The 57,671-nt window shown below is 69.0% G+C and carries 37 protein-coding genes, 1 pseudogene and 1 riboswitch (1 of these 39 running past the window's edge); of the genes and pseudogenes, 23 read left to right on the top strand and 15 right to left on the bottom strand.

All coding sequences use genetic code 11. The annotated features are described in order from the left end of the window. Nucleotides 1-152: the 5' end (the start) of an MFS transporter gene (locus GOAMR_RS15395; RefSeq protein WP_138943765.1), read on the bottom strand. It extends 1,072 nt beyond the left edge of the window; the window shows 152 of its 1,224 coding nt (coding positions 1-152); the start codon lies at nucleotides 150-152; its stop codon lies beyond the left edge, outside the window. Nucleotides 153-333: 181 nt separating this feature from the next. Next, a riboswitch (SAM riboswitch) is annotated at nucleotides 334-450 on the top strand. Between the two features lie 65 nt (nucleotides 451-515). On the opposite strand from GOAMR_RS15395, the gene GOAMR_RS15390 reads away from it, so the two are divergent. From GOAMR_RS15390 to metX (GOAMR_RS15380), 3 genes are read left to right on the top strand one after another with little or no spacing between them, the layout of a single operon-like run. Continuing rightward, nucleotides 516-1,829 (top strand): bifunctional o-acetylhomoserine/o-acetylserine sulfhydrylase, encoded by a 1,314-nt coding sequence (locus GOAMR_RS15390; protein WP_040515468.1) that lies wholly within the window; start codon nucleotides 516-518, stop codon nucleotides 1,827-1,829. Between the two features lie 48 nt (nucleotides 1,830-1,877). After that, nucleotides 1,878-3,038 carry a homoserine O-acetyltransferase MetX gene (gene metX / locus GOAMR_RS15385; protein WP_040515467.1) on the top strand — a complete coding sequence of 387 codons (1,161 nt, stop codon included), beginning with the start codon at nucleotides 1,878-1,880 and terminating at the stop codon, nucleotides 3,036-3,038. A gap of 10 nt (nucleotides 3,039-3,048) precedes the next feature. Continuing rightward, the gene (gene metX / locus GOAMR_RS15380; RefSeq protein WP_005189715.1) at nucleotides 3,049-4,200 is read left to right on the top strand and encodes a homoserine O-acetyltransferase MetX; all 1,152 of its coding nucleotides are present in this window, start codon (nucleotides 3,049-3,051) and stop codon (nucleotides 4,198-4,200) included. A 38-nt stretch (nucleotides 4,201-4,238) separates the two neighbouring features. Here the strand turns inward: metX (GOAMR_RS15380) and GOAMR_RS15375 are convergent, their stop codons facing one another. The 3 genes from GOAMR_RS15375 to GOAMR_RS15365 form a co-directional block, all read right to left on the bottom strand. Continuing rightward, the gene (locus GOAMR_RS15375; RefSeq protein WP_138943760.1) at nucleotides 4,239-5,825 is read right to left on the bottom strand and encodes an Hsp70 family protein; all 1,587 of its coding nucleotides are present in this window, start codon (nucleotides 5,823-5,825) and stop codon (nucleotides 4,239-4,241) included. Nucleotides 5,826-5,916: 91 nt separating this feature from the next. After that, a complete protein-coding gene (locus GOAMR_RS15370) occupies nucleotides 5,917-6,270 on the bottom strand; it encodes a DUF3017 domain-containing protein (RefSeq protein ID WP_005189708.1) in 354 nt (117 codons plus the stop codon). Beyond that, entirely contained in the window at nucleotides 6,267-7,127 is an 861-nt protein-coding gene (locus GOAMR_RS15365) for a bifunctional methylenetetrahydrofolate dehydrogenase/methenyltetrahydrofolate cyclohydrolase (RefSeq protein ID WP_005189704.1), read from the bottom strand. Before GOAMR_RS15365 ends, GOAMR_RS15370 begins: the two co-directional genes overlap by 4 nt. A 107-nt stretch (nucleotides 7,128-7,234) precedes the next feature. On the opposite strand from GOAMR_RS15365, the gene GOAMR_RS15360 reads away from it, so the two are divergent. The 4 genes from GOAMR_RS15360 (at nucleotide 7,235) to GOAMR_RS15345 (ending at nucleotide 12,309) form a co-directional block, all read left to right on the top strand. Continuing rightward, a complete protein-coding gene (locus tag GOAMR_RS15360) occupies nucleotides 7,235-7,699 on the top strand; it encodes a tRNA (cytidine(34)-2'-O)-methyltransferase (protein ID WP_005189699.1) in 465 nt (154 codons plus the stop codon). A 45-nt stretch (nucleotides 7,700-7,744) separates the two neighbouring features. After that, nucleotides 7,745-8,608: an enoyl-CoA hydratase/isomerase family protein gene (locus GOAMR_RS15355; protein WP_005189695.1), complete on the top strand. Its 864-nt coding sequence runs from the start codon at nucleotides 7,745-7,747 to the stop codon at nucleotides 8,606-8,608. Between the two features lie 25 nt (nucleotides 8,609-8,633). After that, nucleotides 8,634-9,575, top strand: coding sequence for a serine/threonine dehydratase (locus tag GOAMR_RS15350; RefSeq protein ID WP_005189692.1), 942 nt, complete (start codon nucleotides 8,634-8,636; stop codon nucleotides 9,573-9,575). A gap of 148 nt (nucleotides 9,576-9,723) precedes the next feature. After that, on the top strand, nucleotides 9,724-12,309 hold the full coding sequence (locus GOAMR_RS15345) for an AAA family ATPase (protein WP_138943759.1): 2,586 nt from the start codon (nucleotides 9,724-9,726) through the stop codon (nucleotides 12,307-12,309). A gap of 26 nt (nucleotides 12,310-12,335) precedes the next feature. Here the strand turns inward: GOAMR_RS15345 and GOAMR_RS15340 are convergent, their stop codons facing one another. Then, nucleotides 12,336-12,563 (bottom strand): DUF167 domain-containing protein, encoded by a 228-nt coding sequence (locus GOAMR_RS15340; RefSeq protein WP_040515466.1) that lies wholly within the window; start codon nucleotides 12,561-12,563, stop codon nucleotides 12,336-12,338. Nucleotides 12,564-12,646: 83 nt separating this feature from the next. After that, nucleotides 12,647-15,910, bottom strand: coding sequence for an error-prone DNA polymerase (locus GOAMR_RS15335; protein WP_040515464.1), 3,264 nt, complete (start codon nucleotides 15,908-15,910; stop codon nucleotides 12,647-12,649). Between the two features lie 148 nt (nucleotides 15,911-16,058). Between GOAMR_RS15335 and GOAMR_RS15330 the strand changes: the two genes are divergently transcribed. The 6 genes from GOAMR_RS15330 to GOAMR_RS15305 all read left to right on the top strand — a co-directional run bounded on the left by GOAMR_RS15330 (nucleotide 16,059) and on the right by GOAMR_RS15305 (nucleotide 22,153). Further along, on the top strand, nucleotides 16,059-16,856 hold the full coding sequence (locus GOAMR_RS15330) for a heavy metal-responsive transcriptional regulator (protein WP_005189683.1): 798 nt from the start codon (nucleotides 16,059-16,061) through the stop codon (nucleotides 16,854-16,856). Between the two features lie 102 nt (nucleotides 16,857-16,958). Next, nucleotides 16,959-17,909, top strand: coding sequence for an arsenic resistance protein (locus GOAMR_RS15325; RefSeq protein WP_040515462.1), 951 nt, complete (start codon nucleotides 16,959-16,961; stop codon nucleotides 17,907-17,909). Nucleotides 17,910-18,015: 106 nt separating this feature from the next. After that, on the top strand, nucleotides 18,016-19,179 hold the full coding sequence (locus tag GOAMR_RS15320) for a sensor histidine kinase (RefSeq protein WP_005189678.1): 1,164 nt from the start codon (nucleotides 18,016-18,018) through the stop codon (nucleotides 19,177-19,179). After that, nucleotides 19,176-19,817 carry a response regulator gene (locus GOAMR_RS15315; protein WP_005189674.1) on the top strand — a complete coding sequence of 214 codons (642 nt, stop codon included), beginning with the start codon at nucleotides 19,176-19,178 and terminating at the stop codon, nucleotides 19,815-19,817. Before GOAMR_RS15320 ends, GOAMR_RS15315 begins: the two co-directional genes overlap by 4 nt. Nucleotides 19,818-19,949: 132 nt before the next feature. After that, entirely contained in the window at nucleotides 19,950-20,741 is a 792-nt protein-coding gene (locus tag GOAMR_RS15310) for an ABC transporter ATP-binding protein (protein WP_005189671.1), read from the top strand. Then, complete coding sequence (locus GOAMR_RS15305) at nucleotides 20,738-22,153, top strand: ABC transporter permease (protein WP_005189669.1); 1,416 nt, start codon at nucleotides 20,738-20,740, stop codon at nucleotides 22,151-22,153. The genes GOAMR_RS15310 and GOAMR_RS15305 overlap by 4 nt, the downstream gene beginning before the upstream one ends. 83 nt (nucleotides 22,154-22,236) lie before the next feature. Here the strand turns inward: GOAMR_RS15305 and GOAMR_RS15300 are convergent, their stop codons facing one another. From GOAMR_RS15300 to GOAMR_RS15290, 3 genes are all read right to left on the bottom strand, one after another. Further along, nucleotides 22,237-23,817, bottom strand: coding sequence for a Y-family DNA polymerase (locus tag GOAMR_RS15300; RefSeq protein ID WP_005189665.1), 1,581 nt, complete (start codon nucleotides 23,815-23,817; stop codon nucleotides 22,237-22,239). Between the two features lie 68 nt (nucleotides 23,818-23,885). Further along, a complete protein-coding gene (gene imuA', locus GOAMR_RS15295; RefSeq protein WP_005189663.1) occupies nucleotides 23,886-24,692 on the bottom strand; it encodes a DnaE2-dependent mutagenesis accessory factor ImuA' in 807 nt (268 codons plus the stop codon). 211 nt (nucleotides 24,693-24,903) lie between these two features. Then, on the bottom strand, nucleotides 24,904-25,989 hold the full coding sequence (locus GOAMR_RS15290; protein WP_040515461.1) for an Rv2578c family radical SAM protein: 1,086 nt from the start codon (nucleotides 25,987-25,989) through the stop codon (nucleotides 24,904-24,906). A 76-nt stretch (nucleotides 25,990-26,065) separates the two neighbouring features. Here GOAMR_RS15290 and GOAMR_RS15285 point away from each other — a divergent pair, with 76 nt between their 5' ends. Beyond that, nucleotides 26,066-27,331 carry a serine/threonine-protein kinase gene (locus GOAMR_RS15285; RefSeq protein ID WP_040515459.1) on the top strand — a complete coding sequence of 422 codons (1,266 nt, stop codon included), beginning with the start codon at nucleotides 26,066-26,068 and terminating at the stop codon, nucleotides 27,329-27,331. Nucleotides 27,332-27,346: 15 nt separating this feature from the next. On the opposite strand, the gene GOAMR_RS15280 is transcribed toward GOAMR_RS15285, so the two are convergent. Beyond that, on the bottom strand, nucleotides 27,347-28,030 hold the full coding sequence (locus GOAMR_RS15280) for a response regulator (RefSeq protein WP_005189658.1): 684 nt from the start codon (nucleotides 28,028-28,030) through the stop codon (nucleotides 27,347-27,349). Further along, a complete protein-coding gene (locus GOAMR_RS15275) occupies nucleotides 28,027-29,298 on the bottom strand; it encodes an ATP-binding protein (protein ID WP_005189656.1) in 1,272 nt (423 codons plus the stop codon). The genes GOAMR_RS15280 and GOAMR_RS15275 overlap by 4 nt, the downstream gene beginning before the upstream one ends. Nucleotides 29,299-29,536: 238 nt before the next feature. Here GOAMR_RS15275 and GOAMR_RS15270 point away from each other — a divergent pair, with 238 nt between their 5' ends. From GOAMR_RS15270 to GOAMR_RS15235, 8 genes are all read left to right on the top strand, one after another. After that, the gene (locus GOAMR_RS15270) at nucleotides 29,537-30,937 is read left to right on the top strand and encodes a PspC domain-containing protein (protein ID WP_005189653.1); all 1,401 of its coding nucleotides are present in this window, start codon (nucleotides 29,537-29,539) and stop codon (nucleotides 30,935-30,937) included. Continuing rightward, the gene (locus GOAMR_RS15265; protein ID WP_005189651.1) at nucleotides 30,934-31,167 is read left to right on the top strand and encodes a hypothetical protein; all 234 of its coding nucleotides are present in this window, start codon (nucleotides 30,934-30,936) and stop codon (nucleotides 31,165-31,167) included. The genes GOAMR_RS15270 and GOAMR_RS15265 overlap by 4 nt, the downstream gene beginning before the upstream one ends. Before the next feature lie 116 nt (nucleotides 31,168-31,283). Continuing rightward, on the top strand, nucleotides 31,284-32,462 hold the full coding sequence (locus GOAMR_RS15260; RefSeq protein ID WP_005189650.1) for a lipase family protein: 1,179 nt from the start codon (nucleotides 31,284-31,286) through the stop codon (nucleotides 32,460-32,462). Between the two features lie 88 nt (nucleotides 32,463-32,550). Continuing rightward, entirely contained in the window at nucleotides 32,551-40,209 is a 7,659-nt protein-coding gene (locus GOAMR_RS15255) for a non-ribosomal peptide synthetase (protein ID WP_005189649.1), read from the top strand. Between the two features lie 79 nt (nucleotides 40,210-40,288). Beyond that, nucleotides 40,289-41,347, top strand: a complete 1,059-nt coding sequence (locus GOAMR_RS15250; protein ID WP_005189646.1) for an ABC transporter substrate-binding protein — start codon at nucleotides 40,289-40,291, stop codon at nucleotides 41,345-41,347. Next, nucleotides 41,347-47,985 (top strand): non-ribosomal peptide synthetase, encoded by a 6,639-nt coding sequence (locus GOAMR_RS15245; RefSeq protein WP_005189643.1) that lies wholly within the window; start codon nucleotides 41,347-41,349, stop codon nucleotides 47,983-47,985. Before GOAMR_RS15250 ends, GOAMR_RS15245 begins: the two co-directional genes overlap by 1 nt. Nucleotides 47,986-47,987: 2 nt before the next feature. Continuing rightward, nucleotides 47,988-52,544: a non-ribosomal peptide synthetase gene (locus GOAMR_RS15240; RefSeq protein WP_005189640.1), complete on the top strand. Its 4,557-nt coding sequence runs from the start codon at nucleotides 47,988-47,990 to the stop codon at nucleotides 52,542-52,544. A 32-nt stretch (nucleotides 52,545-52,576) separates the two neighbouring features. Further along, complete coding sequence (locus tag GOAMR_RS15235) at nucleotides 52,577-53,473, top strand: siderophore-interacting protein (RefSeq protein WP_005189636.1); 897 nt, start codon at nucleotides 52,577-52,579, stop codon at nucleotides 53,471-53,473. A gap of 1 nt (nucleotide 53,474) precedes the next feature. On the opposite strand, the gene GOAMR_RS15230 is transcribed toward GOAMR_RS15235, so the two are convergent. From GOAMR_RS15230 to guaA, 4 genes and pseudogenes are all read right to left on the bottom strand, one after another. Then, nucleotides 53,475-53,909, bottom strand: coding sequence for a hypothetical protein (locus GOAMR_RS15230; RefSeq protein ID WP_138943758.1), 435 nt, complete (start codon nucleotides 53,907-53,909; stop codon nucleotides 53,475-53,477). A gap of 113 nt (nucleotides 53,910-54,022) precedes the next feature. Then, nucleotides 54,023-54,145: pseudogene (locus GOAMR_RS24240) on the bottom strand (GMP synthase (glutamine-hydrolyzing)); the annotation flags it as partial. Then, nucleotides 54,138-55,223 carry a phosphotransferase gene (locus GOAMR_RS15225; RefSeq protein WP_050942752.1) on the bottom strand — a complete coding sequence of 362 codons (1,086 nt, stop codon included), beginning with the start codon at nucleotides 55,221-55,223 and terminating at the stop codon, nucleotides 54,138-54,140. The gene GOAMR_RS15225 and the pseudogene GOAMR_RS24240, both read right to left, overlap by 8 nt. Before the next feature lie 117 nt (nucleotides 55,224-55,340). Next, entirely contained in the window at nucleotides 55,341-56,915 is a 1,575-nt protein-coding gene (guaA, locus tag GOAMR_RS15220) for a glutamine-hydrolyzing GMP synthase (RefSeq protein ID WP_005189620.1), read from the bottom strand. A 74-nt stretch (nucleotides 56,916-56,989) separates the two neighbouring features. On the opposite strand from guaA, the gene GOAMR_RS15215 reads away from it, so the two are divergent. After that, nucleotides 56,990-57,598 (top strand): biotin transporter BioY, encoded by a 609-nt coding sequence (locus GOAMR_RS15215; RefSeq protein ID WP_040515476.1) that lies wholly within the window; start codon nucleotides 56,990-56,992, stop codon nucleotides 57,596-57,598. Nucleotides 57,599-57,671: the final 73 nt, after the last annotated feature.

The raw sequence follows: 57,671 nt of genomic DNA, 5'->3' as shown, positions 1-57,671 counted from the left end.
CCGAGCGCGCCGGCGATGGTGGGCAGCAGCCCCATCGACACGAACTCGGTGGTCCCGATCCCGAAGCCGCCAAGCGCCAGCGCGAAGATCACCCAGCCCAGCGGCCGCGGCCGGACACCCTCGGGATGTGGTCGCTGGTCGGGAGCGCGCATGACGGGACGGGCGGGCTGGTCGGGCACAACGTACCCAACGGCACCGGCCTCCTCATGATTCCGGCCGGACCCGGTGAGGTCGTTCACAACCATCCGCGCGGCACCCGATTCCCCGGCCTTGCAATCGGTCTGAGCAGGAGGGTTCTCCCGGCCCCGAATCGGTGTTATATCCTTGTCGCCAGGTCATGAGTATCAGCGCAAAGCCCCGGCTCGCTGATCGGCAACCCTCCATCCGCGGTGGGGTGCTCCGGGTGATGACCGGGTTGGGGGCCGTCAGGCCTTCCGGCAAGCGCGGGTCCGAAGGTCGGACCCCAACAGGGTCTCCCATGGCCCTGCCGACCGCAGAAAGTTGTGTATCACGTCATGTCTGACGCAGCGAATCCAGCGGATAACTGGAGTTTCGAAACCAAGCAGATTCACGTCGGCCAGTCCCCGGATCCGACGACCGGCGCGCGCGCGTTGCCGATCTACCAGACCACCAGCTACGCCTTCCACGACACCCAGCACGCCGCCAACCTGTTCGGTCTGGCGGAGCCGGGCAACATCTACACGCGGATCATGAACCCGACGCAGGACGCGGTGGAGCAGCGTCTGGCCGCACTCGAAGGCGGCGTCGCGGCGCTGCTGGTCTCGTCGGGTCAGGCCGCCACCACCTACGCGATCCTCAATGTGGCCGAGACGGGCAGCCATGTCGTGGCCAGCCCCCGGCTGTACGGCGGCACCTACAACCTCTTCCACTACACCCTGCCCAAGCTGGGTGTGGAGGTCACATTCGTCGACGATCCCGAGGATCCCGCCTCCTGGCAGGCCGCGGTCCGCGACAACACCCGCGCTTTCTATGGCGAGTCCATCGCCAACCCCGGCAACGAGATCCTCGACATCAAGGGCATCTCCGATGTCGCGCACACCAACGGCGTGCCCCTGATCGTCGACAACACCGTCGCCACGCCTTACCTGCTCAACCCGCTCGCCCACGGCGCCGACGTGGTGGTCCACTCCGCCACCAAGTACATCGGCGGCCACGGTACCGCGATCGGCGGCGTGATCATCGACGGCGGAACCTTCGACTGGCGGGTGCAGCGGGACGGCACCGACCTGTTCCCCGGATTCACCACCCCGGACCCCAGCTACCACGGGGCGGTGTTCGCCGACCTCGGCGCACCGGCGTACGCGCTGAAGGTCCGCGTGCAGTTGCTGCGCGACACCGGCGCGGCGATCTCCCCGTTCAACGCCTTCCTGCTCGCGCAGGGACTGGAGACGCTGAGCCTGCGCGTCGAGCGGCATGTGGCCAACGCACAGCGAGTCGCCGCGCACCTCAACGATCATCCGCAGGTCACCTCGGTGACCTACGCGGGGTTGTCCACCTCACCGTGGTATCAGCGCGGACAGGAACTCGCCCCCAGGGGGCAGGGCGCTATCGTCGCGTTCGAGATCGAGGGCGGTGTCGACGCCGGCAAGCGGTTCGTCGACGCGCTGACCCTGCACAGCCACGTCGCCAACATCGGTGATGTGCGCTCGCTGGTGATCCACCCCGCGTCGACCACCCACAGCCAGTTGACGCCCGACGAGCAGCTCGCTGCCGGCGTGACCCCGGGACTGGTCCGGCTCGCCGTCGGAATCGAAGGTGTCGATGACATCATCGCCGACCTCGAGCAGGGTTTCGCCGCGGCCAAGTGAACAGGGCCAAGTGAGCAGCAGGTGAGTGTGAGAGCAGGTGAGCAACCCTTGTCAGTGAGTACTGAACGGCCGGCGGCCGGGCTGATCGCAGACCCCGACTGGGCGAAGAGCCCGGACGGGCAGACGATGTATGCCTCGGTCGGGCCGCTCACACTCGACAATCGCGAGGTGCTCAGCGACGTGACCCTGGCGTTCCAGCGTTGGGGCACGTTGTCACCCACCCGCGACAATGTGGTTCTCACACTGCACGCACTCACCGGCGACTCGCACGTCACCGGACCGGTCGACGACGACCACCCGACGGCGGGCTGGTGGGACGGGCTGATCGGTCCGGGATGCGCCATCGACACCGATGAATGGTGCGTCGTGTCCGCCAATGTCCTCGGTGGTTGCCGTGGGTCGACCGGTCCCTCCTCGATCGCCCCGGACGGGCGGCCCTGGGGATCACGGTTCCCCCGGATCACCATCGCCGACCAGGTGCGGGCCGAGGTCGCACTGATGGATGCGCTCGGTGTCACCGAGGTCGCGTCGGCGCTCGGCGGATCGATGGGCGGTGCGCGGGCACTCGAATGGGCCGTCGGCTATCCCGATCGGGTCCGGTCCGTGCTGGTGCTGGCCGTCGGTGCGCGGGCGACGGCCGACCAGATCGGTATCCAGTCCACGCAGATCGCCGCGATCAGGTCCGATCCGGATTGGCAGGGCGGCGACTACCACGGCACCGGCCGGGCTCCCACCGCCGGCATGAACATCGCCCGGCGTATCGCGCACCTGTCGTACCGCGCCGAGGCCGAGCTCGATGACCGGTTCGGCAATACCCCTCAGGGCACAGAGAACCCCCTACGGGACGGCCGTTTTGCCATCGAAAGCTATCTCGAACACCAGTCCGCCAAGCTGAGCAGGCGATTCGACCCGGGCAGCTACGTCGTCCTCACCGATTCGCTCAACACCCACGACATCGGCCGGGGACGCGGTGGCATCGTCGCCGCACTGAGTGGATGTCCGGTGCCCGTCGTCGTCGGCGGAATCGATTCGGACCGGTTGTACCCGCTGCGCCTGCAGGCGGAGATCGCCGAGCACCTCGGCAACGCCGTCGGCGGCCTCCATGTGGTGCGCTCGGACAAGGGTCATGACGGTTTCCTCACCGAGGCCGACGCGATCGGTGACCTGCTGCGTTACACAACAGACATCGCGGCCGCCGGCCGCAGGTAAACTCCTGCCGGTGACCACGAATCAGCGAGTCCATAGTCTGACGGATACGGAGTCCTGGGAGGATATTCCCGACGGCCAGTTGGTCTACGCCGACCTGCCCCCGCTTCCCCTCGACAGCGGCGAGGTGTTCGAGAACGTGACGATGGCTTTTCAGCGCTGGGGCAGGCTGTCGCCGGCGCGGGACAACGTCGTACTCGTCCTCCATGCGTTGACCGGCGACTCGCACGTGATCGGTGCCGCCGATGACAATCACCCGACGCCGGGTTGGTGGGGCAATGTGATCGGCAAGGGCCTGGCCATCGACACCGACGAGTGGTGCGTCATCGCGGCCAACACGATCGGCGGCTGCATGGGTTCCACCGGTCCGTCGTCCATCGCCCCCGATGGGATGGCGTGGGGGTCACGGTTTCCCCGGATCACTCTGCTCGACCAGGTGCGGGCCGAGGTGTTCCTGATGGACGTGCTCGGCATCGATCGGGTGGCCGCCGTGCTCGGCGGATCGCTCGGTGGTGCCCGCGCCCTCGAGTGGGCGATCGGGTTCCCCGATCGGCTCAGGAGCGCGCTGGTCCTCGCGATCTCCGCCCGATCCACCGCGTACCTGATCGGGGTGCAGACAGCCCAGATCGCGGCGATCAAGTCGCACCCGGACTGGCAGGGCGGCGACTATTACGGAACAGGGCGGTCCCCCGCCGAGGCCATGGGCATCGCGCGCAGGATGGCGCACCTGACCTACCGGGGTGAGGCCGAACTCGATGAGCGCTTCGGCAACGCACCCCAGGACGGCGAGGATCCGCTGGAGGGTGGCCGGTATTCCATCGAGAGCTACCTCGAGTACCAGGCCGAGAAGCTGATCGAGCGGTTCGATCCCGGAAGCTTCGTGCTGCTGACCGAAGTGGTCAACGCCCACGATGTCGGGCGCAACCGTGGCGGCGTCCACGCCGCGCTCGGCAACTGTACCGTTCCTGTTGTCGTCGGTGGCATCGATTCGGACATGCTGTTCCCGCTGCGCCTACAGCAGGAAATCGTCGATCACCTGGGCAATGCCGTGGGCGGCCTGCACGTTGTGCACTCGGACAAGGGACACGATGGTTTCCTCGCGGCGACCGACGAAGTCGCCGAGGTCCTGAGGTTCACGGCCGAGGTCGCGCGGCAGTCACCGTAAGTCCTCAGACACCGGCCTCCAGGGTGGGCGGTCCCGCCCTACGGGTTCTCCGGCTCCGGTACCTCGGTGCCCGACTCGGGGCCCGGGGCCGGAGTCGACGGTGCGACCGGCTGAATTTCGGTCGGTGCACCGATCTGGGTGCCGGATCCGATTCCTGCGTTCCCGTTGCTCTCGGACGGTTCGGAGGACGGCGAACCCGAGATACTCGGCGTCGGGGTATCTGACGACGACGTGCTTGAACTCTCCGGCGACGACGGTTGCCCGCTCGATGACGGTGGCCGGGTGATCTCAGGGGTCCGGGTCGGCGACGTGGTCTCGGGCCGTTGGGGAGGCGGGACCAGCGTCGTGGTGGTCGGCACGAAGCCGTCACCACCGGGAGGATTCGGGATCAGGGTGGTGGTCGACGACACTTCCGGGGGCGGCAGTTCGATCGTGGCCCAGCCCGGCAGTTCGCCCCACGACGGGTCGGTTGTGGGCACCCGGACGGACAGTTCGGTCCGGCGATGCTCGGACACGTGCTGATATGGGCGCGAGGTCGCCCCGGCCGCCGTGGACTGGTCCACGGGCGGATCCTCGGCCATGCTCAGCGTGTCACCGGGGCTCGTGACCTCCCGGCCCGACAGCGTGGTGCCGACCGCGTACAGGGTCATCAGCAGCACACCGACGATGGCCGCGACCACCGCGAGCGGCATCGGGGACAGCAGTCCGCGGGTGATCCCGCCCCCGATGACCGCCTGCCGTGAGGCTGCGGGCCGCGACGCGGCGAGCCGTGCGGCGCCGATCGCCGATGCCAGCTCCGGCGTCGCCGGGACCACGGGGTCCCTGCCGCCGTGGCCGGTCACGATCATCTGCACCGCCGGAAGGTTCGCGAGCCCGCCGACCAGGACCACGGCCTCCGGGTCGACCCCGCGCTTCGCCGCGGCGGCCAGGCCGTCGGCGACCGCGTCGCGGGCTTCGGCGACCATCGGCTCCACCGCATCGGTGACCATGCTCTCAGTCACGTCGACCTTGCTGACTCCCGCGACGTGCGCGGCCTGCCCCGGCGTGCCGTGTTCGGACTGGGACAGCTCCTCTTTGGCGGTGCGGCAGGCGCTGATCAGATCGCGCCGGCCCTGGCTGAACGCGGGGCCATCGGCGATGTCCGGTTCGGACCGCGCGACCGACCTGGCGATGGCCTCGTCGACACCGCGGCCGCTGATCGCCCGCGACCGCAGCACCTCCCCGGTGCGCAGTGTGGCCGGGTCGAGGGTGTACATCGACATCCCGCTGTCGCCGCAGTCGACGACGAGCACCGACGAGTACCGGTCGATCTCGCCCGTACCCGCGAGGTATTTGGCGACGGCCTCGTCGTCGCCGAAGAGCCGGATCTGCCTGCGGGTACCCGATCCCTTGCCTTCCACGGCACGGCGGCGGGTGCCGACGGGGGTGGCCACGCCGATGGCCGCGACATGCAGTTCCTGGTCGCCGGCCGCGTTGAGCATGACGTCGATGCCGGCATTGACCCGTCCGAGGTCGTCGAGACCGTCACGATGGTCGACGTCGATCACCCTGCTGTCCACCACGCTGCGCCCCGACTCGTCGTCGGTCAGCAGGACGTAATGCACCAGTCCGCGCCCAACCGACACCCCCAGGGCTGTGGAGCCCTGGCCCGGTATTGCGCTGGGTGTTGCTGGAGAAGTGATGCGATCTCCCGATCGTTTGGGGGTGTTCGAGATCCTATTGTAATGAATCCGTGCCCAAAGAGTCGATTGACGTGGCCAGCCAAAGTACTGCGACACCCGCGGACGCCATCAGTACCGAATCAAACAGACGCCCTCTGACCTGCAGTAATCCCGCGCGTTGCGAGGGCAGCAGAGCCCGCAGAAGTGAACCGAGCAATAGGGCCGAACCGAGGACGAAAACCCCACGCCGCCATCGGTCGAAGGTCACCAGGATGGCCGCGATCAGCGCCGCGAGCAACACCAGCAGGTACGGCAGCTCGACGAGCACAGTCCGCAGCGCTCCCGCCCGCGGGTGTTCGTCGTCCGGCGGGGAGAGCACGGGCGGGGTGTCGGGCGTCTGTGCGGTCATCGGCGTGCGGCGAGCTGCGCCTCGGCCCGTTCGACGACGTTCACCAGCAGGAACGCCCTGGTCAGCGGGCCGACTCCACCTGGATTCGGGGAGACCGCACCGGCTACATCCCATACGTCGGGGGCGACGTCGCCGACGAGGCCCTGCTCGTTGCGGCTGACGCCCACATCGATGACGGCGGCACCCGGGTTGATCATGTCGGCGGTGATCAGATGGCCGACTCCCGCCGCCGCGACGACGATGTCCGCGCGCGACACCTCGGCGGCCAGGTCGCGGGTGCCGGTGTGACAGAGGGTGACGGTGGCGTTCTCGCTGCGCCGGGTGAGCAGCAGCCCGATCGGCCTGCCGATGGTGACACCGCGGCCGACTACGGTCACCCGGGCACCGTCGAGCGGGATGTCGTAGCGGCGCAGCAGGTGGATGACACCGCGCGGGGTGCACGGCAGCGTCGACTCCTTGCCCAGCACCAGCCTGCCGAGGTTGATCGGATGCAGCCCGTCGGCGTCCTTGTCCGGATCGATGCGTTCGAGCGCTGCATTTTCGTCGAGGTGCTTGGGCAGCGGCAGTTGCACGATGTAGCCGGTGCAGGCCGGATCGGCGTTGAGCTCGTCGATCACGGCGTTGAGCTGATCCTGGGTGATGTCGGCGGGCAGGTCGCGGCGGATGGATTCCACACCGATGCGGGCGCAGTCGTTGTGCTTGCCCTTGACATACGAGTGCGAACCAGGATCGTCGCCGACGAGGATGGTGCCCAGTCCGGGGACGATTCCCTCGGCCCGCAACTTCTCCACCCGCACGCTCAGATCGGCGAAGATCTCGTCGCGGGTGGTCTTACCGTCAAGTCGTATCGCACTCACCCGGCCATTGTTCCACTTCCGCTCCGCGCGATGCCGCAGGCCGCCACCTGCGCCGGTGCCATCGGGCTGCGCCGGCGCCGGGGCGAGCCACTAAGCTGACCGGCATCATGTTCCGGATCATGTTCTTTCAGCCCTGCATTCCGCCCAACACCGGCAACGCGATCCGGCTGGCGGCCAACACCGGGTGCGAACTGCATCTGATCGAGCCGCTCGGCTTCACCATGACCGACGCCCAGGTCAAGCGCGCGGGACTGGACTATCACGAGATGGCCAATGTCACCGTGCACCCCGACCTGACGACCGCCTGGGACGTCCTGCGGCCCGAGCGGGTGTTCGCGTTCACCGCGCACGCCGACAAGCGGCACACCGACATCGCCTATCAACCTGGTGACGTACTGCTGTTCGGACCGGAACCGACGGGCCTGCCCGACGAGGTGCTGACCGATCCGCACGTCACCGACCGGGTCCGGATCCCGATGCTGCCGGACCGGCGCTCGCACAACCTCGCCAACGCCACCGGCATCGCCATCTACGAGGCGTGGCGTCAGCACGACTTCGCCGGGGCCGTCTGAGGACTTCCGGGTCTGCCAGGCCCGGGCATCTGCTACCTGTGGGTGATGACTTCCCCTCTCTCCCCCACGGGTCTGCGCATCGAACACATCCCCGTCGCCATCGACAACACCGATGACACCGGGGACGCGGGTGTCATCACGGTGCTGACCATCGACCGTCCGCGGCGCGGCAACGCCCTCGACAATCAGACGCTGACCGAGCTCCACCGGGCGCTCGACGCGATCAACGGCGACCCGGTGCAGCGCGCTGTGGTGATCACCGGCGAAGGATCGATCTTCTGCGCGGGCGCCGACATGAAGGCCGCACCCGACGACCTCACCGACCTGACCGCTCACCCGTACGCCGCACTCACCGCGTCGGCGCCGACGTCGGTGGAGACGATCCTGGCCGCACAGGAACTGATGGCCTCGGCGTTCGAGAAGGTCCACCGGCTCCGGCAGCCGGTGATCGCGGTGGTCAACGGCGCCGCGGTCGGTGGTGGGTTCGCCCTGGCCCTGGCCTGCGACATCCGCTACGCGACGCCGTCGGCGAGCTTCGGCGCGGTGTTCATCCGGCACGGCATCTCGGCCTGCGACATGGGCGTCAGCTATCACCTGCCACGTCTCGTCGGCGCCTCCCGGTCGGCCGAGCTCCTGCTCACCGGACGGGTGTTCGGCGCCCAGGAGGCCGTCGACATCGGGCTGGTCCTCGAACTCGCCGACCCAGGCGCCGCGCTGGACCGAGCGATCGCGAAAGCCCGTGAGATCGCGCAGTATTCACCGCTGGCGGTCTGGATGACCAAGGAGACGATGTGGCAGACCGTCGACTCCCCGAACCTGCGGCACGCGCTGGATATCGAGAACCGGACGCAGGTGATGTGCACCGGCACCGGCGATCTCACGCGGTCCTTCAGCCGCGGGCCGCGCTGAACCGCTGACCCGTAACCTGAACGGAATGAAGGTCACCGCTGACGACATCCGTGCCGCGCACGCGCGCATCTCGGGTCTGGTGCGGCGCACTCCGGTCCTGCGGACCACGATCGACACCGTCGACGGGCCTGTCGAGGTGGCATTCAAGCTGGAGTTCACTCAACTCGGCGGCAGCTTCAAGGTCCGCGGCAGCCTCAACGCGACAGTGCACGCACAGGAGCAGGGGTCGTTGGACGACGATGCGGGGATTCTCGTCGCGTCGGGGGGTAACGCGGCGATCGGCGCCGCACACGCCGCCCGGATAGCGGGGGTGCCGTGCACGGTGGTGGTTCCGGAAACCGCACCCCAGGTCAAGATCGCGGCGCTGCGCGAGCTGGGCGCTCGGGTTCACCTCGTCGGCGACCGCTATCAGGTGGCCGCCGACTCCGCCGCGTCGATGGCACGGGAGTCCGGCGCACTACTGCTGCACGCCTACGACCTGCCCGACATTGTCGCCGGCGCGGGGACCATCGCGCTTGAGCTGTCCGACGACATCAGCGGGCCACTGACGATCGTGACGTGTGTGGGCGGTGGTGGCCTCATCGCCGGCCTGACCTCGGGGATGCGGCCGGGTGACCGGATCGTCGGCGCCGAACCCGCCGGGGCGTCGTGCCTGAATCAGGCGCTGGCCGCGGGTAGGCCGGTGCCCACGGAACTCGACAGTATCGCCGCCGATTCGCTGGGCGCCACCGAGGTCGGCGGCATCTGCTGGCAGACCGTGGCCGGACGCCACGACGTGTCGAGTGTCGTGGTGAGCGACGACGATATCGTCGCGGCACGTACCGCGCTGTGGCACGATCATCGGCTGCTCGTCGAGCACGGCACGGCCGCCGCCCTGGCCGCAGTCACCACCGGTCAGGTCACCGGCGCCCCGGATTCGACGCTCTGCGTGGTGCTCTGCGGTGCCAACACCGGACTCGGGATGTGAGCGAAACCCCCGGCGTACCGGCCCATGACCACCGGAAACACCCGAATTGTCCGATATTTCACCATTTCTGTCGATCGCTCAACCGATTTCACCCAACCGCGACAACTCTGGCTTATCTGACAGACTTTTTGTCGCTTACGATCACGGCGTGAAGAGATGGCCGATGGTCGGGCGCGCGAAGGAGTGTGCCGCAATCAGGGACGCGCTGCGTGCCGATGCGGCACCCACCGTCGTGGTCGCCGGCCCGGCCGGAATCGGCAAGACGCGACTGATCGCCGAGGCCCTCGCCGACCATTCAGACCTGCGGTGGGTGCATCCGTCCTTGGCGGCCGCCGCCATTCCACTGGGCGCATTCGCCGAGCACGTCGACCCGGTGATCATCGATCCGCTGCTGCGGATCCGGGCCCTCATCGACACGTTCACCTCGGGGGACGGCGAGTCGGTGGTGGTCATCGACGACATCCAGGTCCTCGACCAGATGTCGATGATCGTCGTGCAGACGCTGATGTCGATGCCGTCGGTCCGGGTGGTGCTCGGCTATCGCACCGCCGGCCGGCCCACGCCCCTGATCGCCGAAGCGCTGAGCACCTCCGGAGTGCTCCGCATCGACCTGGAACCACTCTCCCGCACTGCCGTCGACGAACTCGTCGGGGAAGCTCTCGGCGACGATGTCAACCGGTCGGTACGCGACGAACTGTGGCGCCTGACCCAGGGCAACTCGCTGTATGTGACCGAACTGCTCAGCGACCCCGAGTCGCTGGGCACGGGGTCGGTGTGGGGGTCGGGCTGGCAACTGACGGGCACGGTGAAGGTGCCCCGGTCCCTGATCGACGTCGTGTCCACCAGGATCGGCGATCTTCCCGAGAACACCGCCGATGTCGTCGACCTGGTCGCACTGGCCGAACCGGTCCCGGTATCGGTCATCACGGCCTTATGTGCTCCCACCGCTCTCGAAGATGCCGAGAGCGCACACCTGGTCACCGTCGACGACAGCGCCGACGGCGGCGTACGGCTGGCTCATCCGCTGTACGGCGAGGTGCGGCGGGCCGGCTCCACCGCCACCCGGATGCGGAGGCTGCGGGCGATGCTCGTGCGCGAACTGCACCGCCAGCAGGTCCCGGGCATGCAGGTCGCCAGCAGCAAGGGTGTGCTGGCGCTGGCCGCCGAGCAGTTCGAGGGACGGGAGGAGATACTTCTCGAGGGTGCCGTCGCGGCCGCCGGACTGGCGGCCTTGCCACTGGCGAAGGAACTGGCGACGCAGATCGGTCCCGGTGCGCACTATGTGGACGCGCAGTTGCTCCTGGCGCACGTGTCGACACTGATGAGGGACTCCGAAGCCGTCGAACACGCACTCGTCCGGGTGCATCACAGCGATCTCGACAACGTCCAACGCGCCGAACTGCTGCTGCAGGAGAACTACCACCGGCTGTGGTCGTGCAACGACCTCGCCGCCTCCGTCGCGGTGATCGAGGCGGCCCGTGCCGAGGGACACATGTCGGCGAGCATGATCGCGGCCCAGATGATGCACGACACCGTCCTGTCCCGGCCACGCGCGGTGATCAAGGGGGCTACGCTCGTAGCCCACGCCACTCCGGTGAGTGACACCGCGCGCATCACCGCGGACTGGTCCGAGATCGCCGCCCGCGCCGATCTCGGACAGATGACATCGGTACACGAGGTGGCACTGCGCGCACACGCCCTCGCCGACCAGAGTCCGTGGGGCACGTACTGGCGAATGATCCTGTGCGATATCCATATTCGCGCGTGCCAGTTGGGCAGCCAGGGGGCCGTGGCCGTGGAGATCGCCAACGCGCTCAGAGACCGGATACCGGCATCCACCGACGATGTCGAGGGCTGGATCCTCGGATTCGGGGGTGTCGCCCAGTTCTCGGTCGGCAACCTGACCGGTGCGGCGGATCTGCTGGCCAGGTCCCTGGCGGCTTTCGACGCGGTGCAGTCCCCGCCGCAGATGTGGTTCCCGTTCTGTCTCAACGCCGCCGAGGTCGCGGCGAACATGGGCGATCCCGACCGGGTCCGCGAGTTGTTGTCCCGGTTGACCTCGCACAAGTGCGCCGGATTCGCGTTCCGCATGTCGCGGGTGCGCATCCTGAAGGCGTCGCTGCACGCGATGGAGGGCGCGACGTCGGTGGCCGCCGCCGTCGCCCTGGCGACGGCCGAACGCGCCCACATCGACGGGCAGCTCACCCCGGAGATGCTGTGCCTGCTGTACGCCGTCCGGTTCGGCGACACGACGTGCACCGACCGTCTCGCACAGCTCGCCGACGAGTTGCCCGAGGTTCCCCGCGCCCGCAACACCCTCGCCCATGCGCGGGCCTTGGCCGCGGCCGACGGTGAGGCGCTGCTGGTGGCCGCGCGTGCCCACGCCGGGAATCTGGATCTTCCGGCGGCGGTTGACGCCGCGGCCCAGGCGGTGCAGGTGTTCCGGCGGCAGGGCCGCAGCGGGGCGGGCCTGACCGCCCACGAATACGCCACCGAACTCGCCGGCCGGTCGGGCGCCGACACCCCGACCCTGCGCACCGCGCTGTCGACTGACGGCCTGTCGGACCGACAGCGGGAGATCGTCCGGCTCGCCGGACAGGGCCTGAGCAACAAGGAGATCGCCGAGCGGTTGGTGCTGTCGGTGCGGACCGTCGAAGGTCACATCTACCGGTCCTCGCAGATCCTGGGCACACCGGTCCGGCGGCCGGTGCGGCTCACGGACCGCGACGGCTGATTCGGGGCCGGTTCAGCCGGCCCTGCTCAGTCGACCCGGAACCGCTTGGTGCGCGCGGTTGCTCCCCCGATCAGCGCCACCTTGCTCTTCGGCACACCGAGGTGTTTGGCGAGTAGTTCACCCACGGCCTTGTTGGCCTTGCCCTCGGTGGCGGGTTCGCGCACGAAGATCGTGATCGCACCCTCCTCGTCGGCCTCCACCAACGGACCCTTGCTGCTGTTCGGTTTCACTGTGACCACAACGGTCTGCGACATCACTTCCCCGATCGTCGTTTTCGTGTTTCCTCTGGGCGGGCACCGGTCGGTGCCGGTGCCGCCGGCCTCACTGCCAGTCTGTGTCACTGCCAGTCTCGGGAACGGGTCCCCACCCGAAGGTCCATCCGCTGCAGCCGGTCCGCGACCACGGTCACGGCCCCTTCCGCGTTCTGCACCTTTCCCCGTACCAGCAGCGCGGGTGCCGAGTGTGCCAGATCGCGGTACCGCGACCACAGGCCCACCGAACACACCACGTTGACCATCCCCGTCTCGTCTTCGAGATTGATGAAGGTTACCCCCGACGCCGTCGCGGGCCGCTGACGATGCGTCACCGCACCGCCGACCAGCACCCGCGCGCCGTCCGCCACCGACAGCAGCCGGTCGGCGGGGATCACGCCCATCGCCTCCAGACGCGGCCGCAGGAACCGCGTCGGGTACAGGTGCGGGGTGATCCCGGTGGCCCACGCGTCGGTGGCGGCGAGTTCGACCTCCGACAGACCCGGAAGCACCGGCGCCGGCACCGACGCCTCCAACCGTAGATGATCGGCCCGGGCCGCCGCAGCAGTACCCGCCTGCCAGAGCGCCTGACGCCTGCTGAGCCCGAAACAATCGAAAGCACCCGCGCCCGCCAGACCTTCAAGATGTCGAATATCCAATGCGGCACGGCGAGACAGATCTTCGAGGTCTGTATAGTCACCGCCCCGGCCCCGTTCGTCGACGATCCGCTGCGCCACCTCGTCTCCCACACCGCGCACCGCGGCCAGGCCGAGCCGCACCTGCGTGCCCGCGTTCTCCAGCGTCGCCCACGGCAGGGACGCGTTGACATGCGGCCGGTGCACCAGCACCCCGTGCCGCCGGGCGTCAGCGACCAGCGACTGCGGCGAGTAGAAACCCATCGGCTGAGCGCGCAGCAGGGCGGCGCAGAAGGCCGCCGGATGATGCAGTTTGAACCACGCCGAATAGAACACCAGCGAGGCGAAGCTCTGCGAATGACTTTCCGGGAAACCGAAATTGGCGAATGCGGCCATCTTCTCGTAGATGCGGTCGGCGGTCGGTCCGGTGATTCCATGCAGACTCCGCATGCCGCCGTAGAACCGTGCCCGCAGTTCTTCCATGCGCCGGGTAGAGCGCTTGGAACCCATCGCCCGGCGCAGCTGATCGGCCTCGGCGGCGTTGAATCCTGCGACGTCGACGGCCAATTGCATCAGTTGTTCCTGGAACAGCGGCACACCCAGGGTCCGCTCCAAAGCCTTACGCATCGATGGATGTTCGTAGGCCACTTTCTCTTTTCCGTTGCGCCGCCGGATATATGGGTGCACCGACCCGCCCTGGATGGGGCCGGGACGGATCAGCGCCACCTCCACCACGAGGTCGTAGAACTCGCGTGGCCGCAGCCGCGGCAACGTGGCCATCTGCGCCCGCGACTCCACCTGGAACACCCCGACGGAGTCTGCGCGGCACAGCATCTCGTACACGGCAGGTTCGGACAGGTCGAGCCTGGCCAGGTCGACGTTGATACCTTTGTGCTCGGCCAGCAGGTCGATGGCGTAGTGCAGCGCCGACAGCATCCCGAGGCCGAGCAGGTCGAACTTGACCAGACCGATTGCGGCACAGTCGTCTTTGTCCCATTGCAGGACGCTGCGGTTCTCCATGCGGGCCCATTCGGTGGGACATACGTCGGCGATGGGCCGGTCGCAGATCACCATGCCGCCGGAGTGGATGCCCAGATGCCGGGGCATGCCGAGGATCTCACCCGCCAGCCCGGTGACCGGTGCCGGCGCCTCGTCGGGGTTGCGGCTCCACGCGTCCTGCTGGCCGGGCGCGAAACCCAACGCCCGCGCCATGTCCCGGATCGCCGACTTCCCCCGGTAGGTGATCACATTGGCCACCTGGGCGCTGTAGTCGCGGCCGTAGCGCCGGTACACGTACTGGATCGCCTCTTCGCGGCGATCGGATTCGATGTCGACGTCGATGTCGGGGGGACCGTCGCGCGCCGGTGACAGGAACCGTTCGAACAGCAGCTTGTTGGCCACCGGATCCACATTGGTGATGCCCAGTGCGTAGCAGACCGCCGAGTTGGCGGCGCTCCCCCGGCCCTGGCACAGGATGTCGCTCGCCTTGCAGAAGTCGACGATGTCGGCGACCACCAGGAAGTACCCGGGAAAGTTCAGCGAGGCGATGACGGCCAGTTCATGCTCGATCTGCCGGTACGCGGCCGGGTGTTCGGCCGGGGTGCCGTAACGCCGCCGGGCGCGCCGCATCGTCAGCTCCCGCAGCCAGGAAATCTCGGTGTGCCCCTCGGGAACGTCGAAGGGCGGTAGTTGCGGGGCGATGAGACCGAGTTCGAAGGCACAGTCGGCGGCAATACCCACCGCGTTGTCGATGGCCTCGGGATGGCCCGGCAGCAGGCGCATCATCTCGTCGCCGCTGCGCAGGTGCGCACCACCCACCCCGGGCAGCCAGCCCTCGATGGTGTCGACATCGGTGCGGGCGCGGACCGCCGCCACCGCCATCGCCAGCCGCCGCCGGTCCGGTGCGGCGAAGTGCGCCCCGGTGGTGGCCACCGTCGGCACCCCACAGGCCGCGGCGAGCGACGCGAGGGCGGCGTTGCGCTCGTCGTCGTCGGGCAGCCCGGATGCGGTCAGTTCGACGGCCACATTGTCGCGGCCGTACCGGTCGACCAGCGCGTGCAGTTCCGCGCGTGCAGCTGGCATCCCCGCCCGCTCCAGCGCCCGGCGCACCGCGCCCTTACGACACCCGGTGAGGATCAGCCAGTGCCCGGCCGCGGCATCGGGCAGTGTGTCGGGTTCGTACCGCAGCAGACCCTTCTCCCCGCCCGCCATGTGGGCCGCGGCGATGGTGCGCGAGAGCCGCCGATACCCTTCCCCGCCGCGCGCGATCACCAGCAGGTGTTCACCCGGCGGGTCGGGGACACCGGTGCGGGTGGCGTCGGGTTCCAGCGACAGTTCGGCCCCGAACACCGTCGGCAACTGATACTCGCGGGCCGCCTCGGCGAACCGGACGATCCCGTAGAAGCCGTCGTGATCGGTCAGAGCGAGGGCCTTCAGGTCCAGTGCCCGCGCCTGCGCGACCATCTCCTCCGGCATCGACGCCCCGTCCAGAAAGCTATACGCACTGTGCGCGTGCAGTTCGGCATAGGCCACCGCCGACACCCGCCGCTCGACGTCGTCGGCCGCGAAGGCCCCCCGCTTGCGTGACCAGGCCGGCGAATCGTTGCCGTCGCCCGGCACATATGTCTGCGCCATCCGGCCACCGGAAGCGGGTGCCCGCCCCGACAGCACCCGCTCCATCTCCGACCAGGTCGGCGGCCCGTTGTTCCATCCCACCCATCCAGTGTATCGAACATATTTTCGATACATTGGAGGTCTAGTGCGTCAAACTTTCTGGCAGGGTCGTGCACAGGGGTCGCCGGAGCAGCTAGGGTGAGCTGCGGCGCTTGACCTTCGAGTCGAGTTGAGGGTTTACCGTGAGTGCATGGGTTCGTATCGCATCTCGGAGTTAGCGCAGCGCTCCGGAATGACTGCCTCAACGCTTCGCTTCTATGAAGACCTCGGTCTGCTCACCGCTGAGCGCACACCGTCGGGCTACCGCATGTACGACGACACCGCGGTCGACCGGCTGGAGTTCATCTCCTCCGCAAAAGCAATGGGTATGACACTCGATGATATCCGAAACTTGTTGCAGGTCTGGCAGTCCGGCGCGTGTGCGTCTGTGCGCACCGAGCTGGCACCATTGATCGATCAACGGCTAGCTGACACCGAGCAGCGGATCGCGGAACTGACCGCCTTCGCCCAACGACTGCACTCGATAAGGTCGGGTCTCGCCGGGCCAGCGCCCTCGGGCGCGTGCAGACCGGGTTGCGGATGTCTCATCGACACACCTGCTCCGCTACCGGCGGGGCGTCGAGATCTCCGTCTGACTGCCGCTGACGCAGACGTTGTCGATGAAGCGCCGGCCATCGCGTGCTCACTGGGTCGCGATGAACTCGGCGACCGGGTCCAGGACTGGCACGACATCCTGTCCACCGCAACCAGCCGTGGCGAGGTGGGCTCCGCGGGACCGACGGTGGGAGTCCGGTACGACTTCACCGCCGCTGCTGCGACGACGGCGGCGCTGGCAGGACTGATTGCCGCCGAGTCGCAGTGCTGCTCGTTCTATACCTTCACCTTAGGCGTGAGCGCCACTGAGATCACACTCGACGTGCGCGCACCCCAAGAAGCTCAACCACTGCTCGACGACCTCTTCGGAACCATCCCAGCCAACGGTCACTAGCTCGACCAACCAACTCGCTTGTGCCCGCGCCATATGGTGCGGGCACCACCACGTGCAAGGAGGGCCTCACTCGTGGCCAGACCTGTAAGACTCGTCGCCTGGATGGAACACCGGCAAGTCCCAATCTATCTGGCGGCGATGGTCGTTGGTGGTGTTGTCGGCTTCGCCGCACCCGGTAGCGGCAGCTCACTCGAGCACGCCATCAACCCGGCCCTGGCCGGGTTGCTGTACGTCACCTTCCTGCAAGTACCGGCCGCCGATCTACTGCGCTCGCTCAAAGATGGCCGGTTCGTGGGCGCGGCGTTGGTGATCAACTTCGTCATCGTCCCGATCGTCGTCGCCGCCGTGTTCCTGCTGCTGCCCGCTGACCAGACGATCCGGGTCGGGGTGCTGCTGGTGCTGCTCACGCCCTGCGTGGACTACGTCATCGTGTTCTCCGGCATCGCCGGCGGCAACAGTGAACGCCTGCTGGCATCCACACCGTTGCTGCTGATTCTTCAAATGGCGCTACTGCCAGTGTTTCTCGTGCTGTTCATGGGTTCCGACCTCGCCGACATCGTCGAGGTCGGACCGTTCCTGCACGCCTTCCTCATCCTTATCGTCATCCCACTCACCCTGGCCTGGCTCACCCAAGCCTGGGCCGCCCGCGCCCGCAGCGGCCGCCTAGTCGCCGCAGGCGCCAGCACCCTGATGGTGCCGCTGATGGTCGCCGTACTCGCCGTCGTGGTCGCCTCCCAGATCCCGAAACTCGACAACAACCTCACCGACGTCGCCTCGGTCATCCCGTTCTACGTGGCGTTCCTGATCATCATGGCGTTCGCCGGCACACTCCTCAGCCGCCTGTTCCGGCTCGACGTTCCGGCCAGCCGCGCCATCACCTTCTCCGGCGCCACCCGCAACTCACTCGTCGTTCTCCCCCTCGCTCTCGCACTGCCCGCCGGCTACGAACTCGCCGCCGCTGTCGTCGTGACCCAAACCCTCGTAGAAATCATCGGAATGGTGGCCTACATCCGCATCATCCCGCGACTCCTCCCCAACGCTGTGAACAGGTAAAACGCGCCAAGAGCTTGACGCAGGACAGATGGGTGGGACCGGCGCATATCCCGCGCCGGTGCCGTGTCCACCACCTCGCGGGACCGTCACCTGGCACGGTGTAGTCATGCGCGACCCCCTGGCACCGCCCGGCCTCACCCGGCGGAGCATCACCTTCGACATCGTGGTGGCCGCCCTCTTCGGTCTGGTCGCCATCCCCATCCACGCGTTCGAGGGCACCTCGTCGGTGGTGGCCGCGATACTGGTGACGGTGGCGCTGGCCTGCCGCCGGATCGCACCGTCGACCATGATGGTGTGCGCACTGGCCTCGGCGGCCGTGCAGTCGATCGACCTGCGGATCGCGGTGCTTCCGTGCGCCGCCTACGCGATCCTCTTCTACACGGTCGGCGACCACCCCGACCGGCGGGTGCGTTTCGGGTCCCTGGCCGTGGCCGTCGCCGGATCGATACTGGCCGGGATCCTGTTCCCGTTCGTCTACGGCCTCGATGACGGGCTGGCCGACAGGGCCGCCGGGCACCTGATCGGCGTGCTGGGCTGCGCGGTCGTCGTCGGCGGTGGCTGGGCGACCGGTTTCATCCGCCACCAGCGGCATTCCGTGGAACAGGCCCGCGTCGCCGAGACCATCGCCGAACTCGAACGCAAACGGCTCCTCGACCTGTACGCCGAGCAGACCGAACGCACCCGGCTGGCCCGCGACATGCACGACGTGGTGGCGCATTCGCTGGCCGTCGTCGTCGCCCAGGCCGAGGGCGCCCGGTACGCGATGGCCACCGACCCCGGCGCGGCACACGACGCCCTCGGCGTCATCGCCGACACCGCCCGTGAGGCGCTGCGCGATGTCCGGGGGCTCCTTGAGGAACTGCGTCGGGACGACAGACCCGTCGAGGTGACGGCCACCGCTCGCCGGCGCCTCATCGAACGCATGCGGGCGGCAGGCATGACCATCACCGACCTCACCGGATCACCCGGGCACATCGCCCCAGAGATCGCCGATTCCGCGTTCCGTATCCTCACCGAATCACTCACCAACGCACTCAAATACGGTGACCTGCACCAGCCGGTCAGCATCGCCGAACACCACTGCGACGGTCGCTACACGCTCACCGTCCGCAACACCGTCGCCGCCGATCCGCTCGCACCGGGCGGAGCCGGACATGGCATCGTCGGCATGACCGAGCGCGCTCAGCGCGTGGGCGGCACCCTCACCGCGGCACCGGACGGTGCGCTGTGGGTCACCGAATTGACCGTCCCCGAAAGGACTTCCGCATGATCCGCGTCTGCCTCGTCGACGACCAGCCGCTGTTCCGCGGCGGCATCGCGATGATCATCGACAGCCAGCCCGACATGAGCGTCGTGGCGCAGGAGCCGTCGGCGATCGGGCTGACCGAACGCATACGCACAGTGCGGCCCGATGTGGTGCTGATGGATGTGCGGATGCCCGGCATCGACGGCATCACCGCCACCAGGGATCTGGTGTCCGGGCTCGGCGACGAAGCTCCGAAAGTCCTGGTGCTCACGACCTTCGACGAGGACGAGGCGGTGGCATCGGCCATCGACGCCGGGGCGAGCGGCTTCCTCCTCAAGGACGCCCAGCCCGACTTTCTGCTCGCCTCCGTCCGTGCCGTGGCCGCCGGTAATCAGGTGGTGGCCGCCTCCGCCACTCAGCATCTGTTCGAACGGCACCGCGCTCGTGCAGGTGATCCCGGCCCCGAATACGAGACCCTCACGCCCCGTGAACGGGAGATCCTGGTGCGCGCCGCCCGCGGACTGTCCAACGCCGAGATCGCCGACGCCGAGGTACTGTCGGAGGCCACGGTCAAAACCCACATCTCCCGGATCCTCACCAAACTCGCACTGCGCGACCGGGTTCAGCTCGTCGTCTACGCCTACGACCACCATCTCGTCTGACCATCGCGGGTCAGGAGCCCAACCGGGACACCGTCGTACATCCAGAGATGTATACCGGTCATCCCGGCCGGGTACCGGATATGGTCATCGGGGCCGATGTAGCCGCCCCGGATCCGAAATAGCGTTGTCGGCATGATGATTCACGCGCACCCCGGACCACCCATCCGCCATACCCAGCGGCCCGCCCCGGCGGTCGTCCTGCGGAACGTTTCCCGGACCTACGGTGATCCGGCCAACCCGGTGCACGCACTGCGCGACGTGTCGGTCGACCTGCACCGACAGGAGTTCACCGCCATCATGGGCCCGTCCGGATCGGGCAAGTCCACTCTGATGAACGTGATCGCCGGACTCGACGAGATCACCGGCGGACAGATCTGGCTGGCCGGCGACCCGATCGGCACTCTCGACGACACCGCACGTACCCTGGTGCGCCGCAAGCACATCGGCTTCATCTTCCAGTCGTTCAACCTCATCCCGACGCTGACGGCCGAGGAGAACATCACACTGCCGTTCGTCCTGTCCGGTGGCCCGATCACACCCGAACAGCGGGCCTGGATCGCCCATCTGGTGGGGGTGCTCGGCCTGCGCGACCGCCTCGACCACCTGCCGGCCGAACTGTCCGGCGGGCAGCAGCAGCGCGTCGCGATCGTGCGGGCGCTGGCGAGCCGACCGTCGATCATCCTCGCCGACGAACCGACCGGCGCCCTCGACACCCGCACCGCCCGCGAGGTACTGGCACTGCTGACCACCGCGGTCCGCGAATACGGGCAGGGCATCGCGATGGTCACCCATGACCCGCTCGCCGCGTCCTACGCCGACCGGATCCTGATGCTCGCCGACGGCCGGATCGTCGGCGAACACCGCGGCCTGGATCCGCGGCAGATCTCCGAGATCATCATCGGGCTGCAGGAGGCACGGCAGTGACCACGACGGCGGAAATCACGAAAGGGAGCCTCTCGGCGACCAGCCCGAAACTCACGGTCGGATCGCTGCGTGAACTGACGACGGTGGGGGTGGTCTGCGGTATCGGGGCGGCATACTCCGCGGCACTCCTGGGCGCCTCCGACCTGCTCGACACCGTCAGCCGGGCAGAGGGCGATGATCCGATCGGCCAGGCGCTGTCCGCGGTGTCGTCGGTGTTCATCCTGGTCGCCCTGTTCGTGTCGGCGATCGTGATCAGCAACGGCGTCGACACCGTCATCGCGGGCCGGCGCGACCAACTGACACTGCTCCGGCTGATCGGTGCGAGCGGCAGACAACTGCGCTCCGGCCTGGTCCGCGCGGTTGCCGCGGTGGCCGCGACCGGCGCGGTCATCGGCGTCGCCGTCGGCACGGCGGGTGTCGATGTCACCCGGATCATCCTGGTGCACAACGGAAAAATCCCGGATGCCGACTATTCGACGATCACGTTCCTGGTTGTCCCGGCGGCCGTGGCCGTCGTCGGTACCGCCGTCGTGGCAACGCTGGCGGGAACCCGCCGCACCCTGGCCTCGGTGGCCGCGATACAGACCGTGCGGCGTGAGGTGCCCAGGTGGCGTCTCGTGGCGGCGGCCGGAGTCGTCGCCACAGGCGCCGTGATCCTGGGTATCGCCTGCCGGCTGGGTGAGAATGGCTCCACAGCGGGATTTTTCGCGGCCTTCTTCGGGTCCGCGCTGGTGTCGGCCGGGTTCCTGATAGGCGCACCGCTTATCGTTCCGCGTCTGGTGTCGGCGTGCGGACGCGCGGTGGGCACGAGCCCGAGCGCGTTGCTGGCCCGCAAGAACGCGGTCAGCGACCCGGCCCGGACCACCCGATCAGCCGTCGGCCTGCTCATCGGCGTCACCCTGGTCACCTCCATCGCCGCCGGGATGACGTCGCTGCACACGGCGGTGCGGCACAACTGGGCCGATCTGACGCCCGAGCAGGTCGCCACCAACGACAAGATCCTGGACATCACCACCACGGTGCTGGTCGCCATCATCGCGATCTCGGTGATCATCGCCGCCGTCGGGTTCATCTCGACGATGTCGCTGACGGTGATCTCCCGGACCCGCGAGATCGGCATGCTGCGGGCGATGGGTTTCACCGCCCGTCAGGTGCGTTCGATGATCTTCCGTGAGTCGCTGGCGCTGACCGGTACCGCCGTGGCGGGCGGCCTGACCCTCGGAATCGTGTTCGGCAGCATCGCCTCACAGTCCCTCATCGGCCACCTCACCTCCGGTATGCCGATCGGGCTGCCCTGGGGTGTGCTGGTGGCCATCATCGCGGGCACCTTCGTACTCGCGGTGGTCGCCGCACTCCCCCCGAGTCGCCGCGCCGTCGCGGTCTCCCCCGTCGACGCCCTGGCCACCCCTTGATATCGGCCCCCTTCCCGCGCAATGGCTTCCTTCGACGCCGAGCCGATCCGTTTGGTGTCGAAGGAAACCATTGCGCGGGAACATTATTCGTAGATGCCCTCGATGGTCCAGGAGCCTTCGCGGTAGTGGAGGAGCAGGGCGCGGGAGTCGTCGAGGAGGATCTGGGCGCGGGCACTGACCTCCGTGCCGTCCGCGTCGAGGCCGGTGGGCCAGGGCCCGGCCCACCACCGCACCGACCATTTCCGGGAGCCGACGACCAGCGCGGGTTCGGCACTGAACGCGCCCCGCGCCGACACCCGCACCGGGTCGCCCTCCGGGTCGAGTACCGCCACCGCGACCTCGGTCATGGTCGCCGGTGCGGGCTGCGGCAGCCGCCCCGGCCACGGGGCGAGCGGATCACCTTGCGGCACAGGATCTTCACCCAGGGTCACCAGCCGTATCCTGTCGGCCGGTCCCCGGCCGCCGCTGAGCACCGGGATCTTGACCGCGTCACCGCCGAGCAGCCCCTGGACCCGGGCCAGTGCCGTCCGAGCGCGCTCGCTGTCCATCTCCGACTCGGGCAGACCGTACCCGGACAGCGTGTAATGCAGTGTGCCGGAGTCGATCACCTCCACCGGGTCGATGCGCAGCAGCGCGATCGGCGAATCCGGCCGCCGCACATCAGTCCTGTGATCCCGGGTGGTGCGGCCACCGGTGAGCCAGCCGTCGAGCTGCCAGCGGATCCGGCAGGCCATATCGTCAGCGGTCAACGGTGTCACAGCCCGCCAGGTCCGTGAATGCCGTTGCCCCAGTTCGGTGACCGCCTCAACGGTGAGCCTGGTGCAGGACATCGACACCGCCGCCAGCCGGCGGTGCAGTTCGTCGGCCAGGCGCCGGCCCACGAAAGCCGCAGCGTCGACCCTGTCGATCTGCGGATCGCAGTCGTACTCGATCACCAGATCTTCTTCGATGCGCCCGCCCACCGGTCCACGGGCCGGCGCGGCATTCGCCAGGCGGTGCGCGGCAACGGCATCGGCGTTGAACCGGGTGGCCACATCGCGGATCGGGAACCCGGCGAACACGCCGATCGTGGTGATACCCAGCCGGCGCAGCAGATCCACCAGTTCGGCGCGCTCCGGCCCACCGAAGCAGGGTTCGACGGCCAGCTCGGCCACCGGCAGCGGCGCCAGCCACGCCGCATCGCCGCCGGGCTCGACGCATTGACCGCGCCGGGCGGCGAGCACCGCGGTGAACATCTCGTCGGCGATCCCGGCCAGCGCCTCGGCACCGCATGATCCGACGACATCAGTCAGTCGTTCGGCTATCACCTGCTCATCACCGAGATGCCGGCACAAGGACATGGTCAGCGGTATCACCAGCAGCCCCGGGCGCAACACCTCGACGACCGGCACCACCTCCATCACGGCGGCCACGATCGGCTCGTACTGCTGTCCGTCGCGGTCGGCGTCGGCACCGGCGAGCACCATCTCCGGGCACGCCGCCTGCGCCTGCCGTTTACGCATGCCACGGCGCACCCCGCTGCGCCGCGCCGACGCCGAGCACGCCACCACCCGATTGGCGTGCAGCACTGCCACCGGCACGTCCGGCGCCAGATTCGAGTCCGCGGCGGCAGCGCTCGCCGGCCAGTCCGGGCACCAGAGCGCCAGCACCCTCTGGGCCGACACCCTGAGTGCCGGCTCCTGTGGATCAGGAACCGCGCCAGACGGCTCCACCGGTGATGTGACAGCACCCATCAGTTGGCCACCTCCAGCACCGGATCGGCGGCCACGACCGGATACCCGCCGGTGTGCGCCAGGACGACGCGGCGTGCCGCCCCGTATCCGGCGGCGACCAGCTCGACGTCGACGCTGCTGCGGCACCGGCCGCGGGTCCGCGCGGTGACCCGAAGCCGCATCCCACCGATCCGGCCCATCCCGCTACGCCCCGTTCCGTGACCGGAAATACTGTGGGACAAACTGTTCCGGTATCCGGTGACCTCGGCGTCGATGCTGGTGCGCACCCCCGGCCAGGTTCCACCGGTGACGATCAGCGTCGACGACTGCTTACGCACCCGCCCTGTCAGCACCTTGGCGCGGGACGGCGCCACCGAGGCCCCGGCCAGGTTCAGCACCACCACATCCATCCCGTCGAGCAGCACCGAGGCCACCTCCACCGGATCGGTGCCCGGATACGGGATGGTCGCGATCCGGGACAGATCGGCACCCAGTTCGACCGCCGACAGCAGACACAGACGCGGCATACCCACGATGCCGATCCGCCTGCCCGCACCCGACGCCGACGCGATCAACGACAGCAGCACCGAGCGCGCACCGTCGCAGGCGACCACCTCCCCGCCGGCTATCCCGCCGGCCGGGAACAGCGGCTCCAGCGCTACGGGCACCGGGATCGCCGGGAGATCCGGCCGCTCCGCGGACAACCTGTCGGGTTGTCCGGACATGACGGCCAGTTGCCGGCGCAGTTGCGCGATCCGGGCCGCATGGTCTGCGTCGGCCTGCCGTCTGGCCGCTCCACGTCCCGCGATCGTCAGTCGGTCACCCATCGTTCCTCCTCATACCCGGTGTGCGTGTGGCGCGCGTACAGGGAAGATGCTGCGCATCCCGGAGCGGTCACCCCGGGAGACGAAACCTTGCCCGACCTCCGCATGAGTCGAACAAACTTTCGATGGATTTGATCGTAGACGAAGGCTCCGACAATGTACCGTCGTCGCAGGTGAACATATGTTTTTCGGTGCCGGCACGCAGTGGTGGGCGTCAGAACAGGGTGAGCGCCTGGGCCAGTTCGGGTGCGGCCACCAGCGCCCGCTCGGCGGCGATGGTCATGCCCACCTCCCGCGAAGCGGCCACCCTGCCACTGCTGGCAGCACCGTACAGCCCACCGGAATCGCCGAGCCCGTGCTTGCGGACCAACGGCGCCATCCTGTCACGCAGCCACGCCGAGTACTCCTTGGTGACGTACGCGCCCCGGCCGTACAGACCGCGGTAGCGCGGGATCAGCCGGGGATGTTCGGTGGCCAGCCAGTCCAGGAACCACGGCTTGGTCGCACCGCGCAGGTGCAACGGAAACGCCGTCACCCCCGACGCCCCGGCCTCGGCGAGTGCACCCAGCAGCCCGTCCAGATCGGAAGCCGAATCGGTGAGGTACGGCAGTACCGGCGCGACCATCACGTGCGGGGCGAACCCGGCGTCGGCGACATCGCGGATCAGCGCCAGCCGTGCCTTGGGCGACGGTGTGCCCGGTTCGAGCGTCTTCTGCAGGTCGGGGTCGATGAGTGCCAGCGAGATGCCGATACTCACCGGCACCTTGCCCGCCGCCTGCCGCAGCAACGGCAGATCACGGCGCAGCAGCGTGCCTTTGGTGAGGATCGAGAACGGCGTGGCCGACTCGGTGAGCGCCGCGATCACCCCGGGCATCAACCGGTATCGCCCCTCGGCCCGCTGATAGGGGTCGGTGTTGGTGCCCAGCGCCACCGTCTCCCGCGTCCACGACCGGCGGCGCAGTTCCTTGCGCAGCACCGCGGCCACATTCAGTTTGACCACGACCTGCGAGTCGAAGTCAGCACCCGCGTCGAGGTCGAGGTACTCGTGGGTGGGGCGGGCGAAGCAGTACCGGCAGGCGTGCGAACAGCCCCGGAAGGTGTTGACGGTATGCCGGAACGGCAGCTGCGACCCCTCGGGCAGCTTGTTGAGCGCACTCTTGGCCAGCACCTCATGGAAGGTGATGCCCGCGAAGTCCGGCGAGCGCACCGACCGCACGAGTCCCGATCGCTGGAGGCCGGGCAACGCGCCGTCGTCGACGGGCACCCCGTCCACTGACACCTCTTGATCCGCCCATCGCATCACCAAAGTCGAACATATGTACGACTCACTGTCAACAGTGGGCACTCACGGTCCGCGTCACGGCTATTATGCAGCCATGCCATCGGTTGCCGACAACCCCCGCGTGCCAGGTCCCCAGTACCTGGTCGCCGGGCGATACCGCCTCCTGTCCAGGATCGGCGGTGGCGGCATGGGCACGGTGTGGCTGGCCCGTGATCAGCTCCTCGACCGTGAGGTGGCCGTCAAACAGGTCGTGTCCACCGAGGGCCTGAGCGAGGACACGGCCGACACGATCCGGCAGCGCGCGATGCGTGAGGGCCGGATCGCGGCCCGGCTCTCGCACCGCAACGCGATCGCCATGCACGACGTGGCGCTCGACAGCGGCGAACCCTGGCTGGTGATGGAGTATCTGCCCTCGCGCAGCGTCGCGCAGATCCTGCACGCCACCGGCACCATCGATGTCGCGCAGTCGGCACAGATCGGCGCGCAGGTGGCCGACGCGATGGTCGACGCGCACGCCGCGGGCATCATCCACCGCGACATCAAGCCGGGCAACATCCTGATCGCCAGCACCGGCCGTAACGCCGGCCTGGTGAAGATCACCGACTTCGGTATCTCGCACGCCAAGGACGATGTCAGCCTCACCCAGACCGGCATCGTCACCGGCACGCCCGCCTATTTCGCGCCGGAGGTGGCCCGCGGCCAGCTGCCGTCGGAGGCCTCGGACGTGTACTCCCTCGGTGCCACCATCTACACGATGCTCGAGGGCCTGCCGCCGTTCGGCGTCGACGAGAACTCGCTCGCCCTGCTGCACAAGGTGGCCCGCGCCAAGATCAATCCGATCACCAAAGCCGGTGCGCTCGAACCGATCCTGCGTAAACTCCTGGAACCGGCACCGGCCCGCAGGCCCACGATGGCACAGGCACGCGACGAGCTCGCAGCCGTCGCCGCCGCGGCCACGCACACCAGCAAGGATCAGATCCTCACCGGCGTGCTCACCAAAAAGGATGGGGCGCTGCCGATCTGGATGCAGAAGCCGCGGCCGCAGGCAGCGGGCAAGGCCTCGCCCACCAGAAACCCGTCCGGCACCCAGCCCGGAACCGCCGGCACGGCACCGTCCGGCACCAGGCCGCTCCCGTCGACAGCCCAGAGCACCCATGCCGCCTACGCGCCGACGATGTCGTCGGACCGCCTCCGGTTCCCGACCCACGGCCACACCGGCATGCCCAACCGGATGACCGGCGCGTTCCCCGAACCCCGCCCCCAGCAACAGAGTTCGACCACCGCCCTGGCGCTGTCGGTGTTCGCTTTCTTCGTCGTCCTGGCGGGTGTGGCGATCCTTCTGATCGCCCTCCTCAAGTAGCCACCGCTCCGATATTCAGCCGATGTGGCGGGTGGCGGCCCAGCGGGTGAGTGCGTTCCTGTTGGACTGCTGGGTTTTTCGCAGCACGTTGGATGCGTGGGTCTCGACCGTCTTGATGGAGATGAACAGTTCCTCGGCGATCTCGCGGTAGGTGTAGCCGCGGGCGAGCAGGCGCAGTACCTCCATCTCGCGACGCGTCAGCGAGTCGAGTTCGGGGTCGAGGGCGGGTTCGGGCACCGACGAGCGGCCGGTGAACGAGTCCAGCACGAATCCGGCCAGGCGTGGGCTGAACACAGCGTCACCGTCGGCCACGCGACGCACCGCGTCGGCGAGTTCGGCACCGTCGATGGTCTTGGTGACGTAGCCGCGGGCACCGGCCCGGATGGTGGCGATGACATCCTCGGCGGCGTCGGACACGCTCAGCGCCAGGAACACCGGGGCATCCTCGCCCAGCCGGTCACGCACGCCGCGCAATACGGCGACACCACCACCGCCGGGCATGTGCACGTCGAGCAGCACCACATCGGGGCGGGAGGCGACGATCCCGTCGACGGCCTCGGGCACCGTGCCGGACTCACCGGCGATGCGCAGACCGTTCTCGCCGGCCAGTTCGGCCCGCACTCCCGACCGGAACACGGCGTGGTCGTCGACCAGGAACACCGTGCACGTCCCCGCGCCCTCGGTGGCGTCTGTGGTCACTGGTCCTCCTCCTGCCGCCCGGTGCGCGATAGTACCGCCGTGTCGTCCGTGTCCGGGGTGTGGTCTCTGTCTGGGGTGTCGTTATCGGCCCGGGGCATTCTCAGCACCACATTGGTGCCCCGACCCGGGGCCGAGTCTATGGTCGCCGACCCGCCGAAACGGTCCATCCGGCCCCGCACCGACCGTACGAGTCCCTGCCTGTCGCCGTCCACCGCATCCGGGTCGAAGCCGACACCGCGATCCCGGACGAACACCTCGACCTGCTCGTCGGTGACCTCGCAGTACACCGACACCTTGCGTTCGCCGGAATGTTTCGCGGCGTTGATCAGGGCCTCCCGTGCCGCCGACGCCAGCCCCGCCCACCGGCGGCGCTGCTCGGCGCCCGGTTCGTCGTCGGGGCTCAGGTCGCCGACGGTGATCACGTCGACCTCGATGCCGTAGTCGTCCTCGACCTCGCCGCACACGCTGGTCAGGGTGGCGGCGAGGGAACTGCCGTGCTGGGCGGGATCACCGAACAGCCAGCCGCGCAGTTCCCGTTCCTGGCTGCGCGCCAGGCGCACCACCTCATCGGGTTTGCCGGCCTTCTTCTGGATCAGCGCGAGGGTCTGCAACACCGAATCGTGCAGGTGGGAGGCGATCTCCTCGCGTTCGGCGTCGCGGATGCGGGCGGCGCGTTCCTCACCGAGCGCACGCCACATCCGCATCCACAGCGGGACCGTCAGCATCACCACACCGGCCAGGGTCACGCCCACCGCGAGCAGCGTCGTCGAGAGCCTGCCGACGTCGGGGTCGCCGACCAGGACCACCACCGCCAGCCCGCCAACGACCGCCACCGCGCCACCGGTCAGCCGCGCCCACGTCCGCCAGGTGCCGCGGCTGGTGACCGGTGCGTCGAACTCGCGCCACACCACCCCGGCGCCGACGAGCACCACCAGGAACGGCAATAGGTTGGCCAGCGGGGTGCCGGCCGCCGCGATGCCGACGAGCATCGACACGACCAGGCCGACCAGCGCCAGACCGTAGGCCTGCCGGCGTTCGGCGGGCGAGACCCGCTCGGCGTCGTCGCCGAGCGGGCAAAGGAACCACAGCAGTACATACGCCGCGACACCCGCCCCGGCGAGCGCGCCCAGCAGCACGAATACGACACGGACCCGGAACACGTCGACGCCCAGGTGATCGGCCAGTCCACCGGCCACGCCGCCGATGACCCGGCCGCCGTTGCGCCGGACGAGTTTCGGCGGTTCGTCGGCGGTCGCGTCCACCTGCACCGGACCGGGTACCCGGATACCCGTGGGTGAGAAGGTTCCGGTGTCCTCCGGCGACGACGTGAACCCACGAGGGCTCCAGAGCGCGGCCGGCGGCCTCGCCCGGACTGCGCGCCGAGCACGATTTCTGCGACGACTCACACCATCGATACTGGCACGATCGGGGACCCCGGCACATCAGGGACGATCTCAGGGTGTTACCCGATTCCGGCGGTGGCACGGCACCGACAGTATTGGTGCCATGGACACCAAGCAGTTCGAACAGATGTGGGTCACCCGCCCGGTGCGCCCCGCCGACCGCACGGTCGCGGGCGTCTGTTCCGGCATCGGGGCGCGCTACCGGATCGATCCGACGCTGGTGAAGGTCGCGTTCGTCGTCGCCACACTGTTCGGCGGCAGCGGCATCCTTCTCTACGCGGTCGCCTGGCTGACCTTTCCCGGCACCAGCGGACGTGCCAAGATCGGCGGCCGGGGCGACATCTCACGTGGCGGGCCTCGCCGCGGCGGGCGGCACGGGCATGGCCGGCACAATCTGATCCTGCTGGTGGCGATCGTCCTCGCGATCCACTTCGTGTTCGGGTTCGGTTCGCAGACCTGGAGTTCGGGCGGACTGATGGGCACCATCCTGATGCTCGCCGGGTGGTGGCTGCTGTATCGCCGCACCCCGGTGTCGCCGCAGGGCACGGGCGCCGACAACTACCAGGCGCCGCTGCCCGCACCGGCCGCGATGGCCGCGCATTCCTTCCAGCGCTGGACCCCGCGCGATATGACCGACGGCTACCAGCCCGCGGGGTCCGCGTCGCCCATGTACGCGGCAACCACCGCCGCGACTCAGGGCACCGGCCACCCACCGACGGGCACCGGCCGGCCGCCCTGGTCGCCGGCCGGGACGCAGACCCAGGCACAACCGGCGACGAACGCACAGACCCCCGACCCGGCCGCGCCCGAGGTCACACCCCCCATGCCCCCGTCATGGGATCCCCTCGGCGCAGCTCCGTTCGCCTGGGACCTTCCCGAACCTTCTGTACCCGAACAGGATTCACCCGAAGCGACCCGGTCCGCGTGGACCCCGATGGTTCTCGGGGTGGCCATCCTGACCGCGGCCGGGGGCATCGCGGCCAATCTCGCCGGCGCGCAATGGTTCACGCCTGTCCGCATCGCGGCCCTGGCGCTGGCGGTTATCGGTGCCGGGCTGACCGTCTCAGCACTGCGCCGGCGTCCCACCGGCGGGCACGCAACGGGCCTGGCGACCATCGCCGTCCTGCTCGGCGCCGGTCTGGTGCTGGCCGCGGCCGCCGACATGCAGTGGCAGCGGCTACCCGGCGGCGGGGTCGGGGAACGATCGTGGAAACCGCAGAGCGAGAACGATATCCGTCCCGAGTACTCCTTCACCGTCGGCAACGGCGAACTGGATCTGACCGGGGTGACCCTCACCAGGGACCGCGCGGTCAAGGTCCGCGGCGGCCTCGGCGAGATCGACATCATCGTGCCCAAGAACATGGCGATCGATGTCACGTGTTCGGCCGATGTCGGCGACACGACGTGCCCCGACGGACTCTCCCGCGGCGATGCCCGCCCCGGCAGTCCCGTCCTGACCATCGACGCCGCAGTTGATTTCGGAGATGTGGAGGTTCGGCGATGACCGGCAACACCCCCCAGACGGGTGGAACAGCACCCGCCGGCGCGGGACAGCGCGCACCCGGCTTCGTGATCATCGGGCTGAGCGCCATAGCGGTGGCGGTGTGGGTGCTCGCCGGCTCCCCCGCCATCGACGACGCCGCCACGATCGGCAAGATCGCCGTGGGCGCCTGCCTACTGCTCGGCATCACCCTCATCGCGACGGGTGCCCGCAAGTCGACCACCCGTCGGTGACGGCAACTCCCCCGAATACCGGACAAACCGGAACTTAGGTCGGCCTAATCGCTCTGCTACCCTCCCTGTGACACCAAGGTTTGCCTAACCTGGCATCGCGAATCGGGAGGTTGAGCGTGCGAGAGCATCGGGGAGTTCCGCCGATCCTGACCGTCGTGGCGATTCTTGTCCTCGGACTCACCCTCTCCGCGACGGCTCCGGCGGCGGTCGCCGCCCCCACCGGAAAGCCAGGTGATGTGGTCCGCAGTACCGAGATCACCGATCGGCCCGAAGCAAGGATGGCGAGCGCGGCCCGGGTCTTCGACGTCACCTACCTGTCGGCCGACCCGCGGGGCAGGCTGGTCGAGGTCAAGGGCAGCGTCTCCCTCCCCAAGAAGGCACCCGGGCCGGGCGGTTGGCGCATCTTGGCCTGGAACCACTCCACCATGGGCCTCGGTGACTCCTGCACCATCACCGACTCCCTCGGCAAGGACAAACGCGGCAGCCGCGACAAGTGGCTCGGGCAGTGGTTGCGCGACGACTACGTGATCGCCGCCACCGAGTACCAGGGCATCGGCGGGCCGGGTGTGCACGCGTATCTGGACGGCCCGGTCGCCGGCAAGAACACCCTCGACATGGTGCGAGCGGCCCGCACCGTCGTCAAGAAGTATGTCGGTACCGACACCTCCAATGCCTTCGTCAGCTTCGGTGGTTCGCAGGGCGGACACGCGTCGATGTGGTCGAACTCTCTCGCGAAATCGTATGCGCCCGAACTCAAGAACGCGGCGACCATCGCCCACTCCGTGCCGACGGGACTCTCGGACTACTTCGCCGCGATCCGCCCCGGCTTCCCGAATGTGGTTGTGCCCGACTACGTCACCTATTTCTCCTACGTGCTCGCCGGGCTCAAGGTGAGCAGGCCCGACATCGACGTCGACTCCTACCTCACCCCGCTCGGCCGCACCGTGATCAAGAATGCGCAGCGCCTCTGCTACGCCGAGTCGGGTCCGGCGACCAAGGGCCTGACCGTCGGTCAACTCGTGTCCAGGCCGCTGGCCGACGGCCCGCTGCTGCCCGCGCTGCGTCAGTACACCAGGCTCCCCACCTCCGGCTACGGAGCACCGATCCTGCTGCAGCAGGGCTACCTCGATGTGGTGGCCTTCACCCCGCTGACCGGACAGTTCGTGTCGCGGCTGCGGTCCAACGGGGTCAACGTCACCTACCGCACCTATCCGACACAATTGCATGGTCTGAGCACCGCGCAGACCCTGGAGGCCGTGAAGTGGGCGAACACGCGCACGACATGGCCGAGGTAGGCGGTCCCGTTTTGTCGTGACAGCATGCAGTGACACCATTTCTTGGCCGGGCACCGGGTGCCCGGCCAAGAGCATGTGAGGAAGCCCCATGAAAATCGCCGAGATCATGCCGCTCACCCCTCTGCAGGAGGGGTTGCTGTACGCGTCGACCCTGTCGGAGTCGGGGCCGGACCCGTATACGGTGCAGGCGGATCTCGGCATCGACGGCGATCTGGACCCCCACCTGCTGCGCCGCAGCGCCCAGGCTGTCCTGGACCGGCACCCCAACCTGCGCAGCGCCTTTCGCCGCCGCAAGAACGGTATGCCGGTGGCCCTTGTCATCGACGGAGCCGAGATCGGCTGGGCCGAGCACGATCTGACCGATCTCCCGGCCGCTGCCGGGCTCCGCCGCTGGGACGAACTGCGCGAGGCCGATCGCAACACCCGGTTCGAGCCGGGTACCCCACCGTTGCTGCGGCTCACCGTGGCACGGCTGTCCACCCGGTCATGGCGGGTGCTCATCACCAATCACCACCTGATCCTCGACGGCTGGTCGTCGCCGATGCTGGTGCGCGAGATCTTCGCCGCCTACGCCGCGGGCGGCACTATCGACGGCCTGCCCGCGGTGCGCTCGTACCGCGACTTCCTGGCCTGGCTGGGCAGTCGGGACAGTGCCGCCGCCCTCGACCGCTGGCGTCAGGCATTGGGCGCGGTACCGGAGGCGACGCTGCTGGCACCGGAGGCGGCGGCGCTGGGTTCGCGCCCCGAGGAACTACGCATCGATGATCCCGGCGATCTCACCGAACGCCTGACCGCACGCGCCCGCGCCGAGGGCACCACCACCGCCGCGCTCGTGCAGACCGCGTGGGGCCTGACGCTCGGCCTGGACACCGGACGCGGCGACGTGCTGTTCGGCACCACCGTCTCGGGGCGCAGCCCGGAGTTCGACGGCGCCGAATCGATCATCGGCATGACGCTCGGCGCGGTGCCGGTTCGCGTGGAAGCCCGGCCGGCCGATCCCCTGATCGAGGTGGCGCGGCGGGTACAGGCCACCCAGACGACGGTGATGGACGATCAGTGGGTCGGCCTGCCGGCGATCGCGGGTGCGGTGGGACTCGGCGAGATGTTCGACACCCTGCTGGTGTTCGAGAATCATCCGCTGAGCGCGGGCCCGCTGCAGGAGACGATGACGGCGGCAGGCCTGGCGATCACCTCGATCGAACCGCAGGACTCCACCCACTATCCGCTCACCCTGCAGGTCATCCCGAATGCCACAGGTCACCCGCCCGGGTCGCGGCCGGGCATGCAGATCCGCCTGCACTATCTGCCCGAGGTTGTCGCCGCGGAGCGCCGCGACCGGCTCGCCCGGAATCTGGTGGCCGTGCTCACCGCGCTCGCCGACACACCGTCGGCTCTGGTCGCCGACCTGCCCGTCCTGGATGAGGAAGAGGCGGCGCGGGTGCGTGCGCTGGGTACCGGTCCGGCCGTGCCGGAGCGGACGCTCGACGACCTGCTCACGATCACCACCGACGACCGGGTCGCGGTGACCTGCGGCGGCCGCTCGGTCAGCTGGACCGAACTCGACTCCCGGGCAAGGACTTTCGACCAACGCCTGCGCGCTTGCGGGATCGGTCCGGAATCGATTGTCGCCCTGGCACTTCCCCGGCAGATCGACACGGTCGCTGCGGTCCTGGCCATCCTCCGCGCGGGTGCGGCGGTCCTGCCGATCGCCCTCGACTACCCGGCCGACTTCCTCTCATTCATCCTCGCCGACGCCCGGCCCGACCTGGTGATCGTCGACGGCATCACGCCGGTGCCGGGTGCCGATCCGCTGCCGCGGCTCGTCATCGATGATCCCGCTTCAGACCCGTCCGGCACCCCGGTTGCGTCGCCGGTCCGGCCCGGGAATCCGGCGTACCTGCTGTACACGTCGGGCTCGACCGGCACCCCGAAGGCGGTCGTGGGCACCCGCGACGGCCTCGGGTCACGGCTGGCGTGGGCGCATGAGCTGTGGCCACCCACCAGCCCCGACGTGCGCCTGGTGAAGAGTTCGCTGGCCTTCATCGACGGACTCACCGAGTTGCTCGGCGCGATCTGCGCGCACGCACCGATCATCCTGGCCACCGACGACGAACGGGTCGATCCGATCACGCAGGCCAAGTTGATCGACGCGCACGCGGTCACGCAGGTGACCGCCGTCGGTTCGCTGGCCGCCGAACTCGCCGCGTCGGCACCGGGTGCCTGCACCGGCATCGCACGCTGGATCCTGTCCGGGGAGACGCTGTCCGGGGACATCACCGGACAGCTGCGGGAACTGGCACCACACACGACGATCGTGAACTCGTACGGTTCCTCGGAGGTGGTGGGCGATGTCACCTTTGCCCGCGTGGATGGGGGCACCACCGATCCGGTCCCGATCGGCCGCCCTGTCCCGGGCTCGGAGATCGTCATCCTCGATACCGCGCTGCGTCCCACTCCGGTGGGTGTGGTCGGCGAGATCTATGTCGCCACAACACAGATCGCACGCGGTTACCTGCGGCGGCCCGCGCTCACCGCGGAGCGATTCGTGGCCGGTCCGGGCGGCATCAGGCTGTTCCGCACCGGAGACCTCGGCTGCTGGGACAGCAACGGCGAGGTGGAGTTTCACGGTCGCGGCGACGGGCAGGTGAAGATCCGCGGCCATCGCGTGGAGACCGTCGGGGTGCAGGCCGCCCTCCGCGGCCTGCCGGGTGTCGAGGCCGCCGTTGTGGTGGCCCGCCCCGACCCGAGCGGTGCGCTCACGCTGTGGGGTTACGTGAGCGGCGCCTGCGGTCTCGACCCGGCGGCGTTGCGCACCGGGCTCGCCGAGCGACTGCCGGAGTATCAGGTCCCCGCCGTCGTGGTCCTCGACGAGTTGCCGACGCTGCCCAACGGCAAGGTCGACCGGCGCTCGCTGCCCGACCCGGCGACCCTGACCGTGGCCGCGGGTGCCCGGCCCCCGGCGCCGGGCACCGAAACCACCATCGCCGCCGTGTACGGCGAACTCCTCGGCCGCACCGACGTGGACGCCGAGCTGAACTTCTTTGCCGCCGGCGGACATTCGCTGCTCGCGACGCGGCTCGCGCACCGGCTCACCGTCGAGCTCGACGCACCCGCGACCGTCCGCACCGTCTTCGACCATCCGACCGTGGCCGCGCTCGCCGCATGGGTCGACGGCCCGGCCGACGCCCAGGGAGCGGATACCGGCCTGGGAACCGGTCCCGGCGACGAGCCGCGGCCCGATCCGCTGCCTGCGTCTGCCGCCCAGCGTCGGCTATGGGTGCTCGACCGGTTGCAGCGGGATGCCGCGACCGAGTCGACCGGGGGTTCTGCCTACAGCCTGTCGTTCGTGGTCGAACTCGACGGCCGCCTCGACGAAGAGGCGTTACGCGCCGCCGTGCGGTCGCTGGTGGACCGGAACGAGTCGCTGCGGACGCAACTCGTCGCCGATGACGAGGGCGCCCTGTTCCAGCGCATCCTCCCCGCAGGCACCCCGATTCCCATCCTTGTGCACGAAGGCACCGATTACGCTGCAGCGCTGGAACTTTCCCGGAGCGCGCGATTCGACCTGGCCGAGGATCTGCCGGTCCGGGTCGATCTGGCCCGAATCGCCGGCGACACGACCGTGCTGCAGGTGGTGATGCACCACATCGCCGGCGACGAATGGTCGACACCGCTGGTGTTCGACGAGCTGGCGGCCGCGTACGAGAACGCGATCCGGCGGGCACCGCAGCCACCCGCCCCGGCGGTCCAGTACGCCGACGCCACCGCATGGCAGGACCGTCGACTCGACGCGGCCGACCCGTCCGGCACGTCACTGCGGCAACTCGAACGCGACCACTGGCGAACCGAACTCGACGGCCTGCCCGACGAGCTGCCACTGCCCTACGACCGGCCGCGGCCATCGGTTCCGTCGGATTCCGGTGGCACGGTGGAGTTCACGATCGGTGCGGACACGGCCGATGCCCTCACCCGGCTGACCCGTTCGACCGGCGTCACCGGTTTCATGGTGGCCCACGCCGCGGTCGCAGCGCTGTGGTCGCGGCTGACCGGCGCCGACGACATACCGCTGGGCACCCCGGTCGCCGGCCGGGATCATCCGGCGACACGGTCGGTGATCGGCATGTTCACCAACACCGTCGTCCTGCGGACCCGCCTGTGCGGCGATCCCACGGTCGCCGAACTCCTTGACCACGTCAAGCAGGTGGATCTGACCGCCCTCGACCATCAGCTGCTGCCGTTCCAGGAGGTCGTCGACGCCGTCGACCCGGTGCGGGATGTGGCACGCAGCCCGCTGTTCCAGACGCTCGTGCAGTACCGGAACCCGATCAGCTCACCGGATTTCGCCGGCCTCACCGCCCGTGTGCTGCCGGTGCGGGCGAACACCGCCAAGTTCGACCTGACCGTCGAGTTCCTGGAACACGGGCCCGGACAACCGATTTCCGGGCGCATCGAGTTCTCCCGCGATCTGCTCGACGACGCGACGGTGATCCGGATCGCCGACGCGCTCACCGCGACGCTGACGGCGATGGCCACCGACCCGGGCACCAGGTTGTCCCGGCTGCCGCTGCTCACCGAGGCGGACCGGTCCGCGCTGTCCCGATTCAACGACACCGCCGCAGGTGTCCCCGACGACGTCGATCTGCCGGCGTTGATCGCGGCCGCGGCCGCCACCCATCCGGGTACCCCGGCGGTCGTGGACGACAGCACAGCACTCACCTACTCCGAATTGATCTATGCCGCAGACGCTCTCGCCGCACGGCTGGTGGGTTCGGGAGTCGGTGCCGACGACGTGGTGGGTGTGGATCTGCCGCGCGGTGTCGCACTGTCGGTGGCAGTGCTCGCGATCATGCGGGCGGGTGCGGCGTACCTACCCCTGGACCGCGACCATCCGCCCGCACGCCGCGGGTTCATCCTGACCGATGCCCGGCCGGCGGCGGTCGTCACCGACGACGACGCGTTCACCGGTGGCGAGGTTCCGGTCGTCGTGGTCGACGCCGTGGGCACCCCGACGACCGGCGGTCCCACCGGCACGCCGCCACCGGCGGGTGCGCTCCCGACTGCCCGTGGCGCCTACCTGATCTACACCTCCGGATCGACCGGCACACCGAAGGCGGTGGTGGTCGACCACCCGGCGATCGTCAACCGACTGCTGTGGATGCAGCACCGATTCGGCCTGCAACCCGGCGAGCGGGTCCTGCACAAGACCCCGATCGGCTTCGACGTCTCCGTGTGGGAGTTGTTCTGGCCATTGATCTGTGGCGCGACCCTCGTGATGGCCACCCCCGGTGCCCACCGCGAACCGGCGGCGATCGCCGAGGCCCTGGCGCGGCATGGGATCACTGCGGTCCACTTCGTGCCGTCGCTGCTGCGGGCATTCCTGGCCGAGACCACCACGGAACTGCCAGACCTGCGCCGGATCTTGTGTTCGGGTGAGGCGCTCACCGCACCGCTGCGTGACGGTGTGGCCCGGAGGTTCCCGCACGTGCACCTGCACAACCTGTACGGCCCCACCGAGGCCGCCGTCGACGTCAGCGAGATCGACGTCACCGGGGCGACCGGTCCGGTCGTACCGATCGGCGCACCCATATGGAACACCGGTCTGCACGTGCTGGGCAGGGCGCTGGATCAACTGCCGATCGGGGTGTGGGGTGAGCTGTACCTGTCCGGCCGCCAGCTCGCGCGCGGCTACGCGGGACGGGCGGGCCTGACCGCCACCCGCTTCGTCGCCTGCCCGTTCGGCCGGCCCGGCGAGCGGATGTACCGGACCGGCGACATCGCCCGCTGGACCGCCGGCGGTGTGCTCGAATACGCCGGCCGCACCGACAGCCAGCTGAAGCTGCGCGGCCAGCGCATCGAACCCGGCGAGATCGAACAGGCGCTGCTGGCCGCGGGCGGGCTCACACAGGTCGTGGTGCTGGGCCATACCACCGTCGACGGCCGTACCATGCTCGTCGCCCACGGAGTCGCCGAAGACCCGGAAATCGTTGCACCGGAGTCGATCCTGTCGGCCGTCGCGCGGACACTGCCCGCCCACCTGGTACCGGCGACGCTCACCCTGCTCGACTCGCTGCCGGTCACCTCGAACGGCAAGCTCGACACCCGGCGGCTGCCGGACCCGGTGATCGCCGGGGTGGGCGGTACCGTCGACGACCCGGTGGCAGCCGACATCGCCGAGGTGTTCGCCGACGTGCTGCGGCTACCCGACTCCACCGTCGGGGCCGGGGATGACTTCTTCGCGCTCGGCGGCGACAGCATCGTCGCGATCACCGTCGTCAACCGGCTCCGCCGCCGCGGGCTGCTCGTCGACGTGCGGGAACTGTTCGAGCAGCGCACCGTCGCCGCGCTGGCCGCCGTCGCGCGACGTGCCGACGAGTCATCGACCGACGATGAACCCGAACGCACCGAACCGATGCCGCTGACCCCGATCGTCGCGCAACTGGCGAGCAGGCCCGGACGCTGGCAGTCGCTGGCCCAGTCGATCACCGTCGCCCTGCCGGCGTCGGTGACCGCCGACGACGTCCGGCAGGCACTGGCCGTGGTCGTCGCCCGCCACGAGGCGCTGCGGCTGCGGGTGACCACCACCGTGGCCGGAGTGTGGTCGGTGCAGCCGATACCGGCCGCATCATTCGACGCCGCAGCCGTTCTCACGGTTCACCGGGCCGACGACCCCACCGAGGAGACATTCACCAGGATCGCCGCGGACACCCTTGCCCGCCTCGATCCCACCGCCGGCGGAACCATCGCGGCGGCAGCAGTTTTCGGGGACAACGGATACGGCGGGGACAACGGATACGGCAGGGACAACGGATACGGCCGGCTGGTGCTGGTGATCCACCACCTCGCGGTCGACGCGGTGTCGTGGCGGATCCTGCTCGACGATCTCGCCGAGGCCGCCACGGCGATCGCCGCCGGAAACCCGCCGGTCCTTCTGCCGCCGGCGGTGTCGTACTCGCGGTACACCGACACCATCGCCGAGCTGGCGAACGCGCAGCCGACGATGGCCGAACTCCCCCGCTGGCGAGGTCTGCTGGCGGGCTCCGCCCCGGTCACCGACGCACCGGTACTCGGCACGCAGGCCGATCTGGTCACCGAGGTGATCACCCTCGATGCCGAGCGGACCCGCGCCTACCTGTCGGCGGAGTCGGTGACCGCGGCGGTGATCGCCGATACCGGGGCCGCGATCACGGCGTGGCGTACCGACGCCGGACAGGCGGCGGGGCCGGTGCTCATCGACATCGAAGGCCACGGCCGCGACCTGGGCGATCTCGATCTGTCCCGGACGGTCGGCTGGCTCACCACCGTCGCGCCCGTCCTGTTCGACCCCGACATCAGCGATGCCGCGACCACCATCGCGACGGACCTCGAGCAACACGCCCATTCGTACGGCCTGCTCCGCTACTGCAACGCGCGCACGGCGCGGGTGCTGGCCCGGGCACCGAAGGCGCAGGTGCTGGTCAACTATCTGGGCACCATGGTTCTGGGCGGGCAGACCGACTGGCAGCCCGCGCCCGAGGCCGCGTGGACGCGGACCCGGCCCGCCGGCGATCTGGGTGCCGACTACGCGATCACCGTCGACGCCCGGGTGGAACGCGGCGCCCTCGACGAGGGCCGGCTCATCATCGAAGTGACCTGTTCAGCACGGGTGTTCACGCGGGAGGAGATCGGCGCCCTGGTGCGCTCGGTGGAGCAAGCCGTGCGCGGTCGCGCCGACGACGCGGGGGCAGGTCGGCTCACAGACACTCAGTAGGTTACCCTAACCTGAGTCCGGAGTGTCCGACTTCGGCGCACGGACAGATCAGGCAGCACGACACCGAGGAGTCGCACAGATGGCAACGACCACACGGGTAACCACCACACGAGGGGCTCGGGGTTCCCGGCGTGCGCGCAACCTCATCGTCGCGCTCGCGGCCTCGGTCTCCCTCGTCGCGGCCGGATGCGGCGGCGACTCGTCGGACGAGGACACCTCCTCGACTGCGAAGGCGGCCGGCTGCCAGGCCGGTTCGGAGTCGGGCAAGCGCACGCTCAAGGGCACCTTCCTCGGTGATGTCGAGGTCCCGGCCACGCCGCAGAAGATCGTCGCCGGCTGGCTCGTGGGCAATCAGCTCATCGACCTCGGTGTTCCCCTGGCCGGCCTCCTCGACGACTACAAGCAGAACGCCACGCAGGAAGAGCTGGACAAGGTCAAGGACCTGCCGACCGTCGGGTCGATCGCCGACGGCCTGAGCGCGGAGAAGACGCTCTCCCTCAAGCCGGATCTGGTGGTCACCTCGATCCGCAAGGACGTCATCGAGACCCTGGCCGTCGAGAAGCTCAAGGGCAAGGTGCCGGTCGCGGCCTTCGACATCAAGGAACCGGCCGACGTGTGGCGTAACTACACCAAGGTCGCCGATGCCGTGGGTTGCGGCGACAAGGTGGCCGCCGACCTCAAGCGCCTCGACGCCGATCTGACCCAGGTCGGCACCGCCAACAAGGACGCCATCTCCAAGCTCGGGACGGTCGCCTACGTGGAGGGTTCGGCGGTGCCCGGCTCGTTCCAGATCGCGACCTCCAAGGCACTGACCTACGAGCGGCTCACCAAGGCCGGTCTCACCTACTTCGGGGGCGCCGACCCCAACCCGGAGCGCTACAACCAGGCCATCTCGCTCGAGCTGACCAGCAAGCTCGAACCGGCGAACGTGATCTTCTACGAGGCGGACTTCGACGGCAAGCCCACCAAGCGGACCCAGGAACTGCTCGACAAGCCGACGTTCAAGAACCTGCCCGCGGTCAAGGCGGGCAACCTGTTCCCCTACCCGGCGCCGTACGCCTACACCATCACCGCCGCCGACAAGCAGGTTGACGCCATCGAGTCCGCAGTGAAGGCCGCCAAGCCCACCACACCGTAATGACCGACAGCACCACCATCACCGTCCCGGCACCCGAGGCATCGGCACGGCCGCTGACCGCCGCCCAGCGCGAGATCTGGGTGGGCCAGCGACTCACCGACGACGCCACCGCCTATTCGACGGTTCTCGTCGCGCACGCCCGTGGACCCGTCGACTTCGACGTCCTCCTCGCCGCCATGCGGGCGGCGATGGCCGAATCGCAGGCTGTCCGGGTGCGGTTCCGGGTGAGCGACGGCGGCGAGGTGGTGCAGGAACCCACGGACACCGTCCCCGCCGTCGACATCGTCGACCTGCGGGGCCGTGCGGACGCGTATGCGCAGGCGCGCGAATGGATTTCAGCCGAACTGGAACGACCCTACGAGGTGACCGGAAGGCCGGGCGACGGGAACAACGGCCTCGGCGAGATCCTGTTCCGGATCAACCTGATCCGGGTCGAGGACGAGTACACACTCGCCTTCCTGTCGGCGCATCACCTCATCCTCGACGGCACGGCGGTGGGGTTTGTGCTCGCCTCGGGACTTTCCCGATACGAGAGGATGTGCCGGGGCGAGGTGTCCGCGGGAGCGGACGACTCCGGGGAGCAATGGTCGCTGAGCAGTCTCGTCGATCTCGACGAGGACTACCGGAATTCGGAACAGTTCACCCGGGACCGGGATTTCTGGCTGGCCCATGTGGCCGACGCGCCGCCCCCGCCGCGGCTGCTCACCGATCTCGACCCGATCCCGCGCCGGGCAGACATCCTGGCGGTCGGGCTCAGCGACAACGAGTACGACCGGCTGTACGGGCTGGCACGCACCCTCGGGGTGCGGACCGCGGGATTGTTGTTCGCCGCGCTCGCCGGTTTCCTGCACCGCCGGACCGGCCAGTCCGACCTGATGCTGGCGATGCCGATGGCTGCCCGCACCACACCCGAATTACGCACGCATCTAGGAACTTTCGCCACCGTGCTGCCGGTGCGCGTCCGATTGCGGTCCGGCGCCACCTGGCGGCAGGCGGCGGGCGATATCGACGAACTGCTCGGCGAGGTGGCCCCGCACAGCCGTTTCCGCGGGGAGGATCTGGGCCGCGCGTTGCGTGAGGCCGGCACCCCGAAGGCGCTGTTCGGTGTGGGCGCCAACGTGCTGCCGCTGAGCACCAGACCGTTCAGCCGGCTCGGCATCGACGCCACGCTGGAGATCCTCTCGTCGGGTCCGACCGGCGACATCGACGTGTTCTTCGAGGTCGACGTACCGGCGAAGAAGATCCGCCTCAACCTGCACGGTCCCGGCACGCACATGGCCGAGATGACCCGTATCGCAGATGAATTGGCCGAGTACGTACGCGGCCTCATCAACGATCCGGAGCAGGTGATCGGTCCGCGCCTCGTCGCCGGGCCCGGTCCGGCCGCGACGGCCGCGCAGGCACCTGCCGGAACGCTCCCCGGTGCCGAGGAGTGGATCGCCGCGGGCGAGTCGGAGTCCTTCGGCGACGCGCCGCAGAATGACGCACCGGACGCACCGGTGATCGCGCTGCAGACACCACCCGGCACCGAGGCCGCGCAGGTGCGGGCGATACTGGCCGCACTCGTCGGCGCGCACCCCGAGTTGTCACTGCGTGCGCAGGAATGGGCGCCGGGGCTATGGGAGTACGTCCCCGCCGATACACCGGCCGAATTGACCATCCTCGCCGCCGCTGCGTCCCCCGATCAGGCCGTCGACGAATTGCCCTACACCGCAGGTGGTTTCGGAGCCACCTGGATCCCGGGAGTACGCAGGAAACCCGGTACCCTGCTACTGGCGGCGCATCCGCTGATCGTCGACGCCCACGGCCTGCAGATCCTGCGGCGCGACGTCGACGCCTGCTGGGCCGCAATCGCATCCGGTGGTGCTATCAGCCTTGCCCCGACACCCGCACCCGCCGACGCGGTGACGTGGGCGGGTGATCGCGCCCAGACCGGCGCCTGCATCGAACAACTCGACGGCTGGCTCGAACTATGCCGGCAGGCACCCGCCGTCGAGCCCGGTGACGGCCGCTCCACGGCGACCGCCGAGGCTGTGACGGACCCCGCCGCCGCCACGGCCGCCGGGCTCGACCCGAGCGGTGCCGCGCTCGCGTCGTTGGCGTTGGCACTGCACGACATCGGCTCTGCCACAGGCGGTTCAGAGATCGTGATCGACCTCGACCGCACCGGCCGCACCGGCTACCCGGAGCCGGTCGGCGGCAGCGCCGCACCGTTCGGTTTCGCCGCGCCCCTCGCGGTGCCGGTATCCGCCGATCCGGCGACGGCCCTGCGTTCGGCACGCACCTGCCTGAATCGCCAGCGCGACAACGGACTCGACTTCGCTCTGCTGCGCTACCTGCACCCGCAGGCCTCCGGTGTGCTGGCCGGCGCGGGCGAGCGCTGGCAGGTCCGGGTGCGTGACGAGCGTGGCCTGCTCCGCATCCGGGGCAGCGAACCGGAGACCGGCGCACTGGTCCGGGTCACCGAGGCCGGATACGAGTTCACCGTCTACTCGCCGCTTCCGGCGGGTGACCGGCTGATCGAGCCGCGGCAACTGGCAGCTGCCTGGGCCCACGCCGCCCAGTCCGTGGCCACCGCGGCGGCAGATCCGGCCAATCAGGTCGGCCCCTCGCCGGACAATATTGTGGGTGTTGCCCTCTCCGATACGGCCCGGACCCGCCTGCGGCAACTGGCACCGGGCACCATCGAGGCGATCTGGGCGCTGTCACCGTTGCAGGAGGGCCTGTACTTCCAGTCGGTGGTGTCCGAAGACCTCGACATCTACAACGCGCAGTTCGTTCTCGAATTCGATCGGGCACTCGACCCCGACCGCCTGCGGCATGCGCTGACCGCACTGATGGCCGATCATCCCGCACTGCGTGGCGGTTTCACCCACGCCGGACTGCCCGGACCGGTCCAGTACGTCGTCGACCGGCTGCCCGCGCCTCTGGAGATCGCCGACCTGCGCGAATTGCGCGGCGCCGCACTCGATGAGGCATACGACGAGGTGATTCTCGCCGACCGGGCGCACAAGTTCGAGCTCGCCGCACCGCCGCTGTGGAGGGTCACGCTGATCCGGCGGCCCGATGGCGACCGGCTGGCGGTGTCGCGCCGCTTCCTCGTCTGGGACGGCTGGTCCAACGGCTCGTTCATCGGCGGCCTGCTCGCCCATTACGCGGGAGACACCGACAGCGCACCGGCGCCGATCGAGTCGGCCGTGTTCGCCCGGTATCTGCGCTGGCTCGGTGACCGGGATCGGGACGCCGCAGTCGCGGCGTGGGCCGACTACCTCGACGGCTATGACGAGCCTTCTGTCCTGGTCCCCGAGGCCGATCCGGTGGTCCGGGGCTACACCAGGATTCACCAGCACACCCTCAGCGCCGAACAGTCCGCGGCGCTGCCCGCGCTGGCCCGCGATGCGGGCGTCACCCTCAACACGGTGCTGTCGACGGCGCTGCTGCTGGTGGTGAGCAGGTGGACCGGCCGCACCGATGTGGCGATCGGCCAGACCGTTGCGGGCAGGCCACCGGAGGTCGAGGGTACCGACGCCGCGATCGGCATGTTCCTCAACACGGTTCCGGTGCGGGCGCGGCTGCGCCCGGAGGCCACGGTCGCCGATCTGCTGACCGCCCAGCAATCCACCGCGCTCGGTGTGCTGGGCCACGATTGGCTCAGTCTCGGCGAGATCCAGGCCCAGGCGTCGGCACCCGTTCTGTTCGACACACTGCTGGTGTTGCAGAACTTCATCTCCGATGCGCTGCTCGGCGCCGAGCACGGCGTGGTGGGCCATACCAGCGACGACCACACCCATTTCGCGCTGACGGTGGTGATCACCCCGGGCGACGAGCTGACGGTGAAGATCGAGACCCGCTCGGATATCGTCGACGACGAGACCGCCGATGGTCTGTCGGGCGACCTGATCACGGTCCTGACCGCACTGGCCGCACCCGGCGACGTCTTCGGCACCCCGCTGGCGCGGTTGCCGATCGCCGCTGTCGAGGCGCCGCAGACCGGCCGCACACTCGACGTGCCCGACCTGTCGGTGTCGGAGCTGCTGGCGGCCACCGCCGCAGACAACGCCGACGACACCGCCCTCATCTGCGGCGACAGGTCGCTGACGTTCGGCGAACTCGACGCCGAGATCAACAGGCTCGCCAGGCTTCTGCTCGCAGAGGGGGCGGCACCGGAGACCGTGGTGGCGCTCGGCATCGAACGCTCCATCGAGATGGTGGTGGCGCTGTTCGCCGTACTGCGCACCGGCGCCGCCTATCTGCCGCTAGAGCTGGTCCACCCGGCAGAACGCCTGCACGAACTCGTGGCCGACGCCCGCCCCGTTCTCGCGCTCACCGCGGGCACCACCGCCGACACCGATCGGGTGATCTTCGGCGGCACCGGCGCAGCGCCGATCGATCTGCGGTCGGGGCGGATCCGGGAACGGCTCGCGGCGCTCTCCCCGGAACCGTTGTCCGACAGTGAGCTCGGTGGTTTCGCGAGCGACCACGCCGACCGCCTCGACCATCCCGCCTACGTGATCTACACATCCGGCTCGACGGGCACACCCAAGGGCGTGGTGACCGGGTACCGCGGCCTGACCAACATGTACGTCAACCACCTCGACGAGATCTTCCGGCCGGCGGTGGCGCGGTCGCGGTTCGACAGGCTGCACATCGCGCACACGGTGTCGTTCGCATTCGACATGTCGTGGGAGGAACTGCTGTGGCTCACCTACGGCCACACGGTGCATGTATGCGATGAGGAACTGCGCCGCGATCCGCGGGAGCTGGTGGCCTACTGCGACACCCACAGGATCGACGTCATCAACGTGACCCCCACCTACGCCGAATACCTGATCGCGGCGGGGCTCCTGGACGGTGACAGTTTCGGCGGCCCAACCGGTGCGCACCGGCCGGCGCTGGTGCTCCTCGGTGGTGAGGCCGTCGGCACCGGGGTGTGGGACGCCCTGCGGGACGCCGACGGTACCGAAGGCTACAACCTGTACGGGCCCACCGAGTACACGATCAACACCCTGGGCGGTGGCACCGAGGATTCGGCGACGCCCACGGTGGGCCGCCCCATCAGCAACACGGTCGGGTATCTGCTCGACCCGTGGCTGCGGCCGGTGCCGCCCGGGGTGCCGGGTGAACTGTACGTCGAGGGCGACGGGCTGGCACGCGGCTACGGCGGCCGCCCCGACCTGACCGCCGCGAGTTTCGTCGCGCACCCGGCGCATCCGGGTGAAAGGCTCTACCGCACCGGTGATCTGATGCGCCGCAGGGCCGACGGCCTTCTCGATTACCTGGGCCGCACCGACTTCCAGATCAAGGTGCGCGGCTACCGTGTCGAGCCGGCCGAGGTGGAGGCGGTGCTGGCCGCCGTCGACGGGGTGCTGCACGCCGCGGTGGTGGCACGCACCGACACCACCGGCTCAACAGCACTCGCCGGCTATGTGGTCTCCGACGGCGCCCTGCCTCCGATCCCGCAGATCCGGCGGCAGCTCGCCGAGCGGCTGCCCGCCTACATGGTCCCGTCGACGATCACCGAGATCGATGAGATCCCGGTCAACGTCAACGGCAAACGCGACACCTCCGCGCTCCCCGAACCCGTCGCGGCAGGCGGCGGCTCCGGACGGTCCGGTTCGATGCTGGAGCGGGTGCTCGCCGAGATCGCCGCCGGTGTCTTCGGCGTCGACGAGGTGGACCCGGACACCAACCTGTTCGACCTCGGCGCGCATTCGCTGCAGCTGATGACGTTTGCCGACGCGGTGCGCGGCAGGCTCGGGGTGGAGCTCAAGGTGGCCGACGTGTTCACCAATCCGACGATCGCGGGCATGGCGGCGGTACTCGGGGGTGACTCCGACACGGGCTCGCACCTGCGGGTTCCGGTGATCACCTTCCGCTCCGGAACCGATGCCGGCACACCTGTGTTCATCCTGCCGCCGGGAACAGGTCTGGGCTGGCGGTACGGGCAGTTGCTCGCGCACATCCCCGATTCGTGTGGTGTTTTCGCCGTGCAGTCCCCGGCGATCGCGGGCATCGAGGTGCCGGCCGATCTCGCCTCGGCGGCACAGTATTTCGCCGAACAGATCGATCTCGCGGCACCGGCTGCCGACGACGGGGTAAAGCCCCCGGTGACGCTGCTGGGCTGGTCGTTCGGCGGTTCGGTGACCACAACGGTGGTGGCGGCGCTGGCCGGGCGAGGCCGGCCGGTCGGGTCGCTGGTGCTGGTCGACGCGTTCGCCCGGTCCCCGGAGGAGTACTTCGACTACGTCGACACCATCGCCCCCGCGGCGGCGGCGCTGGCGGCGATCGACGTGCCGGTGCCCGCCGAGCTGGCCGCGGGACTGACTGTAGAGCAGGCCGTCGAGGTGGTGCGCGGCAGCGAGTCGGTGTTCGCGGGGCTGGGCGCCGACTACATCGAGTCCATCGTGGAGTCGAATATGTGGGCCCTGACGGTGATGCGCGAACTGCATCCGCCCACCGCGCCGATCGATACCCCGGTGCTGTACGTCGAGGCCGATCCACCGTTCTCGTTCAACACCTGGTCGGGCATGCTGAACATGAAACAGCATGTGCAGACCGAGTATTCGCATCCGCAGATGCTCAACCCCGATGCGGTCCGCACGTGGGGCCCGCGGCTGGCCGATTTCCTGGAGCGGTGACCGTGACCGATGCGATCCCCCTCACCTCGGCGCAGGCCGGGCTGTGGTTCGGCCAGACGCTGGCCCCGGACAATGCCACGTTCAACGTGTGCGACGCCATCGAGATCCCCGGCGAGGTCAACGTCGACGCCCTGGCGCGTGCGGCGCGACTGGCGGTGTCCGAGTCCGACGCGCTGACCACCAGGCTGATCGAGTCGGGTGACGGGTGGCGCCAGGTACCGGGTGATCACGATCTGCCACTGCCCACCGTCGTCCGGACAGACGATGCGGACCCGTGGCCGACGATCATCGCGCAGGTGCGTGGGTGGACGGGCACCGTACACGACCTGAGCGTCGTACCGGGCGTGCACCAGTGGATCATCGCCGCGCCCGAGCGCACGTTCTGGGTGCTGGCCGTGCATCACGCACTGATCGACGCCTACGGCCTGTCGCTGGTGTTCAATCGGGGCGCCGCCCTCTACGCGCATCTGGTGGCCGGGACCGACGACACCGCCGCCCCCTTGGGTCTCATCGCCGAGGTCGTCGACGGCGACCTGGACTATCTGGCCTCCGACGCGTACGCCACGGACGCCGGGTTCTGGGCCGAGCACCTCGACGGCGCAGCCGAAACCGGTGTGTCCGGGCAGGCCGATGCGGTGCGCACCCTGCGCACCCCGCTGCCGCAGATCCCCGGCAACTGGACCGTCGCCGTCACCGCAGCCGTGGCGGCATACCTGGCGCGGGTGCGCGGCGACACTGAGATCAGCCTGGGCTTCCTGCTGATGAACCGGCTCGGTCAGCCGTCGGCGCGTGTCCCCACGGTGGCGGTCAATCTGGTGCCGCTGCGGATCGCGACCCGGCCCGGCGATACCGTCGCCGACATCATCTCCGGCGCCGGCGCTGCGATCCGGGAACTGAGCCGGCATCAGCGGTACCGGGGCAGACCGGTGGGCACCGGCCCGACCCTCACCGGCGGGTTCAGCCGGTTCGCCGGGACCGTCGTCAACGCCAAACCGTTCGCGCCGTCGGTTCGTTTCGCCGGCCGTGACGCCGTGCAGCATTCCATCGAACGCGGCCCGGTGCAGGACTTCTCGGTCACCGTCTCCCCCACCCGCGACGGCGAACTCAGCCTGCTCATCGACGCCGACGCCGACCGCTACGACGAGGCGGCGCTGGCGGGGCTGGCCGGCGACATCGCCCGGTTCCTCCTCACGTTCACCGATCCCGGGTCGGCGGAACACAAGCTGGCCATGCTGGCTGTGATCACCGCCGCGGAGGCCGAGGAAGCTGCCCGGCTCGGCCGCGGTGGCCCCAACTCCGGTGGCCCGTCGATGATCGAGACGTTCGACGCGACGGTCACCGCGAACCCGTCCGCGGTCGCGATCGTCGCCCCGGATGCCACCTGGACTTTCACCGAATTGGCAACCCGCACTGAGATACTGGCCCGCACGCTGCGCGGAGCCGGGGTTCGCGCCGACGATCCGGTGGCGATCGTCGCCGACTCGTCGGCCGCGACCGTCGCCGCGATTCTGGCGGTGTGGCGGGCACATGGCGCGTTCGTGCCGATCGATCCCCGCTATCCGGCCGACCGGGTCAGGCACCTGCTCACCGACTGCGGGGCGCGGGCAGTACTGGTCACCGAGTCGACCCGTGACCTCGCCGCGCAGCACCTGCCGGCCGACGTCACCCTCATCGACCTCGACACCGACGATGCCGGCAAGTTCCCGGAAGCCCCGCTGCCCCTGGGCTATCCGCACCCGGAAAGCTCCGCCTACGTCATCTACACGTCCGGGTCGACCGGTCTGCCCAAGGGTGTCGTGATCCCCCACCACGCGGTCTCCACGCTCCTGGGCTCGCACCGGCATTTCACGATGCCGGACCATCCCATCCGGATCCTGAGCACCCACACCTTCTCGTTCGACTCGGCCGTGGTGCCGTTGGCGTGGATGTGTTTCGGCCACCACCTGTACCTGATCGACCGGGCCGACGTCACCGACCCGGACGTGGTCATCGGCGTCATCCGCGACAACCGGATCGACTACGTCGACGCGGTGCCCGCCCTGCAGGCCGAGTATGTGCGTGCCGGGCTGGTGAATCCCCCTGACGGCGAACATATTCCGCGGTGGCTGTCGACGGGCGGTGAGGCATTCTCGCCTTCGTTGTGGACCGAGTTGACCGGCAATCCGGCCGTCACGGTGTTCAATCTGTACGGCCCCACCGAGACCACGGTCGAGATCACCTTCGCCACGGTCGCCGACACCCCCGAACCGTCGATCGGGGTGCCGTCACGGGGTGCCGATCTGCACGTACTCGACCGGCATCTGCAGCCGGTGGCACCCGCCGCCGAGGGTGAACTGTACATCGGCAGCAGGCAATTGGCGCGTGCCTACCACCACCGGCCCGATCTGACCGCGCAGCGTTTCGTAGCCAGCCCGTTTGCGGCGGGCGAACGTCTCTACCGCACAGGCGATCTCGTCCGCTGGAACGGCTTCGGGCAGCTCGACTACCTCGGCCGCGCCGACGATCAGGTGAAGGTGCGGGGCTACCGCGTCGAACTCGGCGAGGTCGAGTCCGCAGTCATGACGGCCGCTCGGAACCTGCGCATCCAGGTCGGGGCCATCGTCGCCGATGTCCGCGCCTCGGCCGGCTCCCCGGCACGGCTGGTCGCCTACCTGACCGGCACCGGCACCACAGATTTCGCGGCGCTGCGCGAGGAGATCACCCGTATCGCACCGTCGTACATCGTGCCGTCTGCGTTCGTACCGATCGACGCGGTCCCGCTGAGCCCCGCAGGTAAGACCGATCGCCGCGCCCTGCCCGATCCCTGGCGCGGTCAGGTGCCCACCCCCCGACCGGTTTCCGGGGATTCGCCGGTGGCCGTTCTATGCGGCTTGATTGCCGACATTCTCGAAGTACCGGCCGTCGACCCGGGCGATGACTTCTTCTCGCTCGGCGGCGACAGCATCATCTCCATCCAGTTGACCTCGCGGGCACGTGAATTCGGTATTGTCGTGTCCCCTCGCCAGGTGTTCGAACTGCGCACGGCACAGGCTCTGGCCGACGCCGCGACCCACACGTCGTCGGCCGCAGTCACCGCCGACCCGGCCCAGGCCGTCGGCGAGATCCCGTTCACGCCGCTGATGCACCGGGTGCTGCGTAACGGCGGCCCGCTCGACCCGTTCGCGCAGGTACGTGCCTACCGGATTCCATCGGGTGCCTCCCTCATCGACCTGGCCGACACCCTCGACACGCTGCGCCGGACGCACCCGATGCTGCGCGCACGGCTCACCGACGGCGGTCTGGTCGTCGACGGATCCCCCGCCGACGACGCCCAGACCTCGGTCGAGATCGTCGACACACCCGCCGGTCTCGACGCCGTGGCGGCGCAGTCGTGGGCGGAACAGCGGATCACCGAGACGGCGCACCTGCTGCGTCCGCACGCCGGCCTGATGAGCCGGGGCCTGCTGATCCGTGACCTGCCCACCCGTGACGGGCGAACCGACGCGTTCGTGCTGTTGCTGCACCACCTCGTTGTCGACGGGGTGTCGTGGCGGATCCTCGGTGAGGATCTGCGGACCGCGTTCGATGCGGTCTCCCGTGCCGCAGCTCCCTCGCTCCCCGCCCCGACGACGTCGTTCCGGGAGTGGTCGCGCGGGCTGGTGTCCCGGGCCACGGACGCCGACGTCACGGCGGGCACCCCGCTGTGGGAGCATCCCCCGGCCACACCCGGAGCCGACGACATCGTGGTGTCCGCCCGTCCGCTGGACGCATCGGTCGATACGGCGTCGGCTGTCGACCGGTTCGAGGTCGACCTGCCCACCCACGACGCCATCGCCGCGATTCCCGACCTGTACCGCACCGGCCCCACCGAAGTGCTGCTGGCAACGCTGGCGCTGGCGATCGCCCGGGTGTACCCGGAAGACGGTCCCCGCTCGCGGCGACTGTTCGTCGACCTCGAAGGGCACGGCCGGGACGAGACGCTCGTCGACGGTGTCGACCTGTCGCGGACCGTCGGCTGGTTCACCGCCTTCTGGCCCGTACCCGTCCGCATCCCCGCCGATACCACCCCCGCCGGCCCGGCGGCGCTGGTGCGGTCGGCCGACACCGTCATCAAGCAGGTCAAGGAACGGCTGGCCGCGCCCATGTTTGGTGGCCTCGAATACGGGCTGCTCACCGAACTCGCCCCCGGCACGCAGCCGCAGCGGCCCAGTGGGGTGCTGTTCAACTATCTGGGCAGGCTCACCACCGGCGAGGGCAGCGGACCGTTCTCGGCGGTGTGGCCGGGAAAGCCGATCATCGTGGTTCGCGACGACGCGATGCCGGTATCGCATCCGCTGGAGATCAACGCGGTTACCGTAGCCGTCGACGACGAGTTGCGGCTGCGCGTCGAGATATCGTTCGTGCGGACCCTGATCGGCAGAGCCCGGGCGCAGCGGATCGTCGACGAGTGGTCGGCGATCCTCGCGGCGCTCGCCGCCCCCGACACATTCGGCGAACTGGGCGGCATCACCCCGTCCGATTCGCTGGTCGATGACCTCACCCAGGACGAGATCGATGAATTCGCAGATGAATTCGCCTGACAACCGCTGACCGCGATAAGAGAGTAACCACCATGGCTTTGCTGTTCACCGTTGACACCGTCGAGGACCTGTCACCGCATATGCGGCGGTTCACCTTCTCCGGCGACGCCGTCGGCGAGTACATCGCCACCGGACAGTTCCCCAATATCAAGATCTTCCTGCCGCATCCCGACGGCACCTACGATGTTCCCGAACTCGACGACCCGACCAGCGACACCGAAACCGTCCTACGGTCACGGCCCGAGTTGCACGCCCGCGTCCGCACGTACACAGTGCGCCGTTACAGCGCCGAGAACAACACCCTCAGTATCGATTTCGTGCTGCACGGCGACGAGGGCATCGCGTCGGCGTGGGCGATGCGCGCCCGGCCCGGCACCACCCTCGGTATCGCGGGCGGCGGTGGACGCCACATCGGTCACGGTGACCACTATCTGATCGCGGGCGACGAAACGGGTCTGCCCGGTATCGGCGACATCCTGGACAACCTGCCCGCCGATGCCACCGGTACCGCCTACATCGAGGTCGCCGACGACTCCGGCCGCATCGATCTGGCCGGGCCCGCCGGTGTCGACGTGGTGTGGCTGTCGCGCGACGGTGCTCCCGGCGGCACCACCACCCTGCTTCTCGACGCGGTGAAAGCCCATGAGCTCAAACCGGATACGTTTGCCTGGGCGTCGGCCGAGTCGGCGCAGGTGATCGCGATCCGCAAAAATCTGCGGGCCCGGGGTGTCGATCGCAAATCGATGCTGGTGATCGGCTACTGGCGTCGCGGGCTGTCGGAGAACGGCTACGCCAAGGCCGCCAACCACGACCGCGACCTCAAAGAGTACGACGACCACGAGCACGACCACGAGCACGGCGTGGGTGCCGCCATGCGTGAAGGCGCCGCCAACCTCGCGACCCGTCTCCGCCGCCGTCGCCGCGCCTGAGTCAGTCCTTCATCCACTTCGTGATCTCGGTGGTGAAGATGCCACTGATATCGTTCGGCGTGCGCGCGATGTAGCTCGTGCCCCCGGTGGCGTCGGCGATCCGCTTGAGCGAGGCCTCGTCGGCCGTACTCGGAACCTGGGCGACCCTGAAGTCGTAGCACGACTCGTCGGACGCGATCGAGGTGAGCGCTTTCAGCGGATCGGCCATGGAAGAGTCGGCGATCACCGTCACCTTGTCGCGATCGCCGCCGCATCCGTCGGCGAGACTGCGCCACACGAGCACCCCACCGGCCAGCAGAACAACCAGTGCCAGCCCGGTCAGGGCTTGCGCACGTCCCACACGCCGCGTCGCGGTCGGCGCACCCTTCGACGCTGCGCCACCGTTTCCGATGCTCCGTCGCCCCATCTCACACCTACATCCCCAGCTTGCTTCCATACATTGCCGGGAAAGCGTAACTTTCCTGATGCCATATTCAGAAATTTAGGGGCGGAACGTGACATAGGCGACACAGTCTTGCCGATGATGCCGACACCTGCTCGGCGTCGGCGTCACTCCCACTCGATGGTGCCCGGCGGCTTGCTGGTGACGTCGAGGACGACGCGGTTGACGTCGGGAACTTCGTCGGTGATGCGGGTGGAGATGGCTTCCAGCACCTCGTAAGGGTCACGCAGGGTCAGGTGACCTTTCGGCACCTGACGCCACCACGATCTCGGCTATCGCGGCGGGAGTGTCGAGGTCGCCGTAGGCGACGGCATACCGCTGGGCCAGGGCAAGGGCGATCTCGGGGCGCTGCCACAGGCCGCCGTCGGCGCTCGCAGTGGCCAGCCAGGTGGCCAGACCGTGCGCCACCGACGCCCGGTACCGCAGCCAGATCTCGTCGGCCGACGGCAGTTCAGACTCCGGAAGATCCAGTGCGGAGCGGTATTCGGCGAGCAGTGCGCGTTCGTGGGTGCGCCGGTCGTCGACGGTGAGTGATCCTTGCAGGAAGTAGCCGACGTCGAGGGACCAGTTGCCGCGGCGCACCATCTGCCAGTCGAGCAGGCCGACATCGCCGTCGGGGGTGACGTACGTGTTGCCGATGTGGGCGTCGCCGTGCAACAGCGTCTGCGTCGTGGTGGTGAGGGTACCGATGTACGGTTTCCACACCTCGTCGACGAGTTGGCCGATGGTCATCGACAGCACCGACTGCGGGGTGGATTCGTCCAGCTTCTCCAGCGCCGACGGCAGCGGAGCGTACTGCAGACCGTCGAACGCGACGAACGGTTCGAGCCAGGACAGTTCCGGAACATCCAGGCGTGCACCCCAGTACCGGCTGTGCAACCGGCCGAGCGCCCGCACCCCAGCCGCCGCCAGCTCGGGGGTCAACGGCCGCAACGAGTCCCGCGGATCAGCGTCACGTGCGGCAATGTCCTCCATGACGAGGAGGAAATTTTCGGCCTCCTCGTCGAACAGCGCCGCGTATACCGTCGGATGATCCACGGGCAGCGGCACATCGGCCGCGAACAGCCGCGGCTCATGGAACAGCCCACTCGTCATCGTCAGCAGCAGCCGATGATCTGGGTCGACTGATTTGACGAATACCGTTGCCGGACCGGAACCCTCGCTGTATGTGAGCGCCAGCCGCGCCCGCCGGTTGGTGCCGTCGTCACGCAACACCACCGACACCTCGTCGACAACAGCCCCGGGATGAGAGTCGGTGAGGATCCCCGACATCCATTCGGGCGTGATCTGGTCAGCACTGGTCGGCATCGTCGGTGCACTCAACTCGGGTCTCCCCACGTCAGGTGAAGCTGCTGCTATGTCCACCTGACGCTAGTGACGACGACGCCCCCGGATACGCCTACGTTCCGCACACCGGGACCGTGCTCACTCCCACTCGATGGTGCCCGGCGGCTTGCTGGTGACGTCGAGGACGACGCGGTTGACGTCGGGAACCTCGTTGGTGATGCGGGTGGAGATGGTTTCCAGCACCTCGTACGGGACGCGGGTCCAGTCGGCGGTCATGGCGTCCTCGCTGGACACCGGGCGCAGCACGATCGGGTGGCCGTAGGTACGGCCGTCGCCCTGGACGCCAACGCTGCGGACGTCGGCGAGCAGCACGACCGGGCACTGCCAGATCTGGCCGTCGAGGCCGGCGCGGGTGAGTTCCTCGCGGGCGATGGCGTCGGCGCGGCGCAGGATGGCCAGCCGCTCTCCGGTCACCTCGCCGACAATGCGGATCGCCAGGCCCGGACCTGGGAAGGGCTGGCGCGCAACGATTTCCTCGGGCAGGCCGAGTTCGCGTCCGACGGCGCGCACCTCGTCCTTGAACAGCAGACGCAGCGGCTCGACGAGGCTGAACTCGAGGTCGTCGGGCAGGCCGCCCACGTTGTGGTGGCTCTTGATATTGGCGGTGCCGCTGCCGCCGCCGGACTCGACGACGTCGGGGTAGAGCGTGCCCTGCACCAGGAATTCGACCTTATCCCCCACCGCGGCCCGGTCGCCGAGCACCTCGGTGACCGCACCTTCGAAGGAACGGATGAACTCGCGCCCGATGATCTTGCGCTTGGCCTCCGGGTCGCTGACCCCGGCCAGTTCGCCGAGGAACACCGACTCGGCGTCGACGGTCACCAGGCGAGCGCCCGTGGCCGCGACGAAGTCCTGCTGCACCTGCTCCCGTTCACCCGCACGCAGCAGCCCGTGATCGACGAACACACAGGTGAGCCGGTCACCGATGGCTCGCTGCACGAGCGCGGCCGCCACCGCGGAGTCGACGCCGCCGGACAGGCCGCAGATCGCCAGGCCGTTCTCGCCCACCTGCGCCCGCACATCCTCGATCAGGGACTCGGCGATGTTGGCGGCGGTCCAGGTCGGCTGAAGACCGGCGATCTCGTACAGGAAACGGGTCAGCACCTGCTGGCCGTGCGGGGTGTGCAGCACCTCCGGGTGGTACTGGACACCGGCCATCCGGCGCTGCGTGTTCTCAAACGACGCGACCGGCGCGCCGGGCGTCGAGCCAGTCACGGTGAAGCCCTCGGGCGCCACCTGCACGGCGTCGTTGTGGCTCATCCACACCGGCTGCTCGCCGTCGAGGCCGGCGTGCAGCACGCCGCCGGCCGGGATGAACGGGGTGCGCCCGAACTCGCGGCCGCCGGTGTTGGCGACGGTGCCGCCGAGCGCCTTGGCCATCGACTGGAAGCCGTAACAGATGCCGAACACCGGCACACCCAGGTCGAGAACCGCCGGGTCGAGGCTCGGTGCGTCGTCGGCGTACACCGACGCGGGACCACCCGAAAGCACGATCGCCGCCGGATTCTTGGCCTCGAATTCGGCCAGGGGCGCGTCGTGCGCGATGACCTCGGAGTAGATGCGCGCCTCCCGCACCCGCCGGGCGATGAGCTGCGCGTACTGGGCACCGAAGTCGACGACGAGGACGGGACGGGTATCGGATGAGCCGGTCACCCGCGCAAGTCTATAAGCGCGCCCTATGCTGCGGGAAATCACTCACCGGGCACATGGGATACTTCGAGACCATCATGGATGAAACAACCAGGGACCCCGCGCGGGCGCCTTTCCTCTCGGTCACCGACCTCACCCAGGCCGCCGTGTTCGCAGCGTTGATCGCGGCGCTCGGGCTGCCCGGCACCATCAACCTGTCCAGTGGTGTGCCGATCACCCTGCAGTCGCTCGGCGTGATGCTGGCCGGTTGTGTGCTCGGACCCAAGAAGGGCACCCTGGCGGTGGCGATCTTCGCGGTCCTGGCGCTCGTCGGTCTGCCGATCCTGGCCGGCGGCCGCAACGGCTGGACCTCGCTCACCTCGGTGACCGGTGGTTTCTTCGTCGGTTTCCTGCCGGCCGCCTTCATCATCGGCCTGCTGACCGCGATGATGATGCCCAAATACCGCTGGTGGCTGGGCATCGTCTTCAACGTCATCGGTGGGCTGCTGGTGATCTACGCATGCGGCATCGCGGGCATGATGATCAAGGGCATGACGTTCGACGCCGCGCTGAGCGCCAACACCTCGTTCATCGCCGGTGACATCGGCAAGGCGGTGGTGGCCGCGCTGGTCGCCGCTCAGGTGCATCGCGGCTGGCCCGGGCTGATCAAGCCGTTCGGTCCGGCCACCCTCCTGCGCAAGGCGTGACCGGGTCCGGCGTGATCGAGTTCGATCAGGTGTCGCACGGCTACGACGGCCGCGCGGTGTTGCGCGACATCAG

It is taken from the genome of Gordonia amarae NBRC 15530, from assembly GCF_000241345.1.
Taxonomy (GTDB): domain Bacteria; phylum Actinomycetota; class Actinomycetes; order Mycobacteriales; family Mycobacteriaceae; genus Gordonia; species Gordonia amarae.
Note: the sequence above shows the minus strand (reverse complement) of the source record. Positions and strands in the feature narration are given on the sequence as shown.

Coding starts and splice junctions, on each gene's coding strand:
- GOAMR_RS15390 (WP_040515468.1), top strand. CDS start 516: ATGTCTGACGCAGCGAATCCAGCGGATAACTGGAGTTTCGAAACCAAG.
- GOAMR_RS15370 (WP_005189708.1), bottom strand. CDS start 6,270: ATGACCGCACAGACGCCCGACACCCCGCCCGTGCTCTCCCCGCCGGAC.
- GOAMR_RS15360 (WP_005189699.1), top strand. CDS start 7,235: ATGTTCCGGATCATGTTCTTTCAGCCCTGCATTCCGCCCAACACCGGC.
- GOAMR_RS15355 (WP_005189695.1), top strand. CDS start 7,745: ATGACTTCCCCTCTCTCCCCCACGGGTCTGCGCATCGAACACATCCCC.
- GOAMR_RS15350 (WP_005189692.1), top strand. CDS start 8,634: ATGAAGGTCACCGCTGACGACATCCGTGCCGCGCACGCGCGCATCTCG.
- GOAMR_RS15340 (WP_040515466.1), bottom strand. CDS start 12,563: ATGTCGCAGACCGTTGTGGTCACAGTGAAACCGAACAGCAGCAAGGGT.
- GOAMR_RS15330 (WP_005189683.1), top strand. CDS start 16,059: ATGGGTTCGTATCGCATCTCGGAGTTAGCGCAGCGCTCCGGAATGACT.
- GOAMR_RS15325 (WP_040515462.1), top strand. CDS start 16,959: ATGGAACACCGGCAAGTCCCAATCTATCTGGCGGCGATGGTCGTTGGT.
- GOAMR_RS15320 (WP_005189678.1), top strand. CDS start 18,016: ATGCGCGACCCCCTGGCACCGCCCGGCCTCACCCGGCGGAGCATCACC.
- GOAMR_RS15315 (WP_005189674.1), top strand. CDS start 19,176: ATGATCCGCGTCTGCCTCGTCGACGACCAGCCGCTGTTCCGCGGCGGC.
- GOAMR_RS15310 (WP_005189671.1), top strand. CDS start 19,950: ATGATGATTCACGCGCACCCCGGACCACCCATCCGCCATACCCAGCGG.
- imuA' (WP_005189663.1), bottom strand. CDS start 24,692: ATGGGTGACCGACTGACGATCGCGGGACGTGGAGCGGCCAGACGGCAG.
- GOAMR_RS15290 (WP_040515461.1), bottom strand. CDS start 25,989: ATGCGATGGGCGGATCAAGAGGTGTCAGTGGACGGGGTGCCCGTCGAC.
- GOAMR_RS15285 (WP_040515459.1), top strand. CDS start 26,066: ATGCCATCGGTTGCCGACAACCCCCGCGTGCCAGGTCCCCAGTACCTG.
- GOAMR_RS15270 (WP_005189653.1), top strand. CDS start 29,537: ATGGACACCAAGCAGTTCGAACAGATGTGGGTCACCCGCCCGGTGCGC.
- GOAMR_RS15265 (WP_005189651.1), top strand. CDS start 30,934: ATGACCGGCAACACCCCCCAGACGGGTGGAACAGCACCCGCCGGCGCG.
- GOAMR_RS15255 (WP_005189649.1), top strand. CDS start 32,551: ATGAAAATCGCCGAGATCATGCCGCTCACCCCTCTGCAGGAGGGGTTG.
- GOAMR_RS15250 (WP_005189646.1), top strand. CDS start 40,289: ATGGCAACGACCACACGGGTAACCACCACACGAGGGGCTCGGGGTTCC.
- GOAMR_RS15245 (WP_005189643.1), top strand. CDS start 41,347: ATGACCGACAGCACCACCATCACCGTCCCGGCACCCGAGGCATCGGCA.
- GOAMR_RS15235 (WP_005189636.1), top strand. CDS start 52,577: ATGGCTTTGCTGTTCACCGTTGACACCGTCGAGGACCTGTCACCGCAT.
- GOAMR_RS15230 (WP_138943758.1), bottom strand. CDS start 53,909: ATGGAAGCAAGCTGGGGATGTAGGTGTGAGATGGGGCGACGGAGCATC.
- GOAMR_RS15225 (WP_050942752.1), bottom strand. CDS start 55,223: ATGCCGACCAGTGCTGACCAGATCACGCCCGAATGGATGTCGGGGATC.
- GOAMR_RS15215 (WP_040515476.1), top strand. CDS start 56,990: ATGGATGAAACAACCAGGGACCCCGCGCGGGCGCCTTTCCTCTCGGTC.